General features: G+C 74.6%; 21 protein-coding genes (1 of these 21 cut by a window edge). 7 read left to right on the top strand and 14 right to left on the bottom strand.

Annotation, left to right across the window (positions count from 1 at the left end; genetic code table 11):
* Positions 1 to 128 precede the first annotated feature (128 nt).
* Positions 129 to 371 carry a hypothetical protein gene (locus ACIOGZ_RS13195; protein ID WP_363589325.1) on the bottom strand — a complete coding sequence of 81 codons (243 nt, stop codon included), beginning with the start codon at positions 369 to 371 and terminating at the stop codon, positions 129 to 131.
* Between the two features lie 273 nt (positions 372 to 644).
* On the opposite strand from ACIOGZ_RS13195, the gene ACIOGZ_RS13190 reads away from it, so the two are divergent.
* The 6 genes from ACIOGZ_RS13190 to ACIOGZ_RS13165 all read left to right on the top strand — a co-directional run bounded on the left by ACIOGZ_RS13190 (position 645) and on the right by ACIOGZ_RS13165 (position 8,369).
* Positions 645 to 1,349, top strand: coding sequence for a GNAT family N-acetyltransferase (locus ACIOGZ_RS13190; protein ID WP_363589324.1), 705 nt, complete (start codon positions 645 to 647; stop codon positions 1,347 to 1,349).
* 262 nt (positions 1,350 to 1,611) lie between these two features.
* The gene (locus ACIOGZ_RS13185) at positions 1,612 to 2,874 is read left to right on the top strand and encodes a MurT ligase domain-containing protein (RefSeq protein WP_350886666.1); all 1,263 of its coding nucleotides are present in this window, start codon (positions 1,612 to 1,614) and stop codon (positions 2,872 to 2,874) included.
* A 46-nt stretch (positions 2,875 to 2,920) separates the two neighbouring features.
* A complete protein-coding gene (locus ACIOGZ_RS13180; protein WP_363589322.1) occupies positions 2,921 to 3,649 on the top strand; it encodes a glutamine amidotransferase in 729 nt (242 codons plus the stop codon).
* A 355-nt stretch (positions 3,650 to 4,004) separates the two neighbouring features.
* Entirely contained in the window at positions 4,005 to 5,030 is a 1,026-nt protein-coding gene (locus ACIOGZ_RS13175; RefSeq protein WP_350886672.1) for a 6-phosphofructokinase, read from the top strand.
* A gap of 124 nt (positions 5,031 to 5,154) precedes the next feature.
* Positions 5,155 to 6,156: a 2-hydroxyacid dehydrogenase gene (locus ACIOGZ_RS13170; protein ID WP_363629427.1), complete on the top strand. Its 1,002-nt coding sequence runs from the start codon at positions 5,155 to 5,157 to the stop codon at positions 6,154 to 6,156.
* A gap of 359 nt (positions 6,157 to 6,515) precedes the next feature.
* Positions 6,516 to 8,369, top strand: coding sequence for a glycoside hydrolase family 15 protein (locus ACIOGZ_RS13165; protein ID WP_400986009.1), 1,854 nt, complete (start codon positions 6,516 to 6,518; stop codon positions 8,367 to 8,369).
* Positions 8,370 to 8,518: 149 nt separating this feature from the next.
* Here the strand turns inward: ACIOGZ_RS13165 and ACIOGZ_RS13160 are convergent, their stop codons facing one another.
* The gene (locus ACIOGZ_RS13160) at positions 8,519 to 9,592 is read right to left on the bottom strand and encodes a hypothetical protein (RefSeq protein ID WP_363589317.1); all 1,074 of its coding nucleotides are present in this window, start codon (positions 9,590 to 9,592) and stop codon (positions 8,519 to 8,521) included.
* Positions 9,593 to 9,849: 257 nt separating this feature from the next.
* Here ACIOGZ_RS13160 and ACIOGZ_RS13155 point away from each other — a divergent pair, with 257 nt between their 5' ends.
* Positions 9,850 to 13,026 carry an AfsR/SARP family transcriptional regulator gene (locus ACIOGZ_RS13155; RefSeq protein ID WP_400985936.1) on the top strand — a complete coding sequence of 1,059 codons (3,177 nt, stop codon included), beginning with the start codon at positions 9,850 to 9,852 and terminating at the stop codon, positions 13,024 to 13,026.
* 83 nt (positions 13,027 to 13,109) lie between these two features.
* Here the strand turns inward: ACIOGZ_RS13155 and ACIOGZ_RS13150 are convergent, their stop codons facing one another.
* The 12 genes from ACIOGZ_RS13150 to ACIOGZ_RS13095 form a co-directional block, all read right to left on the bottom strand.
* Positions 13,110 to 13,346 carry a hypothetical protein gene (locus ACIOGZ_RS13150; protein WP_363621049.1) on the bottom strand — a complete coding sequence of 79 codons (237 nt, stop codon included), beginning with the start codon at positions 13,344 to 13,346 and terminating at the stop codon, positions 13,110 to 13,112.
* Between the two features lie 135 nt (positions 13,347 to 13,481).
* Positions 13,482 to 14,294 carry a dimethylargininase gene (gene ddaH, locus ACIOGZ_RS13145; protein WP_400985934.1) on the bottom strand — a complete coding sequence of 271 codons (813 nt, stop codon included), beginning with the start codon at positions 14,292 to 14,294 and terminating at the stop codon, positions 13,482 to 13,484.
* A 92-nt stretch (positions 14,295 to 14,386) separates the two neighbouring features.
* Positions 14,387 to 15,709 carry an MFS transporter gene (locus tag ACIOGZ_RS13140; protein ID WP_363629436.1) on the bottom strand — a complete coding sequence of 441 codons (1,323 nt, stop codon included), beginning with the start codon at positions 15,707 to 15,709 and terminating at the stop codon, positions 14,387 to 14,389.
* Between the two features lie 6 nt (positions 15,710 to 15,715).
* A complete protein-coding gene (locus ACIOGZ_RS13135) occupies positions 15,716 to 28,975 on the bottom strand; it encodes an amino acid adenylation domain-containing protein (RefSeq protein WP_400985932.1) in 13,260 nt (4,419 codons plus the stop codon).
* Between the two features lie 45 nt (positions 28,976 to 29,020).
* Positions 29,021 to 30,016: a TauD/TfdA family dioxygenase gene (locus tag ACIOGZ_RS13130; RefSeq protein WP_363586027.1), complete on the bottom strand. Its 996-nt coding sequence runs from the start codon at positions 30,014 to 30,016 to the stop codon at positions 29,021 to 29,023.
* Positions 30,017 to 30,024: 8 nt separating this feature from the next.
* The gene (locus ACIOGZ_RS13125) at positions 30,025 to 30,237 is read right to left on the bottom strand and encodes an MbtH family protein (RefSeq protein ID WP_063350320.1); all 213 of its coding nucleotides are present in this window, start codon (positions 30,235 to 30,237) and stop codon (positions 30,025 to 30,027) included.
* 119 nt (positions 30,238 to 30,356) lie between these two features.
* Positions 30,357 to 31,541 carry a cytochrome P450 gene (locus ACIOGZ_RS13120; protein ID WP_363586026.1) on the bottom strand — a complete coding sequence of 395 codons (1,185 nt, stop codon included), beginning with the start codon at positions 31,539 to 31,541 and terminating at the stop codon, positions 30,357 to 30,359.
* Positions 31,542 to 31,543: 2 nt separating this feature from the next.
* Entirely contained in the window at positions 31,544 to 32,341 is a 798-nt protein-coding gene (locus ACIOGZ_RS13115; protein ID WP_363586025.1) for a thioesterase domain-containing protein, read from the bottom strand.
* The gene (locus ACIOGZ_RS13110) at positions 32,338 to 34,095 is read right to left on the bottom strand and encodes a non-ribosomal peptide synthetase (protein WP_363629441.1); all 1,758 of its coding nucleotides are present in this window, start codon (positions 34,093 to 34,095) and stop codon (positions 32,338 to 32,340) included. The genes ACIOGZ_RS13115 and ACIOGZ_RS13110 overlap by 4 nt, the downstream gene beginning before the upstream one ends.
* A 9-nt stretch (positions 34,096 to 34,104) precedes the next feature.
* Positions 34,105 to 38,586 carry an amino acid adenylation domain-containing protein gene (locus ACIOGZ_RS13105; protein WP_400985929.1) on the bottom strand — a complete coding sequence of 1,494 codons (4,482 nt, stop codon included), beginning with the start codon at positions 38,584 to 38,586 and terminating at the stop codon, positions 34,105 to 34,107.
* Positions 38,587 to 38,618: 32 nt separating this feature from the next.
* Entirely contained in the window at positions 38,619 to 43,376 is a 4,758-nt protein-coding gene (locus ACIOGZ_RS13100; RefSeq protein WP_400985927.1) for an amino acid adenylation domain-containing protein, read from the bottom strand.
* Between the two features lie 213 nt (positions 43,377 to 43,589).
* Positions 43,590 to 43,787, bottom strand: partial view of a glutamate synthase-related protein gene (locus ACIOGZ_RS13095; RefSeq protein WP_363586020.1) — the 3' portion only. It continues 1,074 nt past the right edge of the window; only the last 198 of its 1,272 coding nucleotides appear in the window; the start codon falls outside the window, past its right edge — the gene reads right to left on this strand; its stop codon occupies positions 43,590 to 43,592.

Here is a 43,787-nt window from a genome sequence, read left to right as displayed (position 1 = left end):
CCGCCCCCCCCCCCGGGGCGCCGGGGGCGGGGGGGGGCCCCCGGGGGCCCCGCCGCCCCCCCCCCCGGCGGCCGGGGCCTGAGGGCGGCCCCCGTACGGCCGCCGCTCAGTCGCCGCTCAGTCGCCGCTCAGCTGTCGCTCGGCTGGACGACGCACGCCGAGTTCGCGAGCATCGACCCGAAGCCGCCGAGCAGCGTGGAGACGACAGCCTTGCAGGCGGCAGCCTCCTGGGGCGTCTTGGGCCCGTCGGCGGCGGCGGCCGGCTGGGCGAGGGCGATCGGCGCGGCCAGCAGCAGTGCGCAGCACGCCACGCCCAGTACGGACCGCTGCACGAGGGCGGACTTCTTCAGGAAGGACGACGGGAAGGACATGTGAGCCCCTTCGGGGGAGGTGGGATCGGCGAAAAGCCGAGCCATCCCTATCCGAAGGGGCTCACCCGTTCCCGGATTCTGCGCCATCCGTGAGCGTGTCCAGGTCAATGGTCCGGTCGGGGCCGGGCGATCGCCCCGGGCCCGTCGGCCACCCTGGTGCCCGAGCCCGGCCGAGCCCCCCGAAACATGGTCACGCTCCGGAACCGCCCAGGTCATTCCTGCGTTCACGATCACGTAACCGGCCGGAAGCGCGGCGTCGGTAGCGTCGGCGGCATGACGGCATCACGCACTCGCCCCGAACGGCTCTGGCACCGGCCTTTCCGCAGGTCCGAGCGCAGGTGCGCGGCGCCCGAGGGCCAGGCCGCCCGGCTGCCCGCGCTCACCGGGGGCCCGTTGCGGTCCGCCCGCCCGCACCCCCCGGTCGACCGGCCGCGAGCCGTGACGGACCCGGACCGGGAGGCGCCGTCCCGGCTGACGCTGGCGGACGGGACGGCGCTGACGCTGCGCCCCGCCGGACCGGCCGACCGGGCCGCGGCCCTGGCGATGCACCTCCGCTGCTCCCCCGCCTCGCTGCGGCTGCGCTACCACGGGCCGGTCCGCGACGCCGGCCGCTACCTGGACCACCTGCTGGACGCCCGGCACGGCCACAGCCTCGCCGCGACGGCCGCCGACGGGCGGATCGTCGCCCTCGGGCACCTGATGTGGGACGACGACGAGGCGGAGCTGGCGGTGCTGGTCGAGGACGCCTGGCAGCGGCGCGGACTCGGTCCGGCCCTGCTGCGGCAGCTGTCGGCGGCGGCCCGGGCGGCCGGTGTCACGACCGTGTACGCGGTGACCCACGCCTCCAACACCGGGCTGATCACCGCGATGCGCCGGCTGGCCGCGCCGCTGGACTTCCGGGCCGAGGACGGCACCCTGGTGATCACCGCCACGCTGGCCGCGGACGAGCCGGTCTCCTGCGCCCGCCCGGGCCGCTGATCTTTTCTTCACCACATCCTCACCCGGGAACCCCGAGAGCCCGGAGAGCGTCCCAAGCGGCGAAGGCCCCCTCCGTACACCGTCTTCCCCGACGATCCGTCAGGACGCCCGAGGCGGCGCCTCCGGCCGTGTCGCAGCAGGCTGCCTGGGGTCCGGATCGTCGAGCCGGGCGGCGGAGTCGGTAGGCTGGCCCCGTCCCCGCCGCCCGACGGCCCGTTGATCCGGACCCGGGTGGTGCCGCAGCAAGGAGGAACCACTGAGCATGGCAGGCACCGAATCGGAGCCCACAGGCGCACGCGACGCCTCGCTGCCGGCCCGCGCCAAGATCGCGGTCACGGCCGGTCGGGTCGCTGCCGCCGTGTCCCGCAAGGCCGGACGCGGAAGCGGCTCGGTGATCGGCGGCAAGGTCGCCCTGAGGCTCGACCCCGACCTGCTCGCCACCCTCGCCGACCACCTCGACGTCGTCCTGGTCAGCGCCACCAACGGCAAGACCACCACGACCCGCCTGATCGCCGAGGCGCTGCGCGCCGCCGGCCCGGTGGTCTCCAACGCCCTGGGCGCCAACATGCCGGCCGGCATCACCTCCGCCCTGGCCGGTGGTTCGGACGCCCGCTTCGGCGTGATCGAGGTCGACGAGAAGTACCTGGCGGGCGTCGCCCGCGACACCCGCCCCAAGGCGATCGCCCTGCTCAACCTCTCCCGCGACCAGCTCGACCGCGCCGCCGAGACCCGGATGATGGCCGAGAAGTGGCGCGAGGGCCTTCAGGACACCGAGGCCGTGGTCATCGCCAACGCCGACGACCCGCTGGTGACCTGGGCCGCCTCGTCCTGCAAGAAGGTGGTCTGGGTGGCCGCCGGGCAGGCCTGGAAGGAGGACGCCTGGTCCTGCCCCGCCTGCGGCGGTGTGATGCAGCGCCCCGGCGACGACTGGTTCTGCCAGGAGTGCGGCTTCCGGCGCCCCAACCCGCACTGGGCGCTCCAGGGCACCCACGTGATCGACCCGCAGCGCGGCGCCTGGCCGATCCAGCTCCAGCTGCCCGGCCGGGCCAACCTGGCCAACGCCACCAGCTCGGCCGCCGTCGCCGCCGTGTTCGGCGTCTCCCCGCAGGTCGCGCTGGAGCGGATGCGCTCGGTCACGGCCGTGGCCGGCCGCTACGACGTGGTCCAGTACCAGGGCCGGGACATCCGGCTGCTGCTGGCCAAGAACCCGGCCGGCTGGCTGGAGACGTTCTCGCTGATCGACGGCCCGCCCGCGCCGGTGATCCTGTCCGTCAACGCGCTCGACGCCGACGGCACGGACACCTCCTGGCTGTGGGACGTCGACTACGAGCGCCTCGCCGGGCACCCGGTGTTCGTGATGGGGCAGCGCAAGCTGGACCTGGCCGTCCGCCTGGAGGTCGCCGGACTGCAGTTCCACGTGGTGGACACGCTGGAGCAGGCCGTCCGGATGGCCCCGCCCGGCCGGATCGAGGCCATCGCCAACTACACCGCCTTCCAGCAGCTGCGGAAGGTCGTGGCCGGCTGATGCCGCGCCTGCAGCCCCATCTGATCGTGACGGAAGGCCTTCGAGGATGAGTGAGAGCAGCCTGCGCGTGGTCTGGGTCTACCCGGACCTGCTCAGCACCTACGGCGACCGCGGCAACGCCCTGGTCGTGGAGCGCCGGGCCCGCCAGCGCCATCTCAACGTGACCCGGATCGACGTCCGCTCCGACCAGGCGGTCCCCACCAGCGGCGACATCTACCTGATCGGCGGCGGCGAGGACCGTCCGCAGCGGCTCGCCGCCGAGCGGCTGCGCAACGACAGCGGCCTGATCCGGGCCTCCGAGAACGGCGCGATCATCTTCGGCGTCTGCGCGGGCTTCCAGATCATGGGCCACGAGTTCGTCAACGACCTCGGCGAGCGCGAGCCGGGCCTCGGCCTGCTCGACGTCTGGACCACCCGCGGCGACGGCGCCCGCTGCGTCGGCGATGTCCTCGCCGACGTCGACCCGCGCCTCGGCCTGCCGCAGCTGACCGGCTTCGAGAACCACCAGGGCGTCACCCACCTCGGCCAGGGCGTCCAGCCGCTGGCCACCGTGGTCGCCGGCCGGGGCAACGGCACCGGCGACGGCACCGAGGGCGCCTGGCGGGACACCGTGTTCGGCACCTACCTGCACGGCCCGGTGCTGGCCCGCAACCCCGCCGTGGCCGACATGCTGATCAAGCTGGCGCTGGACGTCAACGCCCTGCCGCCGGCCGACACCACCTGGTACGACGCGCTGCGCGCCGAGCGCATCGCCGCCACGACGCGCCCCGCGTAGTACGTCCGTCCGCCCCGACGCCCGGGTGCCCGCGATGCGGTCACCCGGTTCAGGGGCGGCCCCGGACGTACCACAATGGGGCTGCCTACTGCACACCCTCCTCGGCAGCAGGCTGCACTTTCCGCGCGGGGGCGCCGACGGCGCCGCTCCCGCGTCGGCTCCTGCCCGGCCGGACCAGGGGCCGTATGCTCGACTTCGCGGCCGTTTTCGGGCGTTCTGTCCGGATCGGCCGGTCCTTCACCCCGCGGCCACCTCCCCGCCACTCCGGCGTGGGAGCGCCCCGCTACGGTGACGGCTCGTCGTCCCAGCCTGTAGTCCGGCCGTTCCTCGGTTCTGCTCGGGAGTTGCAAAGCTAATGCGTATCGGAGTGCTGACCAGCGGCGGTGACTGCCCCGGCCTGAACGCGGTGATCCGTTCCGTGGTCCACCGGGGGGTGGTCGACCACGGCGACGAGATCATCGGTTTCCAGGACGGCTGGCGCGGTCTCCTGGAGGGCGTCCACCGGCCGCTCACCCTCGACTCGGTGAGCGGCATCCTGGCCCAGGGCGGCACGATCCTCGGCTCGTCCCGGGTCCAGCCCAGCCACCTGCGCGACGGCGTCGAGCGCGCCAAGCGACTGTGCGCGGACCTCGGCATCGACGCGGTGATCCCGATCGGCGGCGAGGGCACCCTGAAGGCCGCCAAGCTGATGAGCGACGCCGGACTGCCGGTGGTCGGGGTCCCGAAGACCATCGACAACGACATCGCCTCCACCGACGTCACCTTCGGCTTCGACACCGCCGTCTCGGTCGCCACCGAGGCGCTGGACCGGCTGAAGACCACCGCCGAATCCCACCAGCGGGTCATGGTCGTCGAGGTCATGGGCCGGCACACCGGCTGGATCGCGCTCAACGCGGGCATGGCGGCCGGCGCGCACGCCATCGTCGTCCCGGAGCGTCCGTTCCACATCGACAAGCTGACCGCCGTCGTCCGCGAACGCTTCGACCGGCAGAAGAAGTTCGCCATCGTGGTCTGCGCCGAGGGCGCCAAGCCCGAGCCCGGCACCATGCACTGGGAAGAGGGCACCAAGGACATCTACGGCCACGAGCGGTTCACCGGCATCGCCACCCAGCTCTCCCGCGAGCTGGAGCACCGGCTCGGCAAGGAGGCCCGCCCGGTGATCCTCGGCCACACCCAGCGCGGCGGCACCCCGACCGCGTACGACCGGGTGCTCGCCACCCGCTTCGGCTGGCACGCCGTCGAGGCCGTCCACAAGGGCGCGTTCGGGCACATCACCGCGCTGCAGGGCACCGACATCAACCTGGTGCCGATCGCCGAGGCCGTCGCCGAGCTGAAGACCGTCCCGCAGGAGCGCTACCTGGAGGCGGAGACGGTCATCTGACCTCCCCCACCCCGTCGAGGGCCCGGACCGCTACCGGTCCGGGCCCTCGTGCGTCCGACGGGCGCCCCTGCGACGGCCCCGCTAGCGTGGCCGGTGGAGCGGACCACTCGCGGAAGGGCAACCGATGGAGATCCTCGCGTACGGGGTGCAGGCCGACGAACGGCCGCTGCTGGAACAGGCCTTCGCCGGCCGGCACGGGCTGCGCTGCCTGAGCATGTTCCTCAACCGCGACACCGCCCCACTCGCCGCCGGCTACCCGGCCGTCAGCAGCAGCGTCAACGCCGTCCTCGACGCCGAGACCCTCACCGTCCTCGCCGCCGGCGGCACCAAGCTGATCGCCCAACGCTCCACCGGCTTCAACAACATCGACCTCGACGCCGCCGCCGACCTCGGCCTCACCGTCGCCCGCGTCTCCTACTACAGCCCCTACGCCGTCGCCGAACACGCCTGGACGCTGGCCCTGGCCGTCAACCGCCGGATCGTCCGGGCCGCTGGACGCAGCCGCGAGTTCGACTTCCGCCTCGACGGCCTCCTCGGCCGGGACGTCCACGGGATGACGGTCGGCGTCATCGGCACCGGCAAGATCGGCGAGTGCTTCACCCGCATCGCGGCCGGCTTCGGCACCGAACTGCTCGGCTGGGACATCGCCCGGAACCCGGCCTGCCTCGACCTCGGCATGACCTACACCGAACTGCCCGAACTCCTCACCCGCGCCGACCTCATCAGCCTCCACGTCCCCCTGCTCCCCGCCACCCACCACCTGATCGACGCCGCAGCGCTGGCGCGGATGAAGGACGACGCCATCCTCGTCAACTCCAGCCGCGGCGGCCTCATCGACAGCGCCGCCCTCGTCGAGACCCTGCGCGCCGGGCGCCTGTCCGGCGTCGGCCTCGACGTCTACGAGGAGGAAACCGGCGTCTTCTTCACCGACCGCTCCATCGAAGGCATCACCGACGACGTCCTCGCCCGCCTCGTCACCTTCCCCCAGGTCCTCGTCACCAGCCACCAGGCCTACTTCACCCACACCGCCGTCGGCCAGATCATCGACGCCACCGCCCGCAACATCGACGACTACGCCGCCGGCCGGACCAGCGAGAACACCCTCGTCCCGGCCTCCCGCAGCTGACCCAGCGCCGGCCGGGGACGGAACGGGCGCAGCAGACCGCTCCGGCTCGGGAGCCCGGGCCTCCTCGCCACAAAGCCTCAAGCTTCACATCGCGGCGCCGACTCCGGGACCGGGGCTCCCGTGGAGCAGGGCGCTCCGTCCCTCCCGGAGTTCTCGAACACCGTTGCCGAACCGTTGGGACTCTCGTCGAGGACGACCGCCCGAACAGCCACTTACCAGCACTTCTAGCGTGCCTGCGCACACGACCGCGCACACGACCGCGCCCAGATCGGCTCCCCGGTGGCGGTTCTCCTCCCCTCGCGTATCCGTCGGACCGGGCAGAGAGTGGAGGGAGTGGGCTTCAGGGAGGCTTGATGGTCATGGACCGGTACCCGCCCATCGCCGAGCATGGCCTTGTCGGCGACCTGCAAACCGCTGCTCTGGTCTCTTCCCGGGGAGTCGTCGACTGGTTCGCCGCCCCCCGGTTCGACTCGCCGAGTGTCTTCGCGGCCCTGCTGGACCACGACCGCGGCGGCTATTTCCGCTTCGCCCCCGTGGAGGAGTCCACCAGCTGCAAACAGCTCTACTACCCGGACACTGCGGTCCTGGTGACCCGGTTCATGTCACCCGACGGGGTCGGTGAGGTCTTCGACTTCATGCCGCCGGACCGGATGGGTACGCCCACCGACCGGCACGTCCTGGTCCGCGGGGTGCGGGCCGTACGCGGCACGGTGCGCTTCACCCTGGAGTGCCGGCCGCGCTTCGACTACGGCCGGGCGACCCACGAACTCGACCTGCGCGACAACACCGCGGCCTTCCGGGCACCGGGCATCGCCGCACACCTGCAGAGCACCGTGCCACTGCGGCCGGACGGTGCCGAGGCCCGGGACGTACGGGGGGAGATCACCCTGAACACGGGCGAGCACGCGGCGGCCCTGCTGACCGTCCACGGACCGGACGGTGAGCCGCCGCCTCCGCTGACCCAGGGCGGGGTGTCCGAGCAGTTGTGGGAGGTCGTCGACTTCTGGCAGCGCTGGGTGCGCGGCTCCCGCTACCGCGGCCGGTGGCCCGGGATGGTCAACAGGTCCGCCATCACCCTCAAGCTGCTCACCTACGCCCCCACCGGCGCCCCGATCGCCGCGGCCACCATGGGCCTGCCCGAGCAGGTCGGCGGGGAGCGCAACTGGGACTACCGGTACACCTGGGTCCGCGACGGCTCGCTGTCCGTACGGGCGCTGCTCGACCTCGGGTTCGTCGAGGAGGCCGCGCAGTTCACCAGTTGGCTGGGCGAGCGGCTGGGCGACCGCCTGCGCGGCATGGACGGTGTCGAGGGAGAACCCCTCCAGGTCATGTACCGGGTCGACGGTGACCCCGAGCTCACCGAGGAGATCCTCGAACACTTCGAGGGCTACCGCGGCTCGTACCCGGTGCGGGCCGGGAACGCCGCCGCCGACCAGCTCCAGCTCGACATCTACGGCGAGGCGCTCTACGCCCTGGCGGAGGGCCAGGAGATCAACATGCGGGCCGGTTACCACGGCTGGAAGAACCTCGCCCGCACGCTGGACTGGCTCGCCGACTCCTGGGACCGTCCCGACGAGGGCGTCTGGGAGACCCGCGGCGGACGCAAGGACTTCACCTTCAGCCGGGTGATGTCCTGGGCGGCCTTCGACCGGGGTCTGCGGCTGGCGGCCGACTTCAGCCGTCCCGCCGACACCCTCCGCTGGACCGCCGCCCGCGACGCCATCCTCGAACAGGTGATGGAACGCGGCTGGAACGAGCGGGAACAGGCCCTCACCCAGTACTACGGCGGCGACGTCCTCGACGCCTCGCTGCTGCTCATCCCCAGGGTCAGGTTCCTGGCCCCCCGGACGGAGAGCTGGCTGAAGACGCTCGACGCGATGGAGCGCACCCTGGTGTCCGACAGCCTGGTCTACCGCTACGACCCCACGGCCTCGCCCGACGGCCTGCGCGGCTCGGAGGGCACCTTCAGCCTCTGCACCTTCCTCTACGTCGACGCCCTCGCCCGGGCCGGGCGCCTGCGGGCGGCCCGCTACGCCTTCGAGAAGATGCAGACCTACGCCAACCACGTCGGCCTCTTCGCCGAGGAGATCGGTCCCAGTGGCGAGCAGCTGGGCAACTTCCCTCAGGCGTTCACCCATCTCTCGCTGATCATGGCGGCCACCACTCTCGACGACACCCTGGACAGGGCCCTTGACCGAGAGCACGGCTACTGACCGGACACCCTGCGGTTCTGCCAGAGCGGAGCCCCCTTGGGGACGGTGATCCCGGCGATCTCGATGTCGGCCAGTGTGGTTTTCTGGGGCGCCCTCGTTCCGGCCTCGCGCAGCTGACCCACAGTTCGGTCAGGCAGACGGCCCGGGGCTCAGCCGTGTTTCGACTCCGGCAGGCGGGCGCAGGGGGCGCCGTCCGGGGTGTCGGGGGCGGTGGTGTCCCAGGCCCGCAGGGCCGTGAGGGCGGCGGCGCGGGCGGGGGCCGTCGGGCGGACGCCCTCCGGGGCGAGCAGGAAGTCGGCGACCGGGGTGAGCAGCAGGGTGGCGGGTCCGGCCGGGAGGAGGCGGGCCTCGTCCCACTGGTGCCGGATGACGGTGCGGCGCAGCAGGGTGCCGTGCCGCGGCCGGAGCGGGCGGGCGAGGGATTCGCGGCGGCGGAGTTCGGGGGCGACCTCGGCCTCCAGGACGGTACGCACGCCCCCCAGGGAGTCCAGCGGCACGTGTTCGGCGGCGAGGTCGAGCAGCGCGACGGCCTCCGGGGCGAGCCGGTAGGCGGCGACCACGGCGGCGGTCTCGACGGGCTCGAAGGACTGCCGGCCCAGGCGGGCCACGTCGATCACGTCACCCGCCCGGAAGGCGCGGCCGAGTCCCTCCTCCGCGAGGGCGATCAGGCACTCGACGTGGTCGTCGGCCGCCAGGTAGGGCCGGACCGGGACGGTGGCGAGGTCGCCGGTGAGCGCGGCGGTGCCGAGCCGGACCTGGTACCACGGGTCGAGCAGCGGGTCCTCGGCCGGCCAGCGCAGGGTGACGGAGGTGTGCCGGGGGCGCTCGCCGATCAGGGTGACCTCCACGGACTCCACCGGGTGTTCGGTGACCAGCCGGCTGACGGCCTGCCAGAGCGCGGCCTCGGTGGGGCTGACGAGGGTGAGCTCGCCCAGCGGCCGGGGCAGGTCGGACGGGTAGTAGCCGGCCAGCGGGAGGTCGCGGATCGGGCGCACCCCGGTGGCGTCGGCGAGGTCGCGGGCGATCCGGGCGTAACAGTCGGCCCGGTCGCGGGCGCGCTGAAGTTCGGCGCGGGCGTGCTCGCCCATCCGGACGTCCTCCCGGACGAGCGCGGCGAGCACCAGGTAGGGGAGGTCGCGGGCGCCGCGGGCGCGGTGGAGCAGTTCGACCGGTCCGGCGACCGGGTCGACGTCGAGCAACCGGTAGAGCAGGTCGGTGTTCACTGGCGTCGGCCTCCGAGAGACGTGGTGGTCGCCCGGGCGGCGACACCCGGGGGGTGTGGCGGGCCCGGCGGGTCGTACCGGGCCGACGGCTGGGGCCACACCAGTGATTGTGACGGTGGGCGATCAACACCGGATCACTACGGGGTCGACGATCCCTCGACAGCCCACCGGCTGGCGTGGGTTGATAGTGACTCATCAATCGGGGGGCAGACGCGTGCGTGGGCGGGGGCGGGCACATGAAGCGGGCAGGTGCACGAATGGGTGATTTCCGGTTCTCGGTGCTGGGGTTGATGAGAGCGCAGTGCGGCACGACCGTGCTGAAGGTCGGCAGTCCCCAGCAGCAGGCGATGCTGGCGGTGCTGCTGCTCCGGCCGGGGCACGGCGCGAGCGCCACGGACCTGATCGACGCCCTGTGGGGTGAGGAGCCGCCGAGCACCGCGGTGACGACGGTGCGGACGTACGCCTGGCGGTGGCGCAAGATCCTGCACGGCGACGAGCCGGACGCGCCGACCGTGCTGACCTCGGTCGGGGACGGCTACCGGCTGGTGCTGCCCAAGCACTCCGTGGACGCGGCGCAAGGGGAGGAACTGGCGGCGCAGGCCGAGCGCACGGCGGCCGCCGGACAGCCGCAGCAGGCGCGTGACCTGCTGAACCAGGCGCTGGAGCTGTGGCAGGGCGAGCCGCTGGCCGGCATCCCCGGCCCGTTCGCGCAGCGGCAGCGCCAGCGGTTGCAGGAGCTCCGGCTGACCCTGCTGGAGGAACGGATCGCCCTGGATCTGACGCTGGGCCGCTTCTCCCGGTGTATCCCGGAGCTGACCGCGCTGACCACCGAGCACCCGCTGCACGAGCGGGCGTACGGGCTGCTGATGCGCGCGCTGTACCAGGCCGGGCGGCAGGCGGACGCGCTGGCGGTGTACCGGGGCGTGCGTCAGTTGTTCCTGGACGAGCTGGGGGTGGAGCCCGGGGCCGACCTGGACCAGCTGCACCGGCGGATCCTGGAGGGCGACCTGTCGCTCGCCGCCCCGGCGCCGCCCGTGGCGCTGCTTTCCAGCCCGGTGAAGCCGGCCGGGCCCGGGCCCGAGGCGCAGGATCCGCCGGACGGCCCCGCGGCGGCGGGTGCGCCCGCCGCGCCCGCCGGCACCACCACGGCGTCGCCCAGACCGGCCCAGCTGCCGCCCGACGCGGCGGACTTCACCGGCCGCACCGTCCTGGTCGAGCGGCTGGGCGAGGCCCTCGGCGCCCCGGACCAGCAGGCGCTGGTGATCGCGACCGTGGTCGGCATGGGAGGGGTCGGCAAGACCGCGCTGGCCCTGCACGTCGCCCACCGGGCCCGCGACGCCTACCCCGACGGGCAGCTCTACGTCGACCTGCGGGGCGCCGACACCACGCCGGCCGACCCGGAGGCGGTGCTCAGCAGCTTCCTGGTGGCGCTCGGCGTGCCGGCCGACGGGGTGCCCGAGGGGCTGGACGCCCGCTCGGCGCTGTTCCGCTCGGTGGTCGACGGCCGGCGGCTGCTGCTGGTGCTCGACAACGTCCACGACACCGCGCAGATCAGACCGCTGCTGCCGGGCGCGGTCGGCTGCGCCGTACTCACCACCAGCCGTACCCGGCTCTCGGGCCTGCCCGCGTCCGTCCAGGCCGACCTCGGCGTGTTCGAGCCGGCGGAGGCGCTCGAACTGCTGGGCCGCACGATCGGCGGCGAGCGGCTGGCCGCCGAGCCGGAGGCCGCCCGGGAGCTGCTGCTCGTCTGCGGCCACCTGCCGCTCGCGGTGCGGATCGTGGCGGCCCGGCTGGCCGCCCGGCCGAGCTGGACGGTCCAGACGCTGGGCCGCCGGCTGGCGGTCGAACGGCGGCGGATCGACGAGCTGCGCATCGGCGACCTGGCGGTGGAGGCCGCCTTCGAACTGAGCTACCGCCAGTTGACGCCCGCCCAGGCCCGGGCGTTCCGGCTGGCCGCCTCGGTGGACGGCCCGGACATCGGGCTGCCCGCCGCGGCCGCCCTGCTGGACCTGGACGAGTACGACGCCGAGGACCTGCTGGAGTCTCTGGTGGACGTGGCGATGATGGAGTCGCCGTTCCCCGGCCGCTACCGCTACCACGACCTGCTGCGCGCCTTCGCCCGGCGGCGCCCGGACCACCCGGGCGCGGCCGTGGAGGCCCGTGACCGGCTGCTGGACCACCTGCTGGCCACCGCGTGCGCGGCCTTCCAGCACGCCGTCCCGGGAGATCCGGCCGCCGGTGCGCTCGGGCCGGCCCGCAGCGCGGGCGTGGACCTCGGCGGCCCGGACGGCGCCCGGGCCTGGGCCGAGGCGGAGGGTTCCGGGGCGATCGCGCTCGCCGCCCAGGTGGCGTGCTGGACCGTCGCGGACGACGCCGCGCCGGCCCCGGCCGACGGCGCGGCACCGGACCCGTTGCGCGCCGCGATCGACCTGCTGATCGCGCTGACGCCGTTCGTCCTCGCCCCGCCCAGCCGCCAGCTCGCCAGTACGGCGGAGGCCCTGGCCGCCGCCGCGAACCACCACGCCGACCACCGGGCAGCTGGTCGGGCGCACTTCCTCCGCGGCAACGTCGCCCTGGCCGCCACCCGGTTGGAGGAGGCCGAGGCGGCCTCCCGGCTGGCGGTGGCCGCCTCCCGCTCGGCGGGCGACACGGTGATCCTGCGCCAGGCGCTGAACGACCTCGGCCTGGTCTGCCAGTTCCTCAGCCGCTACGACGAGGCCGTCGGGCACTACGACGAGGCGCTGCTGCTGGCCCGCGAACTCGGCCACCGCTCCGGGGCGCTGGTGACGACGGTGAACGCCGCGTTGGCCCGGGTGCGCAGCGGGCGGGCCGCCGAGGCCGTGCCGATCTGCCACGAGGCGCTGGCCGAGCTGCGGACCCGGCACGACGATCCCGGCCGGGCGTACACGCTGTACGTGCTGGGGCTGGCGCTGCACGGGCTGGGGCGGCACGAGGAGGCCGTCACCTGGTTCGGCGAGTGCCTGGCGGTGGCCTCGGCGGCCGGGCTGCGGGCCCGGGCCGCGCACGCCCGCTACCGGATGGCGGACAGTCTGCGCTCGCTGGGTCGGACGGACGAGGCGCTGGAGCACGCCGGGCAGGCGCTGACGCTGTGCGAGGAGCTGGGGGCCGAGCGGGACCAGGGCCAGGCGCTGGTGGTGCTGGGCCGAACGCTGGCGGACCTCGGGCGAGAGGCCGAGGCGTGGGGCCGGCTGCGGGAGGCGCATCGGATCTTCGTCCGGCTGGGGCTGCCGGAGGCGGAGGAGGTGGCGGGGCTGCTGCCCCGGGGGGAGGGTCCGAACGCTTCGGCCGCTACGGCTGCTTCGGCTTCTTCGGCTCCGTCGACGTCGTCGGCTCCGTCCGTCCCGGACGGGCGTCGGGGCGGTGGCCGGGGGGCGTCGGGCGCTCCGGTGACGAGCTGCGGGCCGGGCCGCTGACGAGCTGATGACCGGTCACTGAAGAATCGATCCTGCCGCTTTCCGGTGCGGTCAGGAGCCAGTGCGGTCAGGAACTGGTGCGGTCAGGAGCCGGTGCTGTTCCAGTCGCCGGTGCTGCCGTGGACGGTGCCGGTGGGGCTGGGCTGGGCGGGGGTGGGCGTCGGCGTCGCGTCGCCGCTCACCACCGTCGCCGTCCCGGTGCCGGCCGTCTCCGCCACGGCGGCCGTGGCGGAGAGGCCGGCGCCCAGGGCGACGACCACCCCGAGACCGACCGTGAACAGCCGGAGGCGGGTGGGGGCGGTGGCCGGACGCTGCGTCATCTCTGGTGCTCCCTTGGCTCGCTTCCCCGGTGGGAAGGGCTTCCGTCGTGGTGTGCCACCAGTCTGGCCGGGAGCGTTCAACGGCGGATCTACAGCCGAGCACCACTGATCACGGCCTCCCGTCGAGGCCGTCGTTCAGGCCGCCGCGCGGATCTCCAGGGTGCAGCACTTGACGCTGCCACCGCCCTTGAGCAGCTCGCTGAGGTCCATCCCGATCGGCCGGAACCCGCGCTCCCGCAGCCGCGCGGCCAGGCCGACGGCCGCCTCCGGCAGCACCACGTGCAGGCCGTCGCTCACGGCGTTGAGGCCGAACACCGCCGCGTCGGCGCCGTCCACCAGCAGGGCGTCGGGGAACAGCCGGCGCAGGACGGCACGGCTGCCGGCCGAGAAGGCCTCCGGGTGGTACATGATCTCGTCGCCGTCCAGCACGGCCAGCGCGGTGTCCAGGTGGTAGAAGCGCGGGTCGACCAGCTCCAGGCCGATCACCGGGCGCCCGAAGAACTCCTGGGCCTCCGCGTGCCCGTCGGCCACGCTGCGGAAGCCCCGCCCGGCCAGCACGGAGCTCGCGGTCAGCAGCAGGTCCCCCTCGCCCTCGTTGACGTGCTCCGGATCGCGCGTCTCGAAGCCCCGGGCGCGGAACCACTCCAGGTAGGCCGGGCCCTCGGCGGCCCGCTCGGCGTTGCGGAAGCGGGCGCCGAGCACCTTGCCGTCCACCACGGTGGCGCCGTTGGCGGCGTAGACCATGTCGGGCAGGCCGGGCAGCGGGTCGATCAGGTCGACCCGGTGGCCGAGCTCGCCGTAGAGGGCGTGGAGCCGCTCCCACTGGGCGACGGCGAGGTCGGTGTCGACCGGCTTCGCCGGGTCCATCCACGGGTTGATCGCGTAGGTGACCTCGAAGTGGGTCGGACGGCACATCAGGTAGTGGCGCGGGCGGGCGGTGCGGGTCATGGGAGGCTCCATGGGTCGGGAGGGAAGGTCAGGCAGGTCAGGTCAGGTCAGGTACGGGCAGGGCTGGCGGTTCGGGTGCTGCGGCGGTCCGGTCAGGAGACGGGACGCCCGGGGCGCTCGGGCAGCTCGGGCAACTCGGGCCGCTCGGGGAAGTCGCGCAGGCTCCGCAGCGGGCTCGCCAGCAGCACCCCTCCGGCGGAGAGCAGCACGCCCGCCATGATCCAGATGGTGGTGCGGGCGCCCAGCGCCTCGCCGAGCCAGCCGCCGGCCAGGGCGCCGACGGGGATCGCACCGTAGTTCAGGGTCGCCGCGCTGGCCCGGATCCGGCCGATCATCTCCGGCGGGCAGTAGGCCTGGTTGAAGCTTCCCGCCAGCACGTTCCCGGCGATCACCCCGCCCACCGCGACGGCCCAGGCGAGCGCGCACACCGCCAGCGGCAGCCGCTCCCCCGCGAGCGGCAACAGGAGGATGAACGGCGCCACCACCAGCTCGCAGAGCAGCAGTCCGCGCGCGCTGCCGAGCCGGCGGGCGATCCGCCGGGCCAGCGTCGCCCCGGCCAGACCGCCGACGCTGACCACCGCGAACACCATGCCCACCGCGCCCGGTTCGACGCCGACCGACCGGATCAGGAACACCGTCTGCACCGCCTGGATGCCGTTCAGCCCCAGGTTGCCGACGGCGCCGAACAGCGCCAGCGTCCGCAGGTACGGGTCGTGCGCCAGGAAGCGCACCCCGTCGCCGATCTCCCGCAGGAGGCCGCGCCGCGCGGACCGCGGCGGCGGCTGCTCGACCGTCCGGATCCGGCTGACGCAGATCGCGGAGACCACGTAGCTGACGGAGTCCGCGAGCAGCCCGCTGGCCGCGCCGAACGCCTGCGCCAGCAGACCGGCCACGCCCGGCCCCGCGATGTCGGCCGCGGAGGCGCCGGAACGCAGCTTGACGTTGCCCTCCAGCAGGTCCTCCTTGCCGACCAGGGTCGGCAGCACGGCCCCGTAGGCGGTGGAGAAGAACACCTTCACGGCTCCGGTGAGCAGGGCCACCACCACCAGCTGCGGCATGCCGAGCACGCCCAGCCAGCCGGCCACCGGGACGCTCGCGAACAGCAGGAGCAGCAGCAGGTCGCAGACCAGCATCACCCGCAGCCGCGGCCAGCGGTCCACCCAGGCGCCGGCCGGCAGGCCGAGGAACAACCAGGGCAGCCAGGCGGCGGCGTTCAGCACACCGACCGCGAGCGGGCCGGCGTCCAGCGTGACGACGGCGACCAGGGCCAGTGCCACGCTCCCGACGGCCGTGCCGAGACCGCTGGAGGTCTCACCGATCCAGAGCCGGCGGAAGTCGCCGTGGGCCCACAGGCCCCACCGGCCGCGGGGCGGTCCGGTCGGCGGTGCGGCGGGTGCGGGGACGGTGGTGGTCATCGTGGATCACACTCCAAGCTTCTCGGCGAGCACGGCGGCGATCCGTGCGAGGGACTCCGGACGGGTCAGGTCGCCGTGCCCGCAGGCCAGGCGGTGGCTCTCGATCCGGCCGTCCAGGTAGGGCCGCCAAGCCTGCTCGTACGGCCAGTCGGCGGGCTTGTCGAGAGTGGCGCCGAAGAACACGGCGTCGCCCCGGTACTGCTCGGGCAGGTGCTCGGCCATCAGCTTGCGGTGCCGGTCGAACACCTCGGGCAGGACGTCCGCGGCCTCGCCGAGCACGGCCGCCAGGTCGGCCTGGCCGCTGCCGTCCGCCGGGTCGTAGCCCAGCGAGCGCAGCAACTCGGCCAGCGTGTCGGCCGGTTCGGTGGTGGGCGGGGCGGCGTCCGTGCGAACCGCCGGGGCGCCGTCCAACAGGGCCAGCAGGCCGACCGGCGCGCCCTCGGCCCGCAGCCGGACCGCCATCTCCTGGGCGACCACCGCGCCGAAGGACCAGCCCAGCAGGTGGTACGGGCCGGACGGGTGCACCGCGCGGATCTGCCGCACGTAGTCCTCGGCGATCTCGGCGACGCTCGCCGGCGCCCCGCCGCGCAGGCCACGGGCCTGGAGGCCGTACATCGGCAGCTCGGGGTCGAGGTGGCGCAGCAGCCCGGAGTAGACCCAGCTGATGCCGGCCGCCGGGTGGACGCAGAACAGCGGGGCCCGGTCGCCGCCGGTGCGCAGCGGCAGCAGGACGTCCAGGGCGTCGGCCGCCGGGCCCTGGTCAAGCCGGCGGTCGAGCCCGGCCACGGTCGGCGCCTCGAACAGCGCCCGCATGCCGAGGTCGACGCCGAGCGCGGTGCGGATCCGGGAGAGCAGCTTCATGGCGAGCAGGGAGTGTCCGCCGAGGTCGAAGAAGCCGTCGTCGATGCCGACCCGCTCCAGGCCGAGGGTCTCGGCGAACAGCGTGCACAGCAGGCGCTCCCGCGGGGTGCGGGCCGGGCGGCCGGCCGGCAGGGCGGCGAAGTCCGGTGCGGGCAGAGCGCGGTGGTCGACCTTGCCGCTGCCGGTCAGCGGCAGGGCGGGCAGCGCGACGAAGGCGGCGGGCACCATGTGGGCGGGCAGGGACTCGGCGGTGAAGGCCCGCAGCCCGGCCGGGTCGAGCGGACGGTCGGTGACCAGGTAGGCGACCAGCCGGCTGCCGCTGTCGTCCGGTCGGACGACGGCGGCGGCGACCTCCGGGTGGCGGGTCAACGCCTGCTCGATCTCGCCGAGTTCGATCCGGAAGCCACGGATCTTCACCTGGTCGTCGGTGCGGCCCAGGTACTCGATCCCGCCGTCACGGGTGCGGCGGACCAGGTCCCCGGTACGGTACATCCTCGTACCCTCGGCGAACGGGCTGGCGACGAAACGCTCCGCCGTGAGCGCCGCACGACCCAGGTAACCGCGGGCCAGACCGGCCCCCGCCAGGTACAACTCCCCGGGGACACCGGCCGGCACCGGGTTCAGGTGCTCGTCCAGCACGTACCCGGCGGTCCCGGCGACCGTCCGGCCGAGCACCGGCCGCTGGGTGCCGTCGAGCGGCTGCACCAGCGCGTCCACGGTGGACTCCGTCGGACCGTACAGGTTGTACGCCCGGGTCCCCGGCGCCTCCCGCAACCGCGTCCACAGCGCCTGACCGACCGCCTCACCCCCCAGCAGCACGAGCTTCGGGGCGGGGGCGTCGAGCAGTCCCTCCTCGACCAGTTGGGCCGCGAAGGACGGGGTCGAGTTCACCACGTCGAGGCCGTGCGTGCCGACGTGGCGGACCAGGGCGGCTGCGTCGAGGCGCAGGTCGTCGCCGATCAGGTGCAGTTCGTGCCCGGCGACCATCCACAGCACGCCGTCCCACGAAGCGTCGAAGCACAGCGAGGCCGTCAACGCGACCCTCCGCCGCTCCTCACCCGCCATCAGCTCCATCCGGTGGCCCGCCAGCAGCGTCGCGAGGCTCCCATGCGACACCACCACGCCCTTGGGGCGACCGGTGGAGCCCGAGGTGTAGATCACATACGCCGCATCCGCCGACTCCAGCCGACGGCTCAGACTCCCGTCCGGACCGGGCACATCCGTGACATCCAGAACGGACAGCCCCGCCAGCACCTCCGGCAACGGCCAGCGCCCGTCACTCAGCACCAGCACCGGCGCCGCATCCTCCAGCGTGTACGCCGTCCGCTCCGCCGGGTACGACGGGTCCAGCGGCAGGTAGACGCCACCGGCCTTCAACACCGCCAGCAACCCCACCACCGACTCCACCGAACGCGGCAGCGCCAACGCCACCACCGACCCGGGGACCACCCCGGCGGCGATCAGCCGGTGCGCCAACCGGTTCGCCCGCGCGTCCAGCTCCGCGAAGGTCAACGCGACGCCCCCGTGGACCAGCGCCACCACCTCCGGAGTCGCCACGGCCTGAGCCTCGAACACGGCCGGAACCAACGGCACCTCCGCCTCCAACGGCACCACCCCGCCCAGCAGTTCGACCCGCTCGACCGGGGACAGCAGCTCCGCCCGACCGATCGGCTGGTCCGGCTCGGCCGCCACGGCCGCCAGCAGCCGGCCGAGCCGGAGGGCGATCGCCTCGGCCGTCTCCCGGTCGAAGAGGTCGGTGGCGAAGTCGATCACGCACTCCAGGCCGGCTGGGGCGCCGTCCGCGTCGAAGGACTCGCCGATGCCGACGCTCAGGTCGAACTTGGCGACCGCGCCACCGGACGGCTCGACGGAGACGTCCAGACCGGCCGCGTCGAGCGGCGCCGCGTCGCCGTCGCCCTGCATCACCAGCATGACCTGGAAGAGCGGGTGGCGGGCCAGCGAGCGGGCCGGGTTCAGCTCCTCCACCAGCCGCTCGAACGGCACGTCCTGGTGTGCGTGCGCGTCGAGTTGGGTCTCCCGGACGCGGGCCAGCAGTTCGGTGAAGCTCGGATCTCCCGAGGTGTCGGTGCGCAGCACCAGGGTGTTGACGAAGAAGCCGACCAGGTCGTCCAGCGCCTCGTCGGACCGCCCGGCCACCACCGAACCGATCGGCACGTCGGTGCCCGCGCCGAGCCGGGTGAGCAGGGCGGCGAGGGCGGCCTGGACGGTCATGAACATCGTCACCCGCTGCGAGCGCGCCAACGTCACCAGGTCGCGGTGGAGTTCGGCGCCCAGCGGATGGACGATCCGGTCGCCGCGGTGGCTGGCGACGGCGCCCCGGGGGCGGTCCGCCGGGAGCGCCAGCTCCTCCGGGAGGTCGGCCAGCGCGTCCCGCCAGTAGGCGAGTTGGCGACTGAGGAGGCCGCCCTGGGCCTGGCCTTCGCCTTCGCCCTCGCCTTCGCCGAGCAGCTCACGCTGCCAGAGCGCGTAGTCCGCGTACTGCACCCGCAGCGGCGCCTGCTCGGGCGCGGCGCCCGCCACCCGCGCCGCGTAGGCCGCGGCGAGATCGCGCAGCAGCGGGCCCATCGACCAGCCGTCACCGGCGATGTGGTGCAGCACCAGGACGAGCAGGTGCTCGTCCCGGCCGGCCGGGATCAGGTGGGCCCGGATCGGCAGTTCGGCGGCGAGGTCGAACGGGCGCGAGGTGCAGGCCTCCGGCGCGGTGCCGCCGGGCAGCAGCTCGACGGGGACGCGGGCCGCCTCGGCCGGTCGGATCCGCTGGTACGGGGTTCCGTCCTCCTCCTCGATCACCGTGCGCAGGCTCTCGTGCCGGGCCACCAGGTCGCCGAGGGCGAGCTCCAGGGCCGCGGCGTCCAGCTCGCCCGTCACGCGGAGCACGAGCGGCAGGTTGTAGAGGGCGCTCGGGCCCTCCATCCGGTCGATCAGCCAGAGCCGCTGCTGCGCGAAGGACAGCGGCACCCGCTCGGGCCGCTCGGCCCGGGCGCTCAGCGCGAGCCGGTCGCAGCCCGCGTCGAGGCGGCCGGCGAGCCCGGCCGCGGTCGGCGCCTCGAAGACGTCCCGGATGCCCAACTCCACACCCAGCACGGACCGGACCCGGCTCAGCAGCCGGGTGGCGAGCAGCGAGTGCCCGCCCAGCGCGAAGAAGTCGTCGTCGGCGCCGACCGCGTCCAGGCCGAGCACCTCGGCGAGCAGGCCGCACAGGATCTCCTCCTGCGGGCTACGGGCCGTCCGGCCGCCGGCCGCCGCCAGGGCGGCGAAGTCCGGGGCGGGCAGAGCACGGCGGTCGACCTTGCCGCTGCCGGTCAGCGGCAGGGCGTCGAGCGGCACCACGGCGGCGGGCACCATGTAGCCGGGCAGCGACTCGCCGGCGAACCGGCGCAGCGCGTGGGCGAGTTCGGGGGCGGCGGCGCCGTCCACCGCGCAGTAGGCGACCAGCCGGCGGTCTCCTTCGCTGCTCTCCCGAACGGTCACCACGGTCTGGCGGACGGCGGGGTGGCGGGTCAACGCCTGCTCGATCTCGCCGAGTTCGATCCGGAAGCCACGGATCTTCACCTGGTCGTCGGTGCGGCCCAGGTATTCCAGCTCGCCGTCACGGGTGCGGCGGACCAGGTCCCCGGTACGGTACATCCTCGTACCCTCGGCGAACGGGCTGGCGACGAAACGCTCCGCCGTGAGCGCCGCGCGACCCAGGTAGCCCCGGGCCAGACCGGCCCCGGCGAGGTACAACTCCCCCGGAACACCCGCCGGCACCGGGTTCAGGTGCTCGTCCAGCACGTACCCGGCAGTCCCGGCGACCGTCCGGCCGAGCACCGGCCGGTCCGCGCCGTCGAGCGGCTGCACCAGCGCGTCCACGGTGCACTCCGTCGGACCGTACAGGTTGTACGCCCGAGTCCCCGGCGCCTCCCGCAACCGCGTCCACAGCGCCTGGCCCACGGCCTCACCGCCCAGCAGCAGGAGGCCCGGCGCCGGTGCTTCCAACAGTCCTTCTGCCAGGAGCTGTTCGGCGTACGAAGGGGTGACCTCCAGGACGCCGATTCCGGCCTCGCGCACGTGGCGGACCAGCAGGGCGGCGTCCCGGCGGACCTCGTCGCCGATCAGGTGCAGCTCGTGCCCGGCGACCATCCACAGCACGCCGTCCCACGAAGCGTCGAAGCACAGCGAGGCCGTCAACGCGACCCTCCGCCGCTCCTCACCCGCCATCAGCTCCATCCGGTGGCCCGCCAGCAGCGCCGCGAGACTCCCGTGCGACACCACCACGCCCTTGGGGCGACCGGTGGAGCCCGACGTGTAGATCACGTACGCCGCATCCGCCGCGCCCAGCCGACGGCTCGGACTCCCCTCCGGACCGGGCACATCCGTGACATCCAGAACGGACAACCCCGCCAGCACCTCCGGCAACGGCCAGCGCCCGTCACTCAACACCAGCACCGGCGCCGCATCCTCCAGCGTGTACGCCGTCCGCTCCGCCGGATACGACGGGTCCAGCGGCAGGTAGACACCACCGGCCTTCAACACCGCCAGCAACCCCACCACCGACTCCACCGAACGCGGCAGCGCCAACGCCACCACCGACCCGGGGACCACCCCGGCGGCGATCAGCCGGTGCGCCAACCGGTTCGCCCGCGCGTCCAACTCCGCGAAGGTCAACGCGACGCCCCCGTGGACCAGCGCCACCACCTCCGGAGTCGCCACGGCCTGAGCCTCGAACACAGCCGGAACCAACGGCACCTCCACCGCCAACGGCACCACCCCGCCCAGCAGTTCGACCCGCTCGACCGGGGTGATCAACGGGAGCAGCCCGATCCGGGTGTCCGGCCGCTGGACGGCCGCCGTCAGCAGCCGCGCGAAGTGGCGGACGACCGTCTCGGCCGTCTCCCGGTCGAAGAGGTCCGTCGCGAAGTCGAGCGCGCAGTCGATCCCGGCGGGTTCGCCCTCCGGGTCGAAGGACTCCTGGGCGATCAGGTTGAGGTCGAACTTGGCGACTCCGGTGGCCGCCGGCAGCGCCTCGCCCCACAGGCCGGTGGGCGACGCGTCGGCCTGCTCGTTGTTCTGGAGCACCAGCATGACCTGGAAGAGCGGGTGGCGGGCCAGCGAGCGGGCCGGGTTCAGCTCCTCCACCAGCCGCTCGAACGGCACGTCCTGGTGCGCGTAGGCACCGAGGTCGGTCTCCCGGACGCGGGCCAGCAGTTCGGTGAAGCTCGGATCGCCCGAGGTGTCGGTGCGCAGCACCAGGGTGTTGACGAAGAAGCCGACCAGGTCGTCCAGCGCCTCGTCGGACCGCCCGGCCACCACCGAACCGATCGGCACGTCGGTGCCCGCGCCGAGCCGGGTGAGCAGGGCGGCGAGGGCGGCCTGGAGGGCCATGAACACCGTCACCCGCTGCGAGCGCGCCAACGCGACCAGTTCGCGGTGGAGTTCGGCACCCAGGAGTTGCGACACCCGGTCACCGTGGTGGCTGGCGACGGCGCCCCGGGGGCGGTCCGCCGGCAGCGTCAGCTCCTCCGGGAGGTCGGCCAGCGCGTCCCGCCAGTAGGCGAGTTGGCGGGCGGCCAGGCTCTCCGGATCGACCTCCTCGCCGAGCAGCTCTTGCTGCCAGAGCGCGTAGTCCGCGTACTGCACCGGCAGCGGCGCCCGATCGGGCGCGGTGCCCGCCGCCCGGGCCGCGTAGGCCTCGGCGAGATCGCGCAGCAGCGGGCCCGTCGACCAGCCGTCGCTCGCGATGTGGTGCAGTACCAGGACCAGCACGTGGTCCTGGTCGGCGGTGCGCAGCAGGACGGCCCGGAGCGGGAGTTCGGTGGCCAGGTCGAAGGCCCGGCGAGAGGCCGCGTCGACGGCCTCGGCGACCTCGTCGGCCGGGCAGTCCCGGACGTCGAAGGGCACCGCCGCCGCGTCGGCCGGGCGGATCAGCTGGTGGGGCTCGCCGTCGGTCTCGACGATCACCGTGCGCAGGCTCTCGTGCCGGGCCACCAGGTCGCCGAGGGCGAGTTCCAGGGCCGCGGCGTCCAGCTCCCCGGCCAACCGCAGGGCCAGCGGCGAGTTGTAGAGGGCGCTCGGGCCTTCCATCCGGTCGATCAGCCAGAGCCGCTGCTGCGCGAAGGACAGCGGCACCCGCTCGGGCCGCTCGGCCCGGGCGCTCAGCGCGAGCCGGTCGCAGCCCGCGTCGAGGCGGCCGGCGAGCCCGGCCGCGGTCGGCGCCTCGAAGACGTCCCGGATGCCCAACTCCGCACCCAGCGCGCCCCGGACCCGGCTCAGCAGCCGGGTGGCGAGCAGCGAGTGCCCGCCGAGGGCGAAGAAGTCGTCGTCGGCGCCGACCGCGTCCAGGCCGAGCACCTCGGCGAGCAGGCCGCAGAGGATCTCCTCCTGCGGGGTGCGGGCGGCCCGGCCGCCGGCGAGGGCGGCGAAGTCCGGGGCCGGGAGCGCGGCACGGTCCAGTTTGCCGTTGGCGTTCAGCGGCAGGGCGGGCAGCGGCACGATGGCGGCCGGGAGCATGTAGCCGGGCAGTGTCTCCGCGGCGAAGGCGCGCAGTCCGGCCGGGTCGAGGGGGCCGTCGGCGACCACGTAGGCGACCAGGCGCAGGCCGCTGTCGTCGGGCAGGACGGCGGCCCGGTGCACCTGCGGGTGCGCGGCCAGGACGCTCTCGATCTCGCCGAGTTCGATCCGGAAGCCGCGAACCTTGACCTGGTGGTCGGTGCGGCCGAGGTACTCCAGCTCGCCGTCGCGGGTGCGGCGGACCAGGTCCCCGGTGCGGTACATCCTCGAGCCCGCCGCGAACGGGCTGGCGACGAAACGCTCGGCGGTCAGCCCCGGCCGATTCAGGTAACCCCGGGCCAGCCCGGCCCCCGCCAGGTACAGCTCCCCGGGGACGCCGACCGGCACCGGGTTCAGGTACTCGTCCAGCACGTACCCGGCGGTCCCGGCGACCGTCCGGCCGAGCACCGGCCGCTGGGTGCCGTCGAGCGGCCGGGTGAGGGCGTGCACGGTGGACTCGGTGGGGCCGTACATGGTGTGGCCGGCGGTCAGCGGGGACGCGCACAGCCTGCTCCACAGGCCCTGGCCGATGGCCTCCCCGCCGAGCAGCAGCAGCTTCGGCGCGGGCTCCTCCAGCAGGCCCTCCTCGACCAGTTGCTCGGCGTACGAGGGGGTGACGTGCAGCGTGTCGATCCCGGTCTCGCGCACGTGGCGGACCAGCAGGGCGGCGTCCCGGCGGACCTCGTCGCCGATCAGGTGCAGCTCGTGCCCGGCGACCATCCAGAGCACGACCTCCAGCGAGGCGTCGAAGCAGAGCGACGCGGTCAGCGCGGCCCGCAGCCGGCCGTGCGCCGCCTCGGCGTCCGCGATCATCGTGGCCCGGTGGCCGGCCAGCAGGGCCGCGAGGCTGCGGTGCGGCACCAGCACGCCCTTGGGGCGGCCGGTCGAGCCGGAGGTGTGGATCACGTACGCGGCGTCCGCCGCGTGCAGGCGGGGCCTCGGGTCCTGGGCCGGGCCGGGCTCGTCCGTGACGTCCAGGACGGGCAGGGCGGCCAGCAGTTCGGGCAGCGGCCAGCGGGCGTCGGTCAGCACCAGGGCGGGCGCGGCGTCCGCGAGCATGTGCGCCGTCCGCTCCGCCGGGTACTCGGCGTCCAGCGGCAGGTAGGCGCCGCCGGCCTTGAGCACCGCCAGCAGCCCGACCACCGTCTCCGCCGAGCGCGGCAGGGCGAGGGCCACCACCGATCCGGGGGCCACCCCGGCGGCGATCAGCCGGTGCGCCAGCCGGTTGGCCCGCGCGTTCAGCTCCGCGAAGGTCAGCGCGGTGCCCGCGTGGACCAGCGCCACCGCCTCCGGGGTGGCCGCGGCCCGGGCCTCGAACACGGCCGGGAGCAGCGGCGGTTCCCCGGCCGACGCGGGGCCGGCCGTCAGCGCGGCCCGCTCGGCCTCGGGCAGGACCTCGGCGGCGGTGACGGCCAGGTCCGGGTCGGCGGCGGCCTGCCGCAGGATCAGGACCAGCGCGGCGCCCAGCCGTTCCGCCGTCTCCCGGTCGAACAGGTCGGTGGCGTACTCCAGCCCGCCCGCGAGCCCGCCCGGGGTCCCGTCCGCGCGGTGGCGCTCGGTCAGCGACAGCTTGAGGTCGAACTTGGCGGTGCCGTAGTCGACGGGCTCCTCCGCCGCCGCCACACCGGGGAAGGACGGTCCGGCCTCGGCGGCGGTGGCGAAGGTCAGCATCACCTGGAACAGCGGGTGCCGGGCCAGCGAGCGGACCGGGTTGAGCTCCTCGACGAGGCGCTCGAACGGCGTGTCCTGGTGCTCGTACGCCGCGAGGTCGGTGTCCCGGACGCGGCGCAGCAGTTCGGCGAAGCCCGGCCGGCCGGAGAGGTCGGTGCGCAGCACCAGGGTGTTGGCGAAGTAGCCGACCAGGTCGGTGACGGCCTCGTCGAGGCGGCCGGCGACCGGAGTGCCGATCGGCAGGTCGGTACCGGCGCCGAAGCGGTGCAGCAGGGTGGCGTAGGCGGCCTGGAGGACCATGAACAGGGTCGCGCCGTGCTGGGCGGCGAGCTCGCCGAGGCGGGCGTGCAGTTCGGCGTCGAGTTCCAGCGGGACGACGGCGCCGCGGTGGGTGGCGACCGGCGGCCGGGGGCGGTCCACGGGCAGCGGCAGCTCCTCCGGCAGGTCGGCCAGCGCGTCCCGCCAGTAGGCGAGTTGGCGGGCGGCCAGGCTCTGCGGGTCGTCCTCGTCGCCGAGCAGGGCGTGCTGCCAGAGCGCGTAGTCGGCGTACTGGACGGGCAGCGGCTCGCCGTCGGGGGCGCGGCCGGCGAGCCGGGCCCGGTAGGCGTCGGTGAGGTCGCGGTAGAGCGGGCCCAGCGAGGCGCCGTCCCCGGCGATGTGGTGCAGGACGAGGACCAGGACGTGCTCGTCCGGGCCCTCGGGCCGCAGGTAGGCGTGCAGGGGCAGGTCGGCGGCCAGGTCGAAGGTGTGGCGGGCGAGTTCGTCCACCGGCCGGTCGGTGGTGGTGAGCAGCGGGGCGGTCGGCCCGCCGAGGATGTGCTGGTGGGGGGTGCCGTCGTGGACGGCGAAGACGGTGCGCAGGGCCTCGTGCCGCCGGACGGTGTCGCCGAGGGCGTCGGCCAGGGCGGCGGGGTCGAGCGGGCCGCGCAGCCTCAGGGCGAGGGTCACGTTGTAGGTGGCGGCGGGGCCCTCGGCCTGGGCGAGGAACCAGAGGCGGCGCTGGGCGAAGGAGAGCCGCACCCGGTCGGGCCGGGGGCCGGGCCGCAGCGCCGGGCGGGCCGGGGCGGGCACGTCGGCCGCGCGGTCGGCGAGCCGGTCGGTGAGCCCGGCGACGGTGGGGGCCTGGAAGAGGTCGCCGATGGCGAGTTCGATGCCGAGTTCGGCGCGGGCCCGCCCGGTGAGGCGGGTGGCGAGCAGCGAGTGGCCGCCGAGGGCGAAGAAGTCGTCGTCGATGGTGATGTCGTCGATGCCGAGCAGGTCGCCGAAGAGCTCGCACAGAGCCCGTTCGCGCTCGTCGCGGGGCTCGCGGCCGGTGCCGTCGGCAGCGACGTCCGGGGCGGGCAGGGCCCGGCGGTCGACCTTGCCGTTGGCGTTGAGCGGCAGCGCGTCGAGCAGGACGACGGCGGCGGGGACCATGTAGCCGGGCAGCGTGGTGCCGGCGAAGGTGCGCAGCTCGGCCGGGGTGAGCGAGGCGTCGGCGGTGCAGTAGGCGACCAGCCGGGTGTCGCCGGGGCGGTCCTCACGGGCGATCACGATGACCTGGCGCACGGCGGGGTGGCGGGAGAGCGCCGCCTCGATCTCGCCGAGTTCGATCCGGAAGCCGCGCAGCTTGACCTGGCCGTCGATCCGGCCGAGGAACTCCACGGCGCCGTCGGCGCGCAGCCGCACCAGGTCGCCGGTGCGGTACATCCTCTCCCCGGGCGCGTACGGGCAGGCGACGAACCGCTCGGCGGTCAGGCCCGGACGGTTCAGGTAGCCCCGGGCCAGCCCGGCACCGGCGATGTACAGCTCTCCCGGGACGCCGGGCGGGACGGGGCACAGCCGGGCGTCGAGGACGTAGCTGCGCATGGCGTCGAGCGGGCCGCCGATCGGCACCCGGGGGCCGTCGAGGTCGGCGTGGACGAGCGGGTGGTGGGTCGCGAAGGTGGTGGTCTCGGTGGGCCCGTAGACGTGGGCGAGCAGCAGGTCGGGGCAGGCGTCCAGGACGCGCCGCATCAGGGTGCCGGAGGCGGCCTCGCCGCCGGTGCAGACGACCCGCAGGGCGGCGAAGGTCTGCGGGGCCTGCTCGGCGACGAGGTCGAACAGGGCTTTGGTGAGGAAGACGGCGGTGACGTCGTGGCGGGTGGTGACGGCGTGCAGGGAGGTGGCGTCGAGGGCGCCGGGCGGGGCCACCACGACGGTGCCGCCGGCCAGCAGGGGCGTCCAGATCTCGTAGGTGGCGGCGTCGAAGGCGTGCGGGGAGTGCAGCAGGACCCGCTCGTGCCGGCCGTCCTGCCAGCGCCGGTCGGCGGCGAGGTCGAGGACGTCGCGGTGGCGGACGGCGACGCCCTTGGGGCGGCCGGTGGAGCCGGAGGTGTACATCGCGTAGGCGAGCTGGTCCGGGTGGACGGGCACGCCGGGGCGGTGGGCGGGGGCGGCCGCCTCGTCGCCGGGGCGGACCACCACGGCCCGGTGCGGGAAGCCCGGGTCGGCGCGGTCGGTGAGCAGCACGGGGGCGCCGGTGTCGGCGAGCACGTCGGTCATCCGCTCGGGCGGCAGGCCGGGGTGCATGGGCACGTAGCAGCCGCCGGCCTTGAGGATCGCCAGGGTGGCGACGACGACGTCGACGGAGCGCTCCATCAGCATCGCGACGGGGGTCTCGGTGCCGACGCCGAGGGCGATCAGGTGGTGGGCGAGGCGGTTGGCCCGGGCGTCGAGTTCGGCGTAGCCGAGGGTGCCGCCGTCGTGGGCGAGGGCGGTGGCGTGCGGGGTGCGGTCGGCCTGGCGCTCGAAGGACTCGGCGAGGGTCCCGGGCCGGCCCGGGGCGCCGGTGGCGTTCCACTCGGTGAGGATGCGGGTGCGCTCCTCGGGGGCGAGGACGTCGAGGGTGGCGATGGGGGCGTGCGGGTCGGCGGCGGCACCGGTCAGCAGCAGGCCGAGCCGGTCGGCCAGGGCGGCGACGGTGGTGTGGTCGTAGAGGTCGGCGGCGTACTCGATCGAGCCGGTGAGCCCGGCGGGGGCGCCGTCGGGGCCGTGGCGTTCGGCGATGCCGATGTTGAGGTCGAACTTGGCGACCCGCAGGCCGATCGGTTCGGGTGCGGACTCCAGCCCGGGCAGGTCGAGTTCGGCGTCCTGTCCGTGGTTCTGGAGCACCAGCAGGGTCTGGAACAGCGGGTGGCGGCCGAGGGCGCGGGTCGGGTTGAGCTCCTCGACGAGGCGCTCGAAGGGGATGTCCTGGTGGGCGAAGGCGTCGAGCTGGGCCTCCCGGACGCGGCCGAGCAGCTCGGCGAAGCTCGGGTCGCCGGACGTGTCGGCGCGCAGCACGAGGGAGTTGACGAAGAAGCCGACCAGGTCGTCCAGGGCCTCGTCGGCGCGGCCGGCGAGGCCGGTGCCGAGCGGGACGTCGGTGCCGGCGCCGAGCCTGGTGAACAGTGCGGCCAGGCCGGCCTGGAGGACGGTGAACAGGGTGGTGCGGTGCGCGCGGGCGAGGTCGAGCAGGGCGCTGTGCAGGTCGGCGCCCCAGGTGAGGTCGACGGAGTCGGCGGCGCCGGTGGGGGCGGGCGGCCGGGGGCGGTCCGTCGGCAGCTCCAGTTCCTCCGGGAGGCCGGCCAGCGCGGTTCGCCAGTGGTCGAGTTGGCGGGCGAGCAGGCTCTCGGGGTCGCGCTCGTCGCCGAGCAGGTCGCGCTGCCAGAGCGCGTAGTCGGCGTACTGGACGGGCAGCGGCTCCCAGTGGGGGGCGCGGCCGACGAGCCGGGCCCGGTAGGCGGTGGCGAGGTCGCGCAGCAGCGGGCCGAGCGACCAGCCGTCGCCGGCGATGTGGTGCAGGACGACGAGCAGCACGTGCTCGGTCGGAGCGAGGGTGAACACCGTGACCCGGATGGGCAGTTCGCGGCTCAGCTCGAAGGTCTCGGCGGCGGCCGCGTCCCGGCGGGCGGGGTAGTCGTCCGGTGCGCAGTCCACGACCAGGAAGCGCGGCTGCGCCTCCTCGGCCGGCAGGATCTGCTGCACCGGGACTCCCCCGGCCACCGGGAACACCGTACGCAGGGCCTCGTGCCGGGCGACCACGTCCACCGTCGCGGCGCGCAGCGCGGCGGTGTCGAGCTCGCCGCGCAGGCGCAGGGCGAACGGAAGGTTGTACAGCGCGGTCGGCCCCTCGATCTGGTCGATCAGCCAGAGACGCTGCTGTGCGTACGAAACCGGGATCACGGTGCTTCCTCTACTCACGTCACGGCACGGGGTGGTCTGGGACGGTCAGGCGACGGCCAGGGTGGGCCGGACGCTGGGCCGGCAGTCCAGGACGTCGAGGGGCTGCCCCATCGCGACGGCGATCCTGCGGTCGCCGCGGTACGGGTCCCGGCCGTGCGCGCACAGCACGTTGTCGACCAGCATCACGTCGCCGACCTGCCAGCGCTCGCGCACGGTCGCGGCGTGGTACGCCTCGTTGAGGGCGTCGACGTCGGCGCGCTCCAGGGGTTCGCCGTCCCCGAAGCCGGTGTTGAACGGGAAGCCGTCCGGGCCGAACTCGTCGGTCATCGCCTCGCGGATGTCCGGGTCGAGCGACCACTCGCTCCAGAAGGCGAGGTGGTTGAACCAGACCTCCTCGCCGGTCGCCGGGTGGTGGATGGTGCCGGGGCGCAGCTGGCCGGTGCGCAGGTTGCCGTCCGGCAGCCACTCCCAGGTGATGCCGTTCTCCCGGCAGTAGGCCTCGACCTCGGCCCGGTCCTCGGTGGCGAAGGCGGTGCGCCAGCCCAGGGAGACGTAGTCCGAGTAGTTGCGGGTGAGCGTCCAGCCGGACGTCCGCATCCGCTCGACCAGGTGCGCGGGCAGGTGGTCGAGCACCTGGCGGCAGTCGGCGGTCGGGGTGGCGCCGCCCTCCTCGGGGGCGGTCAGGCAGGCGAAGAGCAGCCGGCCCGGGAAGGTGAGGGTGTAGCTGTTCTCGTTGTGCATCCGGATCGGCTGGGGCGACGGCAGGTCGGTGGAGGAGAAGACGCCGTTGCCGTAGTCGCTGCGCGGGGTGGCCTTCTCCCGGTAGGGGGTGCGCTCGGGGATGAGGACGTCGCGCACGGCGGCGACGTCCTCGGTGCTCGCGACCGGCAGGCCGCGCAGGAAGATCGTGCCGTGCCGGTGCAGGGCTTCGGTGAGCTCGGCCTCGTTCTCGCGCAGCCATGCGCGGGCCTCGCCGATGTCGGCGGTGCGCGGGGCGTGCGCGAGGGCCGGACGGCCGGGGTTCAGTTCCCAGGTCAGCATGGTCGCGCTCACTGCCGGGCGAGGGAGGCGGTCAGGCTGGCGGGCCGGATGTCGGTCCAGTTGGCCTCGATGTGGTCGAGGCAGCCCTGGCGGGTGTCCTCGCCGTGGACGGTGGTCCAGCCGGCCGGCACGTCGATCCAGACCGGCCACAGCGAGTGCTGGTTCTCGTCGTTGACCAGCACCAGGTAGCCGGCGTTGTCGTCCTCGAACGGGTTGCTCATGGTGTCCTCCTTGGGTTGCTTCGAAGGTAGGGGCGGGCCGGGGGGCGCAACGGCAGGAGTCGCGGCAGGAACGCGGCAGTTCGGCTCGGGCGCCCGTCGGCGGTCCGCGGCGGCCCGGTTCAGCGCGGGGTGAGGCGCACCGGGAAGTGGTCCAGGCCGAAGTTGATGATCGAGCGGTTGTGGACGACCGGCCCGGTCGGTTCGATCACGGCGACGCGCTCCAGCATCGCCGCGAACAGGGCGCCGAGTTCGGCCTTGGCCAGCGGCGCGCCGATGCAGTAGTGGGCGCCGAGGCCGAGGGCGAGGTGCTTGTTGGGGGCGCGGTCGAGCAGGATCTCCTCGGGCCGGTCGAAGGCCTCCGGGTCCCGGTTGGCGGACCACACCCAGACCGCGACCCGGTCGCCGCGCCGGATGGTGCGGCCGTCGAGCTCGGTGTCCCGGCTCGCGGTGCGCAGGGTGTGCAGCCCGACGGACGTCCAGCGCAGGAGTTCGTCCAGCGCCGAGTCCATGCCGACCTCACCCCGCTGCAACTGCCGCCACAGTTCCGGGTGCTGGACGAGGGTGTGCAGGCCCATGGCCGCGGTGTGACGGACGGTCTGGACGCCGCCGACCACGATGTTGTCCAGGTTGAGGACGACGTCCTCGATCGGCAGCAGCTTGCCGCCGACCCGGTAGGTGGCCATCTTGCTGATCAGGTCGTCGCGCGGGTCGGTGCGGCGCAGCATCACCTGGTGCAACAGGTAGGGGATGAGCTGCTGGTGGCCGGCCCGGCGCTCCTCGGGGGTGCGGCCGAGGAAGGCGACGTCACAGACCCGCTCGACCATCTCGCGGTCCTTCTCGGGGACGTCCAGGAGGTCGCACATGACGGACAGCGGCAGGGCGGAGACGGCGTCGACGAGGTCGACCTCGCCCAGCTCGACGGCCCGGTCGACGATCGAGGCGGCGAGTTCGGTGATGCCGCGGGACGCTCCGCGCACCGGGCCGGGGGCGAAGAACGGGTTGGCGGGCGCGCGGAGTTCGCGGTGCCGGGGCGGGTCGGTGAGGGCCATCATCCGGCCGGAGCCGACCGGGACGTTGCCCTCGCCGGCGCCGAGCAGCGAGCCCTGCTCGGAGCTGTAGAGCGTGGCGTTGCGCAGCACCTCCGCGGAGTGCCGGTAGGAGAGCACCGACCAGATCGGCCCGTCGTCGACGGTGTCGGTGCGGTGGACGGAGGCCTCCCGGCGCAGTTCCGCGACCAGGGCGGGGGTGTCGGGGCGGGCCCACAGGCCCGGGTCGGTGAGGTCGACCGCGGTGGTGGTCAGCATGGCTACTCCGTCGTGGACTGGTCGGCGGCGGCGCCGGCCCGGTGGCCCGGGCCCGGTCGCTCGATGAGGGAGGTCAGCAGGTCGACCGGGCCGGGCCCGTCGACGGTGGCGAGCAGGTGGCCGCCGGGGACGATGTGGTGGCCGCTGGCACCACGGGTGTGGACGGCCCAGCCCTGGAGTCCGGCGGAGCCGAGCATCGGGTCGTCGGCGCCGGCGACGGTGTGCAGGTCGGAGCCGATCGGCGGGTGCGGGCGGGGGCGGTAGGTGGCGACCACGGCCAGGTCGGTACGGATACCCTGAAGCGCGTGCTCCTTCAACTCCGAGTCGCCCTCGATGAGTTCACCCATGCCGGCCAGGCGAAGCAGGTCGTCTGCGGTGTGCTGCGGGCGGTCCCGGCCGGCCCAGGTGGCAGGCGGCGAGGCGGAGGCGGCGACCACCAGTTCGGGCCGCCGCTCGGCGGGCAGCGCCCGGGCGACCTCGTAGCCGAGCAGGGCGCCGAAGCTCTGCCCGTAGAAGCCGAACCGGCCCGTCAGGTGCGGGGTGAGGGCGTCCACGACGGCGTCGACCAGCAGGTCGAAGCTCGCGGGCATCGGGTGGCCGAGGCGACCGCCGCGGGCGGGCGGGCGCACCGCCCAGACCTCGGCGGTCGGGGCGAGGGCGCGGGCGAGCGGGGTGTAGGCGGTGGCGTCGCCCCCGGCGTGCGGGAAGCAGAACAGCCGGAACGGGCGGTGCGGTTGGGGCGCGGGGACGAGCAGCCAGTCCCCCTCGACGCGGGGGCGCACCCGCGTGGCGGTGGTCATGCGCCGCTGACCCGGGCGCGGGCGGTCAGGGCGGGCCGGGGGGCGGCGGTGCCGGCCTCGACGGCCTTCCCGACGGTGGCGGTGAAGGCGGCCAGGTCGGCCGAGTCCAGCAGGTGGCGCAGCTGGAGCTCGATGCCCAGCCGGCGGCGCAGCAGGTGGACGACGCGCAGCGCGGCGAGCGAGTGGCCGCCGAGCGAGAAGAAGTCGTCGGTGGGCGTGACGCCGGTCAGGCCGAGCACGGTGCGCCAGACCTCGGCGACCTGCTCCGCCAGCCCGCCGGGGCCCTCGGCGGGCGCCTCCTCGGCCGCGGGGGCGGGCTGCGCCGCGGGGGCGGGCAGGGCCGCGTGGTCGACCTTGCCGTTCGGGGTGAGCGGCATGGCGTCCAGCACGGTGATCGCCGAGGGCACCAGGTGCGCGGGCAGGGTGGCCCGCAGGCGCTCGGTCAGTTCGGCGGCGGCGGTGGCGCCGGTGACGTAGCCGACGAGCCGGCGGTCGCCGGGGGCGGGCTCGTGGACGGTGACGGCGGCGGCCTGGACGCCGTCCAGCCGGGCCAGCGCGTGCTCGACCTCGCCGAGCTCGATCCGGTAGCCGCGCAGCTTGACCTGGCGGTCGACCCGGCCGACGTACTCCAGCCGGCCGCCCTCGCCGCGCCGGGCCTGGTCGCCGGTGCGGTACATCCTCTCGCCGGGGGCGGTCGGGTCGGCGACGAAGCGTCCGGCGGTCAGCCCGGGGCGGCCCGGGTAGCCGTGGGCGAGCCCGGGCCCGGCGAGGTACAGCTCGCCGACGACGCCGTCGGCGACCGGGGCGAGCTTCTCGTCCAGCAGGTGGAGGCGCACGCCGGGCAGCGGATCGCCCAGGTGCGGACCGGGGCCGCTGATCGGCGTGGTGACGGCGTCGACGGTGCACTCGGTGGGCCCGTACAGGTTGAGCGCGTCGATGCCGCCGTCGGCGAGCTCCCGCCAGGTGTGCTCGGGGACGGGCTCGCCGCCCATGAACAGCCGCGGCACCCGGGCGCCGGTGAGCGGCTCGCGCAGCAGCTCCCAGTGCGAGGGGGTCAGGTCGAGGTCGGTGACGGCGTGCTCGGCCAGCAGGGCCGCCACCCGGGCGGGGTCGGCGCGGTGCTCGTCGCCGATGACCAGGACGGTGTCGCCGCGGCAGATCCGGGCCCACTGCTGGACGGAGGCGTCGAAGGAGACGCTGGCGTTCCAGCCGACCACCCCGGGCTCGGCACGGTAGGCGCCGGCGGCCTCCAGTGCCTCCACCAGGGCGGCGACGGCGCCGCGCGGCACCTCGACGCCCTTGGGGAGCCCGGTGGAGCCGGAGGTGTAGATGACGTAGGCGGGGTCGAGCGGGTCGGCCGCCTCCGGCAGATCAGGCCCGCCGGCGGCGGCGTCCGGGCGCAGGACCGGCACGCCCTGGGCCGCCGGGAGGCCGTCCGCGCTGATCAGGGCCGCGAGCCGCGCGTCGGCGGCCATGAAGGCCAGCCGCTCGGCGGGGTAGGCCGGGTCGAGCGGGACGTAGGCGGCGCCGGCCCGCCAGACGGCGAGCAGGGCGACCGGCAGGTCGGCGGTGCGGGCGAGGTGGACGCCGACCCGGTCGCCGCGGCCGACGCCGTGGGCGCGCAGGGCGCGGGCCAGCGCGGCGGTGCGCAGGTCGAGTTCGGCGAAGTCCAGGCGGGCCGCTCCGGCGAGGACGGCGGTGCGCTCGGGGTGGGCGGCGACGGCATCGCGCAGGCGGTGCAGGAGGTCGGTCATGACGGTTCCTCAGGACTCTCGGACGGAGGCGGCCATGGCGTGCAGGGCTGCCGTGTAGGTGTCGATGAACTGCTCGGCGGTGGTGTCGGTGACCAGGGAGCGCTGGTGGTCCACGGCGAGCAGCACGCGCTGCGAGACCGGGTCCTGGATCAGCGAGGCGCCGAACGCGAAGCTGTTGGGCTCGTGGCGCAGGGTCGGCTCGCAGCCGATCCGGCCGTCCACGATGCGGGCGGAGCTGAGCCGGCCCAGGGCGTGGAAGCGCAGGTAGCCGAACTGGCTGTCCAGCGCGGTGTCGGTCATCAGCCGGGCGAGCCGGGCGAAGGGCACCCGGCGGTGCGGCATCATGTCCAGTTCCTCCCGGTGCACCTCGCGCACCAGGGCGAGCAGGTCGTCGGTGGGCTCGCAGCTCAGCGGGACGGTGTTGAGGAACAGCCCGTACACCTCGGTGCCGCCGAGCCGTTCCAGCCGGCCGTTCACGGCGAGGCCGGTGGTGACGCGCCGTCGCCCGGTGACGGCGGCGAGGGCGTGCAGGTGGGCCGCGAGCGCGACCGACTTGAGGGGCACGGCCAGGGCGTCGGCGACCTGCCGCAGTTGCTCGGGCGCCTCGGGCAGCACCCGCTCGACGGTGCGCGGCGCCTCGTGCACGTCCTCGCTGCCGGGGAAGGACTGGCCGCTGACGCCGGACAGCCGGTCGCGCCAGTACGCGAGCGAGCGCTCGTCCCCGGCGGCCTGCCGTTCGACGGCCACGAAGTCGCGGAAGGCGGTGCGCGGCGGCGGGGTGGGGGCGCCGAGCGGGTCGGCGGCCAGGGCCGTGTGGCGCTCCAGGATCTCGGTGAACAGCGAGGTGAAGCTCCAGCCGTCGAGGATGGCGTGGTGCTCGGAGATGGTGAGCTGGAAGGCGTCCTCGGCCAGGCGCTGCACGGTGATCCGGAACAGCGGCGGGGCGGTGAGGTCGAAGGGCGTCCACCGGTGGGTGTCGAACACCTCGCGGACCGCCGTGTCCTGGTCGGGCTCGCCGCGCAGGTCGGTGAACTCGACGGGCGCGGGCAGCCGCCCGTACACGAGCTGGAGCGGTTCGCCGTAGCCGGACAGGTCGAGGCCGGTGCGCAGCACCGCGTGGCGCTCCATGGCCTCGGCGACCGAGCGGCGGAAGGCCTGTTCGTCGAGGTCGCCCGAGATCCGGTAGGAGTTGACGTTGTGGTAGCTGTCGGTGCCGCCGGCGATCTCCATGTGGAAGACCATGGAGAGCTGCATGGAGACCATCGGGTAGGCGTCGGCCAGGCCGGGCGGCAGGTCGTCGCGGTCCTCCGGGGTGATCAGGGAGAAGGGCTCGTGATCGGCCGGGCCTTCGGCGACGGGCTCGGCCAGCGGCAACAGGGCGGCGACCGTGGGGGCGTTGAAGACGTCCCGCAGGCTCACCCCCCAGCCGCGCTCGTGCAGCGCGCCGGCGAGCTGGACGGCCCGGATGGAGTCGCCGCCGAGGTGGAAGAAGTCGTCGTGGACGCCGATGCCGTCCACCCCGAGGACCTCCGTCCAGACGGCGGCGAAGGCCTCCTCCTCCGGGGTGCGCGGCTCGACGTGGCGGCCTCCGGTGGCCGTGCTGCGCTGGCCGGGGGCGGGCAGCGCGGCGCGGTCCACCTTGCCGTTGACGGTGAGCGGCAGCGACTCCAGGACGGTGAAGCTGGCCGGGACCATGTACGGGGGCAGCGAGCGGCCGAGGAAGGCGCGGACGTCGGCGGGCTCGCGCCCGGTGACGTACGCGGCGAGCCGGTCGTCGTGCACGGTGACGACGCAGGCGTCGACGTCCGGGTGGGCGGCGAGCGCGTTCTCGATCTCGCCGAGCTCGATCCGGAAGCCGCGCAGCTTGACCTGGAAGTCGGCGCGTCCGATGTACTCCAGACCGCCGCCGGGCAGACACCGGGCGACGTCGCCGGTGCGGTAGAGCCGCGCCCCGGGCGGGCCGTAGGGGTCGGCGACGAAGCGGCCCGCGGTGAGGCCGGGGCGGCCCCAGTAGCCGTGGGCGAGGCTGCCGCCGCCGATGTACAGCTCGCCGGCCGCGCCGGGTGGCACCGGACGCAGCCAGTCGTCCAGGACCTGGGCGGTGAGGTGCGGCATGGGCGCGCCGATCAGGCTGCGCTCGAAGCCGGCGCTGCCGGCCAGGTCGTGGGTGGTGACGTGGACGGTGGTCTCGGTGATGCCGTACAGGTTGCAGAGCCGGGCCGGGGGCGGCGGGTCGAGTTCGAACCAGCGCTGGACGACGCCCGGGTCCAGCGCCTCCCCGCCGAGCATGATCCACTTCAGCGCGGACAGGTCGCGCGGGCCGCGCCGCAGCACGGGCTCCAGCTGGCGCAGCGCCGAGGGGGTGAGGCAGAGGAAGGAGACCCGCTCCTGCTCCAGCAGTTCGGCGAACTCCTCCGGCGAGCGGCTGGTGACGTAGGGGACGACGACCAGGCGGGCACCGTGCAGCAGGGCGCCCCACATCTCCCAGACCGTCCAGTCGAAGGCGTAGCTGTGGAAGAGCGTCCAGGTCTCCTCCGGGCCGAAGCCGAAGTGCTCCGCGCCGTCCGCCATGAGCCGGCTGACGTGCTCGTGGGCGACGGCGACGCCCTTGGGGCGGCCGGTGGAGCCGGAGGTGAAGATGATGTAGGCGACGTCGCCGGGGCGCCCGGCGGCCGGCGGGCGGTGGTCCGGCCGGGCGGCCAGGTCGGCGGCCTCGGCGGTCAGGTCGTAGGCCTGCCAGGGGCCTTCGGGGGCCCGGTCCGGGCGGTCGGTGACGACGAGGGTGACGTCGGCGTCGGCGAAGACGAGCGCGGCGCGGTCGGCGGGGGCGGCGAGGTCGACGGGCACGTACGCGGCGCCGGTCTTGAGCACGCCGAGGACGGTGACCAGGACGTCGGCCGTGCGGTCCAGCAGCATTCCGACGCGGTCGCCGGGGCCGGCCCCACGGGCGCGCAGGGCATGGGCCAGGCGGTTGGCCCGGCGGTCGAGTTCGGCGTAGCTCAGGGTGTGGCCGGAGTCGCTGACGGCGGGCCGGTCGGGGTGGGCGTCGGCGGCCTGCTCGAACAGCCGGTGCAGGCAGTGGCCGGGGGTGTCGGTGGCCCGGACGGCCTCGGCCCCGGCGGTGCGGCCGGTCAGCCGCAGCACGGTGGCGTCGGGCTCGTCCAGGGCCGCGGTGAGCAGGGCGCCGAAGTCGGCGGCCAGCCGGCGCACCGTCCCGGCGTCGAACAGCTCGCTGCGGTACTCGGCCTCGCCGCGCAGTTCGCCGCCGGGGTCGCCGGGGTCGCCGCCCGTCCCGCTGCCGGTCCCGCTGCTGTCGAAGACGGACCAGGTGAGGTCGAACTTGCTGGTGCCGTTGGAGCGCACCCGGCTCCCGGCGGTGGCCCGGCCGAGCACGAGCGGGGTGCGGTCCTCGCCGTGGGCGCCGAACACCACCTGGACCAGCGGCGGGTGCTGCGCGGTGCGGGCGGTGCCGAGCTGGTCGACCAGCTGGTCGAAGGGCACGTCGAGGTAGCCGTAGGCCTCGAAGGCGACGTCCTGGACGTGCTCCAGCAGGGCGCGGAAGCTCAGCCCGGGTGCGAGCCGCAGGCGCAGCGGCAGCAGGTTGACGAAGTAGCCGAGCAGGTGCTCCAGTTCGGGCCGGTTGCGGGTGGTGACGGGGGTGCCGATCACCAGGTCGTCGGCGCCGGTCCAGCGGTTCAGCAGCAGGGCGAAGGCGGCCAGTTGGACGGTGAAGGGGGTGACGCCCTCCGCCTCGGCCAGGGCGCGCACCTTCGCCGCCGTGCCGGGGGCGAGCCCGAACTCCTCGGTCCGTCCCGCCGCGCCGCGCTCGGCGGGACGGGGCCGGTCGGTGGGCAGCTCCAGCAGGGCGGGTGCGCCGTGCAGCTGCTCCTTCCAGTAGGTCAGGTGCTCCTCGAAGGAGGTGTCGAGCTCCTCCACCGCGTAGTCGGCGTACTGCACGGTCAGTTCCGGCAGGTCGGCGGCCCGGCCCTGCACCGCGGCGCCGTACAGGTCGGCGAGTTCGCGCTCGAAGACCTCGGCGGACCAGCCGTCCCAGACGATGTGGTGGACGGTGAACAGCAGCGTGGTGCGCTCGTCCGCCAGCTGGAAGGCCTCGGCGCGCAGCAGCGGTCCGGCGGCCAGGTCGAAGGGTTCGGCGCAGCGGGCGGTGAGCAGTTCCTCCAGGCGTCCGGCCTGCTCGGGGCCGCCCTGCGGGCGCAGGTCGGTCACCGCGAGCGGCACGGCGAGGGTGTGGTGGACCTGCTGGCGCGGGCCGTCGGGGTGCAGCGCGAAGGTGGTGCGCAGCACCTCGTGCCGGGCCACCAGGGCGTCCAGCGCGCGCTGGAGCAGCGGGAGGTCGAGCGGGCCGGTGACGTCGACCGTCCAGGGCGTGCAGTAGGTGACCTGCCGCGGATCGAGGCGGTCGAGGAACCAGAGGCCGCGTTGCAGCCCCGAGGCGGGCGCGGTGCGCGCCGGGTGGTCGGACGGGCTCACGGCCTCGTTCCCTTCGTGTGCGGTGCGGCCCGTCATCGGGCGGCCAGCCGTTCGGCGATGGCACTCACGGTCCTGGCCCGGAACACCAGTTGCGGGGGGACGCGGGTGCCGGTCTCCCGGGACAGCCGCATCGCGACCCGGACGGCGGCCAGCGAGTTGCCGCCGATCCGGAAGAAGTTGTCCTCCCGGCCGACCTCGGTGAGGTCGAGGACCTCGCACATGGCCTCGGCGACCAGCCGTTCGGCTTCGGTCAGCGGGTCGCGGGCGGCGGCCCGGCGCCCGGCGGGGGCGGGCAGTGCCTTCCGGTCGACCTTGCCGTTGTGGTTGAGCGGCAGGGCGTCCAGGACGTCCAGGGTGGCGGGCACCATGTGCTCGGGCAGCAGGCCGGCCAGGTGGTCGAGGAGCACCTCCGGGTCCGGTGCGTCGGCCCCGACGGTGACGTAGGCGGCCAGGCGGTGGTCGCCCGGGGCGGGTTCGTGGACGGTGACGGCGGCCTCCTGGACGGCGGGGTGCCGGGTGAGCGCGTCCTCGATCTCGCCGGGCTCGACCCGGAACCCGCGGATCTTGACCTGGTCGTCGATCCGGCCGGTGACCTCCAGCAGGCCCCCGGCGTTGACGTAGCCGAGGTCTCCGGTGCGGTAGAGGCGCTCGCCGGGGACACCGAACGGGGAGGCGACGAAGCGTTCGGCGGTGAGGCCGGGCCGACCGAGGTAGCCGTAGGCGAGACCGCCGCCGGAGGCGTACAACTCGCCGATCACGCCGGGCTCGACGGGGCGCAGCAGCTCGTCCAGGACCAGGACGCCCTTGCCGTTCAGCGCGACGCCGATCGGGACGGAGCTGCCGGTGACGTCCTCCGGGCCGACCTGGTGGCAGGTGGTCAGGCCGAGGCTCTCGACCGGGCCGTAGCCGTTGGCGACCACCAGGCCCGGGTGGTTCTCCAGGGCCTTGGCCACGTGGGTGACGGAGGCCCGCTCGCCGGCCGTGATGGCCAGTTTGAGGCCGTCGTAGGTCTCCGGGAGCTCCTCCAGCAGGAAGTTGAACAGGCTGGCGGAGAGCTGGAGTTCGGTGACGCCGTGGCGGCGGGTCAGCTCGGCGATGGTCTGCGGGTCCGGGCGCTGGCCGGGCTGCAGGACGCAGGCGCCGCCGAAGCAGAGCGCGCCGTAGAGCTCCAGCGCGAAGGCGTCCCAGGAGACCGGCGAGCACTGCAGCCAGACCTCGTCCGGGCCGAAGCGGGCGTAGTCCTGGCCGAGGTAGGTGGTGGTGAGCGCGCGGTGCGGGACGGCCGCGCCCTTGGGGCGGCCGGTGGAGCCGGAGGTGAACATCACGCAGGCGAGATCGGCGCCGTCGACCGGCAGGCCGAGGTCGTGCGCCGCGTACCGGGCCAGCTCGGCGGCCGCGGCGTCCAGGTCCACCTGGCGCCGGACGGCGAACGGCACGGTGGCGTGGCGGTGGGTGATCACCGTGGCGGCGCCGGTGTCGGCGACCGCGCCGGCCAGCCGCTCGGCCGGGAAGTCCGGGTCCAGCAGGGTGTAGGCGGCGCCGGTCTTGAGTGCGGCCAGCAGCGCGGTGACCATCTCCGGCCCGCGCTCGGCGAGTACGGCGACGGTGTCGCCGCGGCCGATGCCGAGGCCCACCAGGTGGCGGGCCAGCCGGTTCGCGGCGGCGTTCAACTCGCCGTACGGGACGGTCCGTTCACCGGAGATCAGGGCGGTGGCCTGCGGGGCCCGGGCGGCCTGCGCCTCGAACAGGGCGTGCCCCGGCACCTCCAGGGCGGCGGCCAGGGTGCCCAGCCACTGCTCGCACAGGCCGGCCATGGTGGAGGCCTCGAAGAGGTCGCTGTCGTACTCGAAGCGGCCGGTGAAGCCGGTGCCGCGGTCGTCCACCGAGACGGACAGGTCGAAGCGGGAGACGGGGTTGGAGTGCAGATCGCGGGTGACCTCGCACCCGCCGACGGTCAGCGGGCGGGTGTCCAGCGGGTGCAGCTCCAGCAGCACCTGGCACAGCGGGTTGCGGTCCTCGGGGCGTTCCTCCAGCACCGCGTTCGCGATGTCGTCGAAGGGCACCTCCTGGTGCCGGTAGCCACCGATCGACACCTCGCGCACGTGCCGGACCAGTTCGCGGAAGGAGACGCCCTCCTCGACCTTCAGGCGCAGCGGCAGCAGGTTGACGAAGTAGCCGATCAGGCCGTCGAGTTCGGCCCGGCCACGGACGTTCACCGGCGAGCCGAGCACCAGGTCGCGCTGCCCGGAGCGGCGGTGCAGGGTGAGCGCCAGCCCGGCGAGCAGCACCATGAACGGGGTGGCGTCCTCGCTGCGGGCGAGCGCCCGGACGGCCCCGGCCACCGGATCCGGCATCGCGAAGCGGTGGAACGCGCCGCGGAAGGCCTGCTCCTCGGGGCGGGGGTGGTCCGGCGCCAGCGCGTCGACGTCCGGAACGTCAGCCAACTGCTCGCGCCAGTGATCGAGTTGCCGCTCGGCGGTGTCGTCCTGGTACTGCCAGGCCGCGTAGTCGCCGTACTGGACGGCGAGTTCCGGCAGCTCGGCCGGGCGCCCCTCGGCCGCCGCGGCGTACAGCTCCTGGAGCTCGGCCTCCAGCACCGGCAGCGAGCCCTCGTCCCAGACGATGTGGTGGAGGAGCAGCAACAGCGTGGTCGCCCCGGCGGCCCGGAAGACCCGCGCCCGCACCAGCGGCCCGACCGCCAGGTCGAAGGGCTCCAGCGCGGCCTCGGCCACCAGGTCGTCCACCTGGTCGGCGGTGGTCTCGGTGAGCGTGAACGGCAGCTCCACGGCCGGGTGGACGACCTGGCGCGGACCGTCCTCGGCGAGCTCGAAGGTCGTCCGCAGGCTCTCGTGCCGCGCCACCACCCCGGCCAGCGCCTGCCGCAGCAGCTCGGGGTCGACCGGCCCGGCGAACCGGAACACCCAGGGCACCACGTAGGTCGGCGCGTCCGGGTTCCACTGGTCGAGGAACCAGAGGCCGCGCTGGAACTTGGACAGCGGGGCCTCGGCGGCGCCCGAGCGGACCAGCGCCGGGCGCTCACCGCCGGAGGCGGCGGTCACCGCGGCGGCGAACTCCGCCAGCGTCGGCGCGTCGAAGATGGTGTACGGGGACACCATGCCGAAGACGTCGAAGACCCGGCCCACCACCCGCACGGCCGTCAGCGAATCGCCGCCCAGGTGGAAGAAGTTGTCGTCCGCCCCGACTTCGGGCACCCCGAGCACGTCCGCCCAGACCGCCGCGATCAGCTGCTCGGCGGGCGTGCGCGGCGGGCGGCCGGCGGGCTGGCCCTCGGGCGCGGCCTGCGGCTCGGGCAGGGCCTGGCGGTCCACCTTTCCGCCGCCGGTCAGCGGGAAGGCGTCCAGCGCCGTGAGCGTCGCCGGGATCATGTGCTCGGGCAGCCGCTCGGCCAGCCAGTCCCGCGCCTCGGCGTACCGCGGCGCGGCACCGGTCAGGTACCCGGCCAGCCGGCCCTCGCGCGCCACCACCACGCAGCCGGTGACGCCCGGGTACCCGGCCAGCACCTGCTCGATCTCGCCCGGCTCGACCCGGAAGCCGCGGACCTTCACCTGGTGGTCGCTGCGGCCGACGAACTCCAGCGGGCCGTCCTCGGTCGTGCGGCGCACCACGTCGCCGGTGCGGTACATCCGCGCGCCGGGAGCGCCGCTCGGCGCTGCGGCGGGGTCTGCGGGCGGCTCCGCGGGCGGCTCCGCGGGCGGGGCCACGAACGGGGCCACGAACGGGTCCGCGACGAAGCGGTCGGCGGTCAGGCCCGGGCGGCCGAGGTAGCCGGAGGCCAGCAGCGGCCCGCCGACGTACAGTTCGCCGGCCGTGCCGGGCGGCACCGGGCGCAGCCGCTCGTCGAGCACGTAGAGCCGCCGCCCGCCGAGCGCGGTCCCGATCGGCACGCCCGCCTCGGGCTGCTCGCCCGCGAGCCGGTGGGTGGTGGCGGTGACCACCGTCTCGGTCGGTCCGTACGCGTTCAGCAGCGGCACCCCGGTCGCGGCCCACCAGGCGGCGGCGGTGGCGGGCTCCAGCTTGTCGCTGCCCGAGATCATCAGCCGAAGGGTGCGCGGCACCCTGCCGCCCAGGGCCGCCACCACGTCCTGGAAGTAGCCGGCGGCCAGGTTGGCGACGGTGACGCCCTCGGCGTCCAGCAGGTCCAGCAGTTCGGCCGGGGAGAGGAGTCGGTGCTCCGGGAGGACCAGGCAGGCCCCGGCGGACAGCGCGCCGAGGACCTGCTCCACGGCCACGTCCACCGTCGGACGGGCGAACTGCAGCACCACGTCCCGCTCGGTCAGGCCGAAGGTCCGGACGGCGGCGGCCAGGTGGCCGGTCAGCGCGGCGAGCGGGACGTGCACGCCCTTCGGACGGCCGGTGGTGCCGGAGGTGTAGATGACGTAGCCGGCACCGCCATCGCCAGCACCGGCAACGGCGCCCGCGCCGTCGCTGAGCCCGGTGAGCTCGGTGAGCTCCTCGCCGCCGAGGGCCAGGGAGGCCCCGGCGTCCTCGGTGATCCAGCGGTTGCGCTCCTCCGGGGCCTCCCGGTCCAGCGGCAGGTAGGTGGCCCCGGCCCGCAGGACCGCCAGCAGCGCGACCACGTGGTCCAGCCGGTCGCGGCCGGTGACGGCGACCGTCCCCCCGGGGGCGAGCCGGGCGGCGAGCGCGGCGGTCAGGCCGTCCAGCTCCCGGTAGCTGACGGTCCGGCCGCCGGTGCGGACGGCCGGCCGCTCCGGAAAGCGGCGGACGGCGGAGGCGAACGGCTCGAAAGCGGGCGGCTCGAAAGCGGACACCGTGATTTCAGGCGCCGTGATTTCGGGCGCAGCATTCTCAGTAGGGAAACCGCGAGAGGACATCATCCAGCCCCAGAAGTGAGATGAATCGGCGACGAGTTCGACGATAGGGGGAATTCGACGGCCCTATCGGCAGGAAATGAGGAAGGAAATCGGCAGTTTCCGGTGCCGCTTTCCGGACCTGCCGCAGGAATCGACCCGGGCAGGCCGGGGCTACCGGCCGGCGGTGGTTCCGTATTCCTCGGGGGACCAGACGTCCTCCCGGTCCAGGGCCTGCGGCGCGTACTTTCCGAGCGCACTGATCAGCAGTCGGAGTTCCAGCGCCAGACAGTCCACGAAACGGCGGAGCCCGGATTCCCGGTCCTCCGCCACGGCGAGCAGCGCCGCCCGCCCGAGGCCCACCGCGCGGGC

The organism is Kitasatospora sp. NPDC088160, from assembly GCF_044741445.1.
Lineage (GTDB): Bacteria > Actinomycetota > Actinomycetes > Streptomycetales > Streptomycetaceae > Kitasatospora.
The sequence above is the reverse complement of the archived record's forward strand: the minus strand, read 5'-3'. Positions and strand labels throughout refer to the sequence as shown.

Bases quoted from the DNA above. Each gene is read 5' to 3' on its own strand.
- ACIOGZ_RS13195 (WP_363589325.1), bottom strand. From the start codon at position 371: ATGTCCTTCCCGTCGTCCTTCCTGAAGAAGTCCGCCCTCGTGCAGCGG.
- ACIOGZ_RS13190 (WP_363589324.1), top strand. From the start codon at position 645: ATGACGGCATCACGCACTCGCCCCGAACGGCTCTGGCACCGGCCTTTC.
- ACIOGZ_RS13185 (WP_350886666.1), top strand. From the start codon at position 1,612: ATGGCAGGCACCGAATCGGAGCCCACAGGCGCACGCGACGCCTCGCTG.
- ACIOGZ_RS13180 (WP_363589322.1), top strand. From the start codon at position 2,921: ATGAGTGAGAGCAGCCTGCGCGTGGTCTGGGTCTACCCGGACCTGCTC.
- ACIOGZ_RS13175 (WP_350886672.1), top strand. From the start codon at position 4,005: ATGCGTATCGGAGTGCTGACCAGCGGCGGTGACTGCCCCGGCCTGAAC.
- ACIOGZ_RS13170 (WP_363629427.1), top strand. From the start codon at position 5,155: ATGGAGATCCTCGCGTACGGGGTGCAGGCCGACGAACGGCCGCTGCTG.
- ACIOGZ_RS13165 (WP_400986009.1), top strand. From the start codon at position 6,516: ATGGACCGGTACCCGCCCATCGCCGAGCATGGCCTTGTCGGCGACCTG.
- ACIOGZ_RS13155 (WP_400985936.1), top strand. From the start codon at position 9,850: ATGGGTGATTTCCGGTTCTCGGTGCTGGGGTTGATGAGAGCGCAGTGC.
- ACIOGZ_RS13150 (WP_363621049.1), bottom strand. From the start codon at position 13,346: ATGACGCAGCGTCCGGCCACCGCCCCCACCCGCCTCCGGCTGTTCACG.
- ddaH (WP_400985934.1), bottom strand. From the start codon at position 14,294: ATGACCCGCACCGCCCGCCCGCGCCACTACCTGATGTGCCGTCCGACC.
- ACIOGZ_RS13140 (WP_363629436.1), bottom strand. From the start codon at position 15,709: ATGACCACCACCGTCCCCGCACCCGCCGCACCGCCGACCGGACCGCCC.
- ACIOGZ_RS13130 (WP_363586027.1), bottom strand. From the start codon at position 30,016: ATGCTGACCTGGGAACTGAACCCCGGCCGTCCGGCCCTCGCGCACGCC.
- ACIOGZ_RS13125 (WP_063350320.1), bottom strand. From the start codon at position 30,237: ATGAGCAACCCGTTCGAGGACGACAACGCCGGCTACCTGGTGCTGGTC.
- ACIOGZ_RS13120 (WP_363586026.1), bottom strand. From the start codon at position 31,541: ATGCTGACCACCACCGCGGTCGACCTCACCGACCCGGGCCTGTGGGCC.
- ACIOGZ_RS13115 (WP_363586025.1), bottom strand. From the start codon at position 32,341: ATGACCACCGCCACGCGGGTGCGCCCCCGCGTCGAGGGGGACTGGCTG.
- ACIOGZ_RS13110 (WP_363629441.1), bottom strand. From the start codon at position 34,095: ATGACCGACCTCCTGCACCGCCTGCGCGATGCCGTCGCCGCCCACCCC.